General features: G+C 42.1%; 55 protein-coding genes (1 of these 55 running past the window's edge). 24 read left to right on the forward strand and 31 right to left on the reverse strand.

The window, feature by feature from the left end; genetic code table 11:
- Positions 1 to 219 precede the first annotated feature (219 nt).
- On the reverse strand, positions 220 to 456 hold the full coding sequence (locus CK503_RS08860) for a hypothetical protein (protein WP_095606452.1): 237 nt from the start codon (positions 454 to 456) through the stop codon (positions 220 to 222).
- Between the two features lie 529 nt (positions 457 to 985).
- On the opposite strand from CK503_RS08860, the gene CK503_RS08865 reads away from it, so the two are divergent.
- On the forward strand, positions 986 to 1666 hold the full coding sequence (locus CK503_RS08865; RefSeq protein ID WP_095606453.1) for a hypothetical protein: 681 nt from the start codon (positions 986 to 988) through the stop codon (positions 1664 to 1666).
- A gap of 146 nt (positions 1667 to 1812) precedes the next feature.
- On the opposite strand, the gene CK503_RS08870 is transcribed toward CK503_RS08865, so the two are convergent.
- A complete protein-coding gene (locus CK503_RS08870) occupies positions 1813 to 2895 on the reverse strand; it encodes an IS110 family RNA-guided transposase (RefSeq protein ID WP_095606454.1) in 1083 nt (360 codons plus the stop codon).
- A 366-nt stretch (positions 2896 to 3261) separates the two neighbouring features.
- Here CK503_RS08870 and CK503_RS08875 point away from each other — a divergent pair, with 366 nt between their 5' ends.
- Positions 3262 to 5265, forward strand: a complete 2004-nt coding sequence (locus tag CK503_RS08875) for an alpha/beta fold hydrolase (protein ID WP_095606455.1) — start codon at positions 3262 to 3264, stop codon at positions 5263 to 5265.
- 296 nt (positions 5266 to 5561) lie between these two features.
- Positions 5562 to 7088 carry a serine hydrolase domain-containing protein gene (locus tag CK503_RS08880; RefSeq protein WP_217988388.1) on the forward strand — a complete coding sequence of 509 codons (1527 nt, stop codon included), beginning with the start codon at positions 5562 to 5564 and terminating at the stop codon, positions 7086 to 7088.
- Between the two features lie 151 nt (positions 7089 to 7239).
- Here CK503_RS08880 and CK503_RS08885 read toward each other — a convergent pair whose 3' ends face one another.
- The 5 genes from CK503_RS08885 to der form a co-directional block, all read right to left on the reverse strand.
- Positions 7240 to 7704: a redoxin domain-containing protein gene (locus CK503_RS08885; protein WP_255233372.1), complete on the reverse strand. Its 465-nt coding sequence runs from the start codon at positions 7702 to 7704 to the stop codon at positions 7240 to 7242.
- Positions 7705 to 7716: 12 nt separating this feature from the next.
- Positions 7717 to 8229, reverse strand: a complete 513-nt coding sequence (locus tag CK503_RS08890) for a hypothetical protein (protein WP_176466263.1) — start codon at positions 8227 to 8229, stop codon at positions 7717 to 7719.
- A gap of 119 nt (positions 8230 to 8348) precedes the next feature.
- Positions 8349 to 8924 (reverse strand): hypothetical protein, encoded by a 576-nt coding sequence (locus CK503_RS08895; protein WP_095606459.1) that lies wholly within the window; start codon positions 8922 to 8924, stop codon positions 8349 to 8351.
- Positions 8925 to 8931: 7 nt separating this feature from the next.
- Positions 8932 to 9630: a NuoI/complex I 23 kDa subunit family protein gene (locus CK503_RS08900; protein ID WP_095606460.1), complete on the reverse strand. Its 699-nt coding sequence runs from the start codon at positions 9628 to 9630 to the stop codon at positions 8932 to 8934.
- A gap of 87 nt (positions 9631 to 9717) precedes the next feature.
- Entirely contained in the window at positions 9718 to 11025 is a 1308-nt protein-coding gene (gene der, locus CK503_RS08905) for a ribosome biogenesis GTPase Der (RefSeq protein WP_095606461.1), read from the reverse strand.
- An 83-nt stretch (positions 11026 to 11108) separates the two neighbouring features.
- On the opposite strand from der, the gene CK503_RS08910 reads away from it, so the two are divergent.
- From CK503_RS08910 to CK503_RS08945, 8 genes are all read left to right on the forward strand, one after another.
- Entirely contained in the window at positions 11109 to 11348 is a 240-nt protein-coding gene (locus CK503_RS08910) for a hypothetical protein (protein ID WP_095606462.1), read from the forward strand.
- A gap of 2 nt (positions 11349 to 11350) precedes the next feature.
- Positions 11351 to 12622 (forward strand): alpha-hydroxy-acid oxidizing protein, encoded by a 1272-nt coding sequence (locus tag CK503_RS08915; protein WP_095606463.1) that lies wholly within the window; start codon positions 11351 to 11353, stop codon positions 12620 to 12622.
- Between the two features lie 97 nt (positions 12623 to 12719).
- The gene (locus CK503_RS08920; RefSeq protein WP_095606464.1) at positions 12720 to 13358 is read left to right on the forward strand and encodes a thymidine kinase; all 639 of its coding nucleotides are present in this window, start codon (positions 12720 to 12722) and stop codon (positions 13356 to 13358) included.
- Positions 13355 to 14689 carry a NupC/NupG family nucleoside CNT transporter gene (locus CK503_RS08925; RefSeq protein ID WP_095606465.1) on the forward strand — a complete coding sequence of 445 codons (1335 nt, stop codon included), beginning with the start codon at positions 13355 to 13357 and terminating at the stop codon, positions 14687 to 14689. The genes CK503_RS08920 and CK503_RS08925 overlap by 4 nt, the downstream gene beginning before the upstream one ends.
- Positions 14690 to 14695: 6 nt before the next feature.
- On the forward strand, positions 14696 to 15634 hold the full coding sequence (locus tag CK503_RS08930; protein WP_095606466.1) for a peptidyl-prolyl cis-trans isomerase: 939 nt from the start codon (positions 14696 to 14698) through the stop codon (positions 15632 to 15634).
- Positions 15627 to 17015, forward strand: a complete 1389-nt coding sequence (locus tag CK503_RS08935) for a peptidylprolyl isomerase (protein ID WP_095606467.1) — start codon at positions 15627 to 15629, stop codon at positions 17013 to 17015. Before CK503_RS08930 ends, CK503_RS08935 begins: the two co-directional genes overlap by 8 nt.
- 5 nt (positions 17016 to 17020) lie before the next feature.
- Positions 17021 to 18013 (forward strand): AAA family ATPase, encoded by a 993-nt coding sequence (locus tag CK503_RS08940; RefSeq protein ID WP_095606468.1) that lies wholly within the window; start codon positions 17021 to 17023, stop codon positions 18011 to 18013.
- 11 nt (positions 18014 to 18024) lie between these two features.
- Positions 18025 to 20151, forward strand: a complete 2127-nt coding sequence (locus CK503_RS08945; protein WP_141239909.1) for a vWA domain-containing protein — start codon at positions 18025 to 18027, stop codon at positions 20149 to 20151.
- A gap of 9 nt (positions 20152 to 20160) precedes the next feature.
- Here CK503_RS08945 and CK503_RS08950 read toward each other — a convergent pair whose 3' ends face one another.
- The 21 genes from CK503_RS08950 to greA all read right to left on the reverse strand — a co-directional run bounded on the left by CK503_RS08950 (position 20161) and on the right by greA (position 40358).
- Positions 20161 to 21183 (reverse strand): S66 peptidase family protein, encoded by a 1023-nt coding sequence (locus tag CK503_RS08950; protein WP_095606470.1) that lies wholly within the window; start codon positions 21181 to 21183, stop codon positions 20161 to 20163.
- Positions 21180 to 21782 (reverse strand): nicotinate (nicotinamide) nucleotide adenylyltransferase, encoded by a 603-nt coding sequence (nadD, locus tag CK503_RS08955; RefSeq protein ID WP_095606471.1) that lies wholly within the window; start codon positions 21780 to 21782, stop codon positions 21180 to 21182. Before nadD ends, CK503_RS08950 begins: the two co-directional genes overlap by 4 nt.
- Complete coding sequence (locus CK503_RS08960) at positions 21779 to 22675, reverse strand: outer membrane protein assembly factor BamD (RefSeq protein ID WP_095606472.1); 897 nt, start codon at positions 22673 to 22675, stop codon at positions 21779 to 21781. The genes nadD and CK503_RS08960 overlap by 4 nt, the downstream gene beginning before the upstream one ends.
- A 16-nt stretch (positions 22676 to 22691) precedes the next feature.
- Complete coding sequence (locus CK503_RS08965) at positions 22692 to 23687, reverse strand: polyprenyl synthetase family protein (RefSeq protein ID WP_095606473.1); 996 nt, start codon at positions 23685 to 23687, stop codon at positions 22692 to 22694.
- Positions 23688 to 23751: 64 nt separating this feature from the next.
- On the reverse strand, positions 23752 to 24774 hold the full coding sequence (fni, locus tag CK503_RS08970; RefSeq protein WP_095606474.1) for a type 2 isopentenyl-diphosphate Delta-isomerase: 1023 nt from the start codon (positions 24772 to 24774) through the stop codon (positions 23752 to 23754).
- Between the two features lie 2 nt (positions 24775 to 24776).
- The gene (locus tag CK503_RS08975) at positions 24777 to 25508 is read right to left on the reverse strand and encodes an SDR family NAD(P)-dependent oxidoreductase (protein WP_095606475.1); all 732 of its coding nucleotides are present in this window, start codon (positions 25506 to 25508) and stop codon (positions 24777 to 24779) included.
- Between the two features lie 77 nt (positions 25509 to 25585).
- Positions 25586 to 26110 carry a DUF2480 family protein gene (locus CK503_RS08980; protein WP_095606476.1) on the reverse strand — a complete coding sequence of 175 codons (525 nt, stop codon included), beginning with the start codon at positions 26108 to 26110 and terminating at the stop codon, positions 25586 to 25588.
- Positions 26111 to 26113: 3 nt separating this feature from the next.
- On the reverse strand, positions 26114 to 26452 hold the full coding sequence (locus tag CK503_RS08985) for a HesB/IscA family protein (protein ID WP_095606477.1): 339 nt from the start codon (positions 26450 to 26452) through the stop codon (positions 26114 to 26116).
- A 15-nt stretch (positions 26453 to 26467) separates the two neighbouring features.
- Complete coding sequence (locus CK503_RS08990) at positions 26468 to 27019, reverse strand: NifU family protein (protein WP_095606478.1); 552 nt, start codon at positions 27017 to 27019, stop codon at positions 26468 to 26470.
- An 87-nt stretch (positions 27020 to 27106) separates the two neighbouring features.
- On the reverse strand, positions 27107 to 28354 hold the full coding sequence (locus tag CK503_RS08995; protein WP_095606479.1) for an aminotransferase class V-fold PLP-dependent enzyme: 1248 nt from the start codon (positions 28352 to 28354) through the stop codon (positions 27107 to 27109).
- A gap of 9 nt (positions 28355 to 28363) precedes the next feature.
- Entirely contained in the window at positions 28364 to 29707 is a 1344-nt protein-coding gene (gene sufD, locus CK503_RS09000) for a Fe-S cluster assembly protein SufD (RefSeq protein WP_176466265.1), read from the reverse strand.
- Positions 29708 to 29711: 4 nt separating this feature from the next.
- Positions 29712 to 30488, reverse strand: coding sequence for a Fe-S cluster assembly ATPase SufC (sufC, locus tag CK503_RS09005; RefSeq protein ID WP_095606481.1), 777 nt, complete (start codon positions 30486 to 30488; stop codon positions 29712 to 29714).
- A gap of 48 nt (positions 30489 to 30536) precedes the next feature.
- Entirely contained in the window at positions 30537 to 31985 is a 1449-nt protein-coding gene (sufB, locus tag CK503_RS09010; protein ID WP_095606482.1) for a Fe-S cluster assembly protein SufB, read from the reverse strand.
- Between the two features lie 319 nt (positions 31986 to 32304).
- Entirely contained in the window at positions 32305 to 33291 is a 987-nt protein-coding gene (gene pta / locus CK503_RS09015) for a phosphate acetyltransferase (RefSeq protein ID WP_095606483.1), read from the reverse strand.
- A 10-nt stretch (positions 33292 to 33301) separates the two neighbouring features.
- Entirely contained in the window at positions 33302 to 34159 is an 858-nt protein-coding gene (locus CK503_RS09020; protein ID WP_095606484.1) for an EamA family transporter, read from the reverse strand.
- Positions 34159 to 35913, reverse strand: coding sequence for a caspase family protein (locus CK503_RS09025; protein ID WP_095606485.1), 1755 nt, complete (start codon positions 35911 to 35913; stop codon positions 34159 to 34161). The genes CK503_RS09020 and CK503_RS09025 overlap by 1 nt, the downstream gene beginning before the upstream one ends.
- An 8-nt stretch (positions 35914 to 35921) precedes the next feature.
- Positions 35922 to 37169 carry a BamA/TamA family outer membrane protein gene (locus CK503_RS09030; protein WP_095606486.1) on the reverse strand — a complete coding sequence of 416 codons (1248 nt, stop codon included), beginning with the start codon at positions 37167 to 37169 and terminating at the stop codon, positions 35922 to 35924.
- Complete coding sequence (locus tag CK503_RS09035; RefSeq protein ID WP_095606487.1) at positions 37151 to 37600, reverse strand: NUDIX domain-containing protein; 450 nt, start codon at positions 37598 to 37600, stop codon at positions 37151 to 37153. Before CK503_RS09035 ends, CK503_RS09030 begins: the two co-directional genes overlap by 19 nt.
- An 11-nt stretch (positions 37601 to 37611) precedes the next feature.
- Positions 37612 to 38559, reverse strand: coding sequence for a UDP-glucuronic acid decarboxylase family protein (locus tag CK503_RS09040; RefSeq protein WP_095606488.1), 948 nt, complete (start codon positions 38557 to 38559; stop codon positions 37612 to 37614).
- A complete protein-coding gene (locus tag CK503_RS09045) occupies positions 38549 to 39883 on the reverse strand; it encodes a UDP-glucose dehydrogenase family protein (RefSeq protein WP_095606489.1) in 1335 nt (444 codons plus the stop codon). The genes CK503_RS09040 and CK503_RS09045 overlap by 11 nt, the downstream gene beginning before the upstream one ends.
- Before the next feature lie 4 nt (positions 39884 to 39887).
- Entirely contained in the window at positions 39888 to 40358 is a 471-nt protein-coding gene (greA, locus tag CK503_RS09050) for a transcription elongation factor GreA (protein ID WP_095606708.1), read from the reverse strand.
- 703 nt (positions 40359 to 41061) lie between these two features.
- Between greA and CK503_RS09055 the strand changes: the two genes are divergently transcribed.
- The gene (locus tag CK503_RS09055) at positions 41062 to 42465 is read left to right on the forward strand and encodes a Glu/Leu/Phe/Val family dehydrogenase (RefSeq protein ID WP_095606490.1); all 1404 of its coding nucleotides are present in this window, start codon (positions 41062 to 41064) and stop codon (positions 42463 to 42465) included.
- Between the two features lie 382 nt (positions 42466 to 42847).
- Positions 42848 to 43375, forward strand: coding sequence for an RNA methyltransferase (locus tag CK503_RS09060; RefSeq protein WP_095606491.1), 528 nt, complete (start codon positions 42848 to 42850; stop codon positions 43373 to 43375).
- 55 nt (positions 43376 to 43430) lie between these two features.
- Here the strand turns inward: CK503_RS09060 and CK503_RS09065 are convergent, their stop codons facing one another.
- On the reverse strand, positions 43431 to 43859 hold the full coding sequence (locus CK503_RS09065; protein ID WP_095606492.1) for a hypothetical protein: 429 nt from the start codon (positions 43857 to 43859) through the stop codon (positions 43431 to 43433).
- Between the two features lie 304 nt (positions 43860 to 44163).
- Here CK503_RS09065 and CK503_RS16120 point away from each other — a divergent pair, with 304 nt between their 5' ends.
- The 9 genes from CK503_RS16120 (at position 44164) to CK503_RS09110 (ending at position 54410) form a co-directional block, all read left to right on the forward strand.
- Positions 44164 to 44310, forward strand: coding sequence for a hypothetical protein (locus CK503_RS16120; protein ID WP_176466266.1), 147 nt, complete (start codon positions 44164 to 44166; stop codon positions 44308 to 44310).
- A gap of 222 nt (positions 44311 to 44532) precedes the next feature.
- Positions 44533 to 46566: a methionine--tRNA ligase gene (metG, locus tag CK503_RS09075; RefSeq protein WP_095606494.1), complete on the forward strand. Its 2034-nt coding sequence runs from the start codon at positions 44533 to 44535 to the stop codon at positions 46564 to 46566.
- Between the two features lie 122 nt (positions 46567 to 46688).
- Positions 46689 to 48065, forward strand: a complete 1377-nt coding sequence (locus CK503_RS09080; protein ID WP_095606495.1) for a sodium-dependent transporter — start codon at positions 46689 to 46691, stop codon at positions 48063 to 48065.
- A 66-nt stretch (positions 48066 to 48131) separates the two neighbouring features.
- The gene (gene efp, locus CK503_RS09085) at positions 48132 to 48707 is read left to right on the forward strand and encodes an elongation factor P (protein WP_095606496.1); all 576 of its coding nucleotides are present in this window, start codon (positions 48132 to 48134) and stop codon (positions 48705 to 48707) included.
- A gap of 9 nt (positions 48708 to 48716) precedes the next feature.
- Entirely contained in the window at positions 48717 to 49220 is a 504-nt protein-coding gene (gene accB / locus CK503_RS09090) for an acetyl-CoA carboxylase biotin carboxyl carrier protein (RefSeq protein ID WP_095606497.1), read from the forward strand.
- Between the two features lie 14 nt (positions 49221 to 49234).
- Complete coding sequence (accC, locus tag CK503_RS09095) at positions 49235 to 50581, forward strand: acetyl-CoA carboxylase biotin carboxylase subunit (RefSeq protein WP_095606498.1); 1347 nt, start codon at positions 49235 to 49237, stop codon at positions 50579 to 50581.
- Positions 50582 to 50596: 15 nt separating this feature from the next.
- Entirely contained in the window at positions 50597 to 50977 is a 381-nt protein-coding gene (gcvH, locus tag CK503_RS09100) for a glycine cleavage system protein GcvH (protein ID WP_095606499.1), read from the forward strand.
- A gap of 46 nt (positions 50978 to 51023) precedes the next feature.
- Positions 51024 to 52574 (forward strand): glutamine-hydrolyzing GMP synthase, encoded by a 1551-nt coding sequence (gene guaA / locus CK503_RS09105; RefSeq protein WP_095606500.1) that lies wholly within the window; start codon positions 51024 to 51026, stop codon positions 52572 to 52574.
- Between the two features lie 72 nt (positions 52575 to 52646).
- Positions 52647 to 54410, forward strand: coding sequence for an ABC transporter substrate-binding protein (locus CK503_RS09110; RefSeq protein ID WP_095606501.1), 1764 nt, complete (start codon positions 52647 to 52649; stop codon positions 54408 to 54410).
- On the opposite strand, the gene mltG is transcribed toward CK503_RS09110, so the two are convergent.
- Both mltG and CK503_RS09120 read right to left on the reverse strand, forming a co-directional pair.
- Positions 54407 to 55477 carry an endolytic transglycosylase MltG gene (mltG, locus tag CK503_RS09115; protein ID WP_176466267.1) on the reverse strand — a complete coding sequence of 357 codons (1071 nt, stop codon included), beginning with the start codon at positions 55475 to 55477 and terminating at the stop codon, positions 54407 to 54409. The two genes, CK503_RS09110 and mltG, sit on opposite strands and share 4 nt — an antisense overlap.
- Positions 55478 to 55497: 20 nt before the next feature.
- Positions 55498 to 56220, reverse strand: a complete 723-nt coding sequence (locus CK503_RS09120; protein ID WP_095606503.1) for a Bax inhibitor-1/YccA family protein — start codon at positions 56218 to 56220, stop codon at positions 55498 to 55500.
- A gap of 331 nt (positions 56221 to 56551) precedes the next feature.
- Here CK503_RS09120 and CK503_RS09125 point away from each other — a divergent pair, with 331 nt between their 5' ends.
- Both CK503_RS09125 and CK503_RS09130 read left to right on the forward strand, forming a co-directional pair.
- Positions 56552 to 57079, forward strand: a complete 528-nt coding sequence (locus CK503_RS09125; protein WP_255233373.1) for an RNA polymerase sigma factor — start codon at positions 56552 to 56554, stop codon at positions 57077 to 57079.
- Positions 57080 to 57085: 6 nt separating this feature from the next.
- A protein-coding gene (locus tag CK503_RS09130; protein WP_095606504.1) for an outer membrane beta-barrel protein crosses the window boundary here: on the forward strand, positions 57086 to 57671 show its start. The gene runs 686 nt beyond the window's last position; the window shows 586 of its 1272 coding nt (coding positions 1-586); it begins with the start codon at positions 57086 to 57088; the stop codon falls past the right edge of the window.

Here is a 57671-nt window from a genome sequence, read left to right on the forward strand (position 1 = left end):
GGTCATGCGGGTAGTTGCGGGCCCAGTTGATCAGTTTGTCTGCTCGTGTGGGCACCTCCCGCTGTTGCACTTGCTCCCCAGTTGGGTCAATGGACTGTATGACGGTATTGCTTGCATGAATATCCATTCCTGCGTAATGTGTCGTAGTATTCATAAGAGGACCTCTCTGTATGGTTGGAGTTGAATGTGGATTCTACCCAATCTACAGGTGTCCTCTTTCTAATGCATAATACCGGACGCACCTCGCCGGACGCACCTCGCCGAATCTTTTTCGGGTTCGTTCGCTTCTTCTCTTATGCTTTTCAACGCTTCTTCAACAAAGTATCGCTCATTAGCTAAATCATATCCATACTCATCTTCGGCACTATCAAACCCATGCAGGGTTTTAATCAAAAGTATTTCAGCTCTTCTAATTGGTTTTAGTTTTCGCTCACTTTCTTCTGTATTCTTACTCATAATGTTACATTTAGGTTCGTGTTGGTGTTTGGTGCAGGTTATGCGCTACGTCGTTATACTGCGCGTCGGCCATTACAGCTTGTCCAAAAATTTTGCGGCCGTTTTTTGCTTCTCTTTTAGCTGATAACAGCTCCGATTTTTAGCCCATGTTTGTGGTGTGCTTTTTCAGAATTACGAGGTTGCACCAGTGCCAATTTCAAATTTCGCATTCTTGCCCTCGTGGTTGGTGACGTATTCTTGCTTTTACGGCAAAATTCCCGGTGCTCCTGCTCGTTTCGAAAAGCCTGGTTCTCGTGTGCCACCGGCCTCCGCGGCATTTTCTACAATTAACAGCTTCTGGTTTTCCTGCTTCTATCAAAAGAGTTGCTGTGTTCTCATCTTTCGCCCCAGTATAACCCGCGCTATCAGCGGACAGGCCTCGCCACCGGTTGCCTCCCTTCCATTTATTAGTTAATCTTTCGTTTTACAACGAATTCAACATTCGGCGCCTGCAGCTGTAGCGCCATATCGTTAGGTACAGTTAAGAAATATGGATACAAAATCTAAGAAGAGAGAAGTTTGGGGATTTAGGATATCAATTATTGCAATAATAATATCACTTTTATCAGTAGGGATTAATTATTGGACATACTATGAATCTCAGATGGACCAATTAAAAGTAAAACTCGAATCCACAGGAATGTCTGATGTCCCTGTAGTTTTAGAACACCATGAATCATTACCAAGTTTAAACCCATTGGAAGACTACATAGTATGCCAATTCACAAACATCGGAAATCGTCCAATCTCCATAACTGATTTTTTCCTTACAGAACTAAAAAATGGTGAAGAATATGGATTTGGGTTAATGAATCTTGGATTATATAATGACAATTTTGAAGAAATTTCATTACCCATCAATCTGGATGTAGGTGAAAGTACCAAAAGATATTTAAGAATAACTTTAGATATCGATTCTACTTCTTATGCAATACTCAGGGAAAATTTTGAAGTAGGAAAAACTTATTCAAAATCAAAAGTAGTAGAGTATTTAGCCAAAGAAAATGGCATTGATATTTATGGGAATGAAGTTAAATACAGCAAAATTGGAAATGGTTATTCAATAAATAAGGGTATTATTGGCCAGGGTAAATCCCAAACTGTGATAGCTTATTTTAAAACTGGACGCGGTTATTTATTTGAAGATAAATATAGGACTAAGAACTTTTAGTATCACTGTACCTAACCCGCGCTTCAACTGGGACGTGCCTCGCCCTTTCGGTGCCGATTTTGGTTTAGGTAATTTCTGTAGTACATTTTGTTTTTCATTCAACACTACTGCGCACGCCCCTTATGCGCAATGAACTGTGTTTAAAGTCAAGCAGCCAATGCCTTTTTTTCTTCAAATGGTTCGCACTTACTACCTACGGCAAATGCCTGTCGCAGCAACTTATGTGCAATAGCCACTTTAATCACTTTTTCTGGTTTTCCTCTTTTCTTTAGTCGATCGTACATTTTCTTGCAGGCTGGATTGCTGTGTTTTGCGGACCAGCTGCACATATACAGCAGCTTCCGTAGTTGTGGGCAGCCTAATTTGCTAATACTTCCACGGCCCCTAACCGACGTTCCGGACTCCCATATCCGGGGGCAAATGCCCACGTAGCTGGCCAGCGTTCTGGCGCTATCGAAGCGACCGAATCCATCGGTAACTGTTACCAGCTCAATAGCTGTTTTTTTGCCAATGCCAGGGATGGTTAAAAGCGCTTCCATAACCTCCTCGTAATGCTCCTCAGCCAACGCTTCCATACGTTTATCAATACGGGTAATATGTTCCTGGATCTCCGTTTGCATCTTCCGGTTTAGCTCATTTACCATGGGCTCAACATCCTTATTTTGGCTAAATGCCTCGGCCTGCCCAGTGAGAATGGCTTTCTGCCGCAGGAGCCCTTCCCGCATGGTCATTAGCTTTTTCAGGCCTTGTCGGGCTTTAGAGGGAGGACACCACAGCTCCGGTTGTTGATCAATGCCATACTGGGCAATTAACCCAGCATCTTTGGCGTCTGTTTTGGTTCGGGTCAGCTTCATCTGTCCGTAGCGCCGGATAACCAGTGGATTTACGACACTAATTTTTATGTCCTGCTCATATAAATAGCTGGCCAATCCCAGGTAATAAGGGCCGGAGGCTTCCAGCACCACTAGGGGATCGTCTTCAATCCATTCGCTTAACTGCTTCCATCCGGTTGGGTTATTAGGAAATTGACCAGCAAGCCTGCGGGTCGAGCAAAAGCAGTCAACCCATTCTTTTGAGATATCTATACCAATAGTGTTCATCGCTTCGTATATTTTAAATACGTGAAGGTGAAGAAGGTTTCCGTGTCCAAATCCATCCTGCATACTGGCTCGAAGCCTACTGTGGCTGCCGGTGGTTACACGGTGGTGGCAAATGGGCAGGACAATCATTGCGCTCGAGCTCTATGGCTCAATGTCGTCTTACTGGTTCCCTGCCCGCCACCAACCTTCCGTTTGAAGGAATATCTACGAATCAAAAATACCAGTCAATACCAAGTGCTTTAAACATAGGATGTCGTTATACTGCGCGTCGGCCATTACAGCTTGTCCAAAAATTTTGTCCGGTATTTTGCTTCTCTAAAATGGGTTAAGACGTCGGCAATTTTGGCCCAGTTTTCCGGCTGCCACTTTTGGGCCAAGAATCTGCACCAGTGCCACTAAAAGTCAGACTTACTTAGTTTTAATTACTATATTCATTACAAAGAGATGTCGGTGATGGACTATTGATGTCTATTAATTTACTAAACGGGAAGAGAGATGGGAAGATTAAAGAAGGGTATTCGCCTAACAATAATCTTTATTCTTGCAATTGGATATAGTTTAGCGAATGCACAGCAAACCATACCAAGATTTGAGCCTGGAAAATGTCCATTTGAAACACAATCTCCACTCGATGGCTTGGAATGCGGCAAGCTCATCGTCTATGAAAACCGAGACGACCCTGCGGAGGGTACATTGCATCTGGCTGTGGCAATTCTCCACAGTTACTCAGAAAACCCAGAACCTGATCCGCTTGTCTTTCCTGCTGGGGGGCCTGGCAATGCTAACGTTGTAAACACGCCGAGGTACGCCAGCTGGGACTTTTTTAACCAATACCGCCAGCAGCGAGACATCATTTTATATGACCAACGAGGCACAGGCTACTCCGACCCGGCATTCTGTCCAGAACTTAATCAGCTACTTTCTCCCATGGACTATAGCGGTGACGATCCGGAACAGGTCCAAGATCGAGTCGTGTCAGCCACACAAGACTGCCGTGATAAGATGCTAGCTCGAGGAGTGGACTTTTCCCGGTATAACAGTGCTACCAGCGTGAGTGATCTCAACGATTTGCGGAAAACATTGGGTTACCAGCAGTGGAACATCTTGAGCGGTTCCTACAGTGCCCGACTCGCACTAACGGCCATGCGCGATATGCCGAAGGGCATCCGCAGTGTGATCTTGGATGCTACGAATCCGCCGAACGTGCGGAATTGGGTGCAGATTCCCCAGAATTTTAGGCGATCCCTGAATCTGGTCTTCGAGCAGTGTATGATCGATGAAAGCTGCCAGGCAGCATTCCCTGAACTCGAATCCAATGTCTACAATACCATTCAAAAATTGGAAGAAGACCCCATTGTGATGGCTATGGAGGATACTACCCGGTTCCCGGAAGGCCGGGTAGTTCTCGATGGGGACCTCTTTATCGAGGCACTTTTCGGCGGATTGTACAACCGCAACTTTATTCCGTTAATTCCATTGTTCGTTAAAGAAATTCGTGAGAGTAACACCAACTTGATCCAAGCCCTCGTTAATCAGATGGCCCCTGTCACACAGGGACCCCGCAGCAATAGTCGAGGCCTTCAGTATGCCGTATACTGCTTTGAGGACCTGCCTTTTAACCCAAAGTCACTGATTGATTCTGCCCAAAATAAGTATCCCCGCCTCCGTCCATGGTACTCATCCGGAGCTCCTCGTTGGAATCGTCATGCGATTTGTGAGGAATGGCATAATGTCCATGCAGACTCTAATGAGTTCCAACCGGTACACAGCAAGATCCCTGCACTGATCCTGGCAGGCGAATTTGATCCTATAACTCCCCCGTCTTATGGGAGGATTGCAGCCAAAACACTTCATAATAGTTCGTTTATCGAAGTACCGGCGCTGGGACATGGCACCATGACATACAACCAGTGCACCCGGGATCTGGTAAGCATATTCCTTGATTCACCATCAGAGCCGCTTGATACCAGCTGTGTTACTGATCTCCCGCCTGTCTCATTTATTACAGATGTACATATCAACGGGGGGATCTACCCGATGGCCCAACAAATCAAACAGGGATCAGGTCCGCCGTTCTTAGCCGGATTGGGATTGATAGGATTACTCCTGCTTACCGGTGTTCTCACGTGGTCCATTGGGCATATTGTAAAACGTTTACGTGGAAAGAAACTGGAATCAAAAAGCATGCACAAAATTGCCAGATGGGTTGTAACTGCCGCCTCGCTGTTAGGATTAGGTTTTATTATTGGATTGGGATATGCCATTCAGCATACAGCATCTGTCAATCCATTGATTCTGGCCTTTGGCCTGATTGGTAGCTACTCATGGGTTTTTCTGTTGCCGTGGCTCCTTGCAATTCTAACCCTGGTGTTGATGGGATTTGCAATTACGGCATGGCACAATAAATGGTGGTCAATACTACACCGTTGTCATTTCACTCTAATAACACTTGCCTGTATTGGATTAATCTCTTTTATAGGTTTTTGGGATCTGATGTAGACCTCCTTTAAAGGCAGTATAAAAAGGCGCATTAAGCGGACGTGCCTCGCTCTCCTACGCTTCAAAACCAAAGCTTCAGTGAGCATGCCTGTGCCGGTTTCGATTTTGTCAGATACCGTAATACATTTTCAAACTGATTTGGCGCTGTTCTGCACGCAGCTTATGTGCCATGTCGTTATACCGCCATTTCAAATATCGAGAAAACATCGTAACTATTTTCTTTAAAAAGAGTATATCAATTAGGAGATATTTCTACTTTCTAAACCAATATTATTAATGCTTGTAAATACAATTCCATGGGAAAAATAATTTTTGTCCTATCATTAATCCTTTTCATTAATTTCTCAGCAAAAGGTCAGAAGACGTCAACATATTATTGCCCTCCTTGCAATTGCCAAGCCCATGAAACTAACGAACATTTTAAAGAGAGCGGTGCTTGCCCCTATTGTGGAATGAGCTTAATACAAGCTCACAATTCAACTGATCCATCTATATCGTATCAAGAGCTATTAGAATACGAAGGCAAATATGAATACGTCTCTGGATCAACATTAAAAATCATGGCATCGTCAATGGATACTACGCTATATGCGGTTATAGACAAGGCTAAATATCCGTTGTATCATGTAAAAGATGATAGCTTCACTAATATTGATGATACTCCAGTTATTTTTCAGAGAAACGATCAGGACATTATCAATGGCTATACGGTTAATGGACAGTTGTTTGAACTGATTACCACCGATATTGAAAAATTGGTGATGTATCCTCGTAAAGAGTTGTTTAATCATCCTGAGGACTACACCTATCAAATTCCCAAAAGAACGAACGATGGCTTGGAAGTCAGGAATATCAACAATGCTTTTGAAAAGCCCGGACTTATCAAAAAAATGGTTAAGCAAACTATTAAAGGCAAATATCCCGATGTTCACAGTATCTTAATTTACAAAGATAACACGTTGGTACTTGAAGAATATTTTTATGGATATGACATAAACACTCAACATCAACTGCGTTCAGCAACAAAGGTATTCATCGGATCACTTGTAGGCTTGGCAATAGAAGCAGGTGCGATCGGTAGCGAGCAGGATCAACTCTTGCCTTATTTTAAGGATGAATACAAGAGCTTTGATCATATGGGCAAGCAAAAAAAGAGCATTACCATTCAGGACTTTTTAACCTATCGTCATGGCCTGGATTGTGAAAACAACAATCCGGAGAGTGAGGGAAATGAGCAGCAAATGATGGAAAGTGCCGACTGGGTAAAATACACACTCGATCTTCCAGTAGTTCATCAGCCAGGAGAAGTATCATCTTATTGCACGGGAGCAGCATTAACCTTGGGACGGCTTGTTGAGCTTGCAACAGACAAACCCCTGGAAGAGTTTGCTGATGAACATCTCTTTAAGCCTATGGATATTACAAACTACGACTGGCGGTTTGACCCTGACTCTTCAAGCCGGCAAACGTTTAGTCAAATGTACCTTCAACCCAGAGACCTTGTTAAGCTCGCAACGATGTATATGAATGGTGGAAAATGGCAAGGTAAGCAAATTCTTCCTGAAAACTGGGCACGGAAAACATTTGAAGTATATACATCCGAATTTGGCTACTTATGGGAACACAAATATTTTGTTATAGATGGGAAACAATACAATTCCTACATGGCATCGGGTAATGGAGGTCAAAAAATAAATATTTGGCCCGACTACAATATGATCACAGTTTTTACTGGTGGAAGTTATAATTCATATGAACTGTATGGGAAAAGCACTCCACCAAATTATATGATCCCCAAGTATATATTACCGGCACTTGATTAAGCTGGTGTTATAATGTTGGGAATCTTACATCATTAACTTTATATCTCCTACTTGTCAATAGAACACTTTCTGATTCAAATAATCCGATGTAAACTAATGAATTAACTCTGTTACCTTATATTCTTTTTAGATTCCTATATAGCTATTTCATTTAACTAAGATCTGAAAGTGTTTTTTGAATTGCTTTGAAATTGGGCAACTCACTGGAATCATCTAATATTTCTTGAAATCTTATGGTCCCCTGCTTGTCAACAACAAAAGATGCTCGTTTGGAAACACCCTTCATACCATAATAATCATCGTATAATGCATTATACTTTGTTGATACTTGTTTATTAAAATCACTCAGGAGCGTAAAATTTAAGTTTTCACTTTTTTTGAATTCTCGCAGGCAGAAGAAACTATCCACGCTTATTCCAATTATTTTTGCATCAAGAGAATTGTACAATTTCATATTATCCCTTGCGGTACAAAGTTCGTTGGTACAGGTGTTGGAAAATGCAAGGGGAAAAAATAGTACCACTACGTTTACTTTCTCCTCAAAATCGGAAAGCGTTACCTCTTCCCCTTCTGTATCTTGCAAAGTGAAATCCGGAGCCTTAGAACCTATTTCCATAGTCATAATAGATTATGTAGTATTTGCAGCTACTTGTGTTTCCGTCTGTTCATATCCAAAAATACTAATTATCATGGCAGCACCTACCAATAATTTCCATATCCATTGGTAGGAACCCTGAACTTCTGAAATGCTCCAAAAGAGGATATAAGAAATAAGAAATATAATTACTCCAGCAAGAATAAATGCGTATTTAGGGCGACGGTACGTATAAATGGAGTACATTAAGAATGCTACCGTAATAGCTCCTCCCTGGTAAATTATTAACAACCATGTCTTAATCGCATATGTGTCTTGTACCAGTAAATAAGAAATAACTATTAAAAGAGGCAGAGCCGTATAAATCATTGGGAATTGTGCAAAAACCGGTTTCGATTCCCGTATAAAAATAGCCAACGAGCTAAGAACGAACGCAAGGCTTGTGATATGTCCCCATTCAACAATAAATTCAGAAGCAACAGTTACATTGGGATCTGCCATCAGGTGATTCAAAAGAACGGAAAACTGCATAACGGTAAAGATCATGGATGCGACAGTTAGCCCAAGAAACTTAAGGCGGCCCCTTTTATTTGTCAGAGCAAAAAATTTAGCGGCAACATATCCACTGATAATCAATAGTAATACTGTTGCCCAGACCATAAATGTTAGTTACCAGTCTTGTTTTCGGTGGGATGTTGATCATTGCGTTGTGAGCGACGTTGTTCAAGGTCTCGCTGCTGCTTTTTTTCCTGGTTATAAATACGTACCTGATCAGCGATATCCTTTAAAATCCCTCTTTCAAAGCGAATCATTTCTTGCATTAAGTCGAACAGCAATAACTGATTATCATCTCGGTAAACAACGGTCTCCCAATCAATTAAAGAAATATTTTTAATTGAATTCACAAGTCCAGCTCTATGTTTGGCTATTTTTTTAAGGATCTTATGTACATTCTTTAATTTTTCTTCATCTTTCTCAAAATCTTCTTTGAAATGGGTAAAGTTATCGAGGTGAGTAGGACGAGGATTATCAATGGCCTCTTCCATGATCGGTCGATAATAGGAAGTTTGGGCGTGATCGATAAACAACAACATTTCTGCTATTGAACGTCCGTCTGGAGGAGTTTTAGAGTAAGGCACATCATCAATCACATATTGCATAGCCTCTGCCTCATCCTGCAGATATGAGGCATCGTCAATCAAACGGTCAAGTTCATCCTGTGAGATTTCCCGGTCAGTCATGATTTGATTATCTCACCCATTCAGATTCGGGCTCCACATTGTCATTATGACGTTGTTGTTCAAGCATTTCCACAAGTGAAAGCCCGGAATGGAATTCTTCATCTCTGTCACGAACAGAATGAATGTTATTTTCTTCCTGAAAATCCCAGAACTGACCAAATTGACGATTTTTGTATTCCCGCAAAAATTCCAAACGGTCCTGAAGATCTTCTTTGGGAACCAGTAATCGTTCTTTATCGTAAATAGCCTCTTCCCTGGATTCAAAGACAATATCATAATCCTTACTCATGACGATCGCCTCTTCCGGACATACCTCCTCACAATATCCACAGTAGATGCAGCGCAACATATTGATTTCGAAAAAATCGGGATAGCGTTCTTTGGGATCATCTGAATCTTCATTGGCCTGCATACTGATGGCCAACGGCGGACAAGCACGTGCACACAATCCGCAGGCAACACAACGCTCTTTGCCATTATCCTCAACCAATACTGGGCGTCCACGAAATATAGACGGAGGGTCCCATTTTTCTTCGGGATACTGCAAAGTTATTTTAGGTTGGAACATCTGCTTAAGCGAATACCATAACGCTTTAAATATTTCGGGCAGATACAAATTTTCCAGAAAAGAAAAAGAGCGCTCTTGATCAAACTGTTCATTAAGCGCGTTAGCTCTGGGTTGCTCTAAATTTTTGGGTGTTGGCATGAGTATGCAATTAAAATTGGTTGTTGCTCAACGTAACATCGCTGGAAAAATAACTGATTCAACGATTCACGTCAAAAGGAATATCAATTATTTCTGAACAAATCTCATAGTTATGGGAACGCCGGTAAATTCAAACTCTTGTCTGATTTTATTTTCAATAAAACGTCGATAACTGGCCGGTAGCTCCTCTGGCTTATTCATAAAAAACTTAAAGACCGGAGGATTCGATTTAACCTGGGTGCCATATTTTATTTTTAGCTTAACTCCACGCCGAACCGGTAATGATTTTTCTTTTAATATGCGTTCGATAAAATCGTTTAAATCTGATGTTTTTATCGTCTTTTTTCGTTCTTGCAATACCTTATCGGCAATATCAATCACCCTGTGGATTCGCTTTCTGTTCAGGGCCGAAATAGATACAATGGGAATATATTTCATCATCGGCACGCGACTATAAACATATTCTTCGAACTCCTTGTGGACATTGGTATCTTTCTCGGGTACCAGATCCCATTTATTGAGTACTATTACAATGCCCTTGTTATATTTTGCAGCGTCCCGCAAAATACGCTTATCCTGCTCTTCAAACCCACGCATAGCATCGAGCATTATTAAGGCAACATCGCACTCTTTAAGGGCTCTGTCAGTTCTAACGGTACTATAGAACTCTACATTCTCCTTAACCTTGGCTTTCTTTCGAAGCCCCGCGGTATCAACGAGAATATATTCTTTTTCATTATAAATAAGTTTACTGTTGATAGAATCACGGGTTGTTCCGGGGATGTCGGTCACAATACAGCGTTCATCATCCAGCAGTGCATTAATGAAGCTACTTTTACCCACATTGGGGCGCCCTACCACCGTTAATTTGGGGATGGATGTTTCGGGTTCATCCTTTTCCTTGGGCAGTAATTTCACAACTTCATCGAGCAAGTCCCCTGTCCCCCGGCCACTTAATGCCGATATGGGATACAATTCTTCAAAGCCCAGGGAGTAGAATTCTGTGGCGTTCAGTTCGCGTTCCTCATTATCAGCTTTATTCGCTACCAATAATACGGGTTTTTCTTCCTGCCTAAGCAGTTGTGCAACCGATTGATCGAGGCTCGTAATTCCGGCCTCAGTATCAACGACAAATAGGATAACATCAGACTCTTCAATAGCAATATGAATCTGCTCCCGGATACCCTGAATCATCACGTCCGTTTCATTCGGCAGGTATCCGCCAGTATCAATAACATTAAAATCACGGCCATTCCAGAACGATTCACCGTAATGTCGGTCACGTGTAACACCGTATTGATCATCAACAATAGCTTTACGACTGCCGATAAGTCGATTAAAGATAGTAGATTTGCCTACATTAGGCCGCCCTACGATAGAAACTACAGGGAGCATGTGGTATTTATTATTTATATTTTACTTTCAATGATAAGCCACAAAAATAACGAATTTAACTGTCAAAGTAGAGTATAAACTCAATGCTTGAAACCTTTTATAATAGCTTCGGATTTATCGGTTCTATCACAGTCGCATTTATTATTTTTATCGCTTTTATTTTCTGGATGGCCGGCATAGCTGGTCTTTCTCAGCTACCGGAATCGCGCAACAAGAATATAAAACTGGTCTGTTCTATATTTTTTCCTCCCTACCCTATCGTCTGGCTTTTTGTTGATATGTATCGACAGAGCCACCTTATGAAGGAAACTGATATTAAGTAGGTATGGCTTCCGGAAAACTCTTTTCTCGACAACGGCAAACGGATATTTTTTTAGGTAGCCTTCGAGGTAAGAGTCGAACAATTTCCACTTCTTTCGATAAACTTCGCGATGCGGCTAAAAAGCGGATGTCGAAAGAGGCCTTTGCTTATGTTGCCGGATCAGCGGGAGGTGAAGCTACCAAAATCTCCAACCGGTCCGATTTTAATAAGTGGAAAATAACGCCGAGCATGCTTAACGATGTTTCGGAATGTAATACCGATATCTCGCTATTTGGGAATCACTATCCTGTCCCCTTTTTATTAGCACCAATTGGCGTGTTAGATATGGCTCACCCGGATGCGGACTTGGCTGTAGCCAAAGCTTCTGCCGGTGAAGGGGTGCCTTTTATATTTTCCAGCCAGGCTTCGGTTGATATGGAAACCTGCAGCTCGGTAATGGGCGATTCCCCCCGTTGGTTTCAGTTATACTGGAGCACATCCAACGACCTCGTAGAGAGTTTTGTGCAGCGTGCAGAATCCTGCGGATGCGAAGCCATTGTGCTTACTCTTGATACAACCATGCTTGGATGGCGTCCTCGCGATCTGGATCTCGATTACCTTCCTTTTTTACGCGGACGGGGAATCGCACAATATACAAGCGATCCAATTTTTCGGGAATTAATGAAAACTTCGCTTGGAGATGCTGACGAGCCGCCCAAACTCACCTGGAGCTCGATTAAGGCCCTTATCAAAATGGCAAAGAATTATCCCGGCGGATTTTGGAGTAACTTATTTTCTGAAGAGCCCCGAAGAGCCGTTAAAACTTTTATTGAGTGTTATTCACGTCCCTCTTTAACGTGGGATGATCTCTCTTTTTTACGGTCACTTACCGATTTACCAATCCTTTTAAAAGGTATTTTGAGTCCCGAGGATGCGCGCAAGGCTGTTGAAAGGAATATGAACGGGATTATTGTATCAAACCATGGTGGACGACAGGTTGATGGCGCTGTTAGTGCTATTGAAGCATTGCCGAAAATTGCTGCTGAAGTGAATGGAGAAATCCCCATATTAATGGACAGTGGTATTAGATCCGGCAGTCATATGTTTAAAGCCATCGCTTTAGGGGCTGATGCGGTATTGCTGGGACGTCCTTATACCTATGCTCTTGCCATTGCCGGTGAACAAGGAGTAAATGAGATTATCCAAAACTACCGTGCAGATTTTGAATTAACGATGGCATTATCGGGATGTATATCGGTTGATGAGATCAACACTGATCGATTACAATCGGCCTGACATTCAATTCGAATTCATCTTTTTATTTTTACCCTCACAAAGATATATTCCATGCTTTAACAGGGGCATCCAGAATTATTTTTAACGTACCGTATTTATGCTTAACGAACCGTCATTTGTACCACAAAAAGTTGGCTGGATCGAAGTTATATGTGGGGGGATGTTCAGTGGTAAAACCGAAGAGCTGATCAGACGTGCCAAACGTGCCCATATTGCTAACCAAAAAGTGGTGGTGGTAAAACCAAAGGTTGATGACCGCTACGATGAAGAAGATGTGGTCTCGCACAATCAAAATGTATTACCGGGTTTGGTAGTCGATACAGCTGATCAAATCATACTGCTTACCGGAGAAGCTGAAGTTGTCTGTATTGATGAAGCCCAATTTTTTGACAAGCAATTGATGAATGTAGCTAACACTTTGGCAAATGATGGCAAAAGAGTGATTGTAGCTGGTCTTGATATGGATTTTGAAGGACAACCCTTTGAGCCTATGCCCCAGATGCTGGCCATTGCAGAATATGTTACCAAACTCCATGCTGTTTGTGCCGAAAGCGGAACGATGGCTCATTACTCTCAACGGGTCGTGGAAAGTAAAGATCGGGTACTCGTCGGTGAAACAGATGCTTATGAACCCCGCGCAAGACATTGTTATCGCCCTCCTGTTGATAAACGAAGAGGAAAGCCAATACAACCAATCCAGAAACAAGATAATATGAAAGAACAAAACGAATCATGATTGACATATTTCGTGGTATGATCGGAATGGCGGTTATTATCGGCATTTCAATATTATTTAGTAAGAACAGAAAACATATTGATTGGCGCTTGGTTGGTACCGGCCTGGGGATACAGTTTGTTTTGGCTGTATTTATTTTAAAAGGTCGGCAAATGCAAGAATATTGGGCACCGTTAGGGTGGCCAAAAGATTTCTTTAGCTGGGTGTCTTCCTTTTTTGTAATCGTGTTAGACTTTACAACCGAAGGGGCTGAATTTATTTTTGGTGATTTGGCAAAAAGTCCCGGCATGGAAGGAAGCATGGGTAACTTTTTTGCCTTCCAGGTATTGCCGACTATCATCTTTTTTGCTTCACTTACTGCAATATTATACCACTATGGCATTCTGCAACGTATTGTAAAATACATGGCTAAAGGAATGCAGAAAGTGATGGGGACTTCAGGAGCTGAATCATTAGCAGTTATTTCAAATATCTTTGTGGGTCAAACCGAATCTCCCTTGGTAATTGAGCCTTATATTAAAAAGCTGACCAAATCCGAGCTGTTGGCTGTAATGACCGGCGGCATGGCCACTATTGCGGGTGGTGTTATGGCTGCATATGTGCAAATGTTAGGCAATTCCTATGCCCAGGCACATGATGTGGCATTGGATGTGGGTCGCTTAATGTTTGCCGAACAATTGTTGGGAGCAAGCTTGATGGCCGCCCCCGCTGCCCTTGTTATTGCCAAGATTATGTATCCCGAAGTAGATGAGCCGGTAACCAAAGGAGAAGTTAATATGAGTGTAGAAAAAACAGATGCTAATGGTATCGATGCTGCCGCCAGCGGGGCCGCTACAGGCCTTAAGTTAGCCGGAAATGTTGGAGCTATGTTACTGGCTTTTATCGCGTTATTGGCTATGGGTAATTATTTCTTGGAAAGCCTCGGTAGTTTTACTGGTATTAATGCAATGATTACAGACGGCAAGTTGACCATCGAAAGGGTCCTTGGTTGGATTATTGCTCCCATTGCATTTGTTGTGGGGGTTCCCTGGGAAGATGCTATTAATATGGGATCTTTACTGGGGACAAAAGTGGTTTTAAATGAATTTGTCGCTTACCTGCAACTGTCAGATATGGTGAGTGCCTCCGAAATTAGTGATAAAACTATTAGAATGGCTACCTTTGCCCTGTGTGGATTTGCTAACTTTTCATCCATAGCTATTCAAATTGGAGGAATAGGTGGACTTGCTCCGAGTAGAAAATCTGAGTTGGCTGAGTTTGGTTTGAAAGCCGTATTGGCCGGTACCCTCGCGAATCTAATGACGGCTACAATTGCCGGAATGTTATTCTAACTGATTATGGGATTACGTAAATCATATATAGTTTGTCTACTGGCTATTCTCGTAGCAGGACTATCTTTTATTTTTATCTCTTGTCAGCAAACAACCCATCAAAATACCGACGATACGCTTGCACGAGTCGGTAATGAATATTTAACAATTGATCAGGCGGTTAATAATATCCCAGAAGCTGTTTTATCCGAAGATAGTGTAAACGCTTTAACAAAATACCGGGAGAACTGGATTCGGCAACAATTGTTGCTCCAGGAAGCAACGCGGCTTGGGTTAGATCAAAAACCAGAAGTACAACAAAAAATTGAGCGGGCACGAGAGGAAATTTTACGTCAGGCATTAAAAGACTATGTCTTGGCTTCTGAAGAAGACGATATGCAAATAACAGATGAGGAAGCCCGAACCTATTATCAAGCCAATAAAGAACAGTTTGTGCTTGAGGAAGATTTTGTAAAATTTCGTCATATGCGTACAAAAACCATTAAAGAAGCCCGTAACGCCCGACAAGATCTGTTAGATGGGGTGCCCTGGTCCGAAGTTGCTCATACCTATGCCATCAACCCTTCTACTGTTATAAGCGAGTCTGATCAGTACTGGCCCATATCAATGGCAGCTCAGGATATTGATATCATGCACCGATATCTTACTGTTATTGGACAAAGTGAAATTTCCCCCATCCAGCGGGTTGACGGCGTGTATCATTTTGTACAATTAATTGAAACCCGATCTGAGGGTGATCACCCTAACTTAGAATGGCTTATAGAACAGATCAAAGATTGGATGATATTGAATAATCGACAACGAAATTTCAGTTCCTATGTTAAGAATCTTTATCTTAAGGCCGAATCGAATAATGAAATAGAGACTTTTAACGTTTTACCTACTAAATTTAATCGAAACTCAACGCTTCAAGATACCCTTGAAAACAACTCAACGAATGAATAAAGCCTATATACTGCTCTTTTTTGTAGTTTCATTAATTTTAACTCCCCTCTTATCACAAGCACAAAATCAGCCATCTGATAAAAAATTAGATCAAATTGTTGCTGTTGTAAATGATCATATCATCCTCAAATCGGATGTTGACCAGGAAGTACAACAGTATATGATGCAGCTTCAGCAGCAACGGAATCAGCAGATCTCGTTTAGTAAAGAAATTTGGTATACCGTATTGGAAAATATCATTGATCGTCATGTAATGCTTGATCAGTCTAAGCGTGATTCAATTACGGTTTCTGACGATAGAGTGGATCAACAGATTAATCAACAGATAAATTCTTATGTTGAACAAGTGGGAAGTGAGCAAGCGCTGGAAGAAGAAATGGGACAGAGTATTGTCCAAATTAGGGCTGATTTGCGCGATAATTATCGTGAACAGATGATAGTACAACAGTTTCAGCAGCAAAAACGGGGAAATGTTTCCATAACCCGACCAGAAGTTGAAGAGTACTTTAATAAGATCCCACAGGATTCACTGCCAATGATCCCTGAGCGTGTAGCAGTATCACAAATTGTTTCCGTCCCTCCTCCCTTGAAAAATGCCAGATCCGAAGCTCGAAAATTGGCTAAACAACTTCGTGATTCGGTACTAAATCATGGTAAGACAATTGAAGAAATGGCCAGAAAATATAGCGACGGTCCTTCCGCTTCCTCGGATGGTAAATTGCCGATGATGTCGATGGATGATTTTGTTGCGGAATATTCTGCTGCCGCCTCTGCCCTTGAGCCCGGTGATATTTCTCAGGTTGTAGAAACAAGTTTTGGCTTTCATGTTATTCGGCTTAATAAACGTCAGGGCGATCAAATTGACACCAATCATATTCTTATTGAAGTTGATGACAAAAGCTATGATGATGAGGCTGCTAAAGAGGAATTGAAACAAATCCGGGATTCTGTTTTAACAGATGAAAACATAACCTTTGCCAAGATGGCCAGACGTCACTCGGATGATCCTAATACGGCACCACAGGGTGGTCGAGTGTTAAATCCACAAACTGGTGAGCGACTGATTGCCCTTGAACAACTTGATCCTGCCCTTTATAGAATTGTGCTTTTATTGGATGAGGTCGGAGATATTTCGGAGCCAAAATCTTTTACCATGGGCGAAGAAAATAACTCGCAGCGTGCCTTTCGCATTGTTCGCCTTGATCGACAGATTGAAGAACACAGGGCTAATTTAAAACAAGATTATACCCGTATTAAACAGGCTGCCCTACAAGAAAAACAGGCAAAGCATATGAGCAAGTTGTTGTCAAATTTACGTAAAAAGATGTATGTAGAGTATAAAATCACGATTCCTGAGCGCTACAAAAACACCAACTTTTAAGCAGTATGAGTACTATACCTGAGGAATCGGTTGAGGCGGTAGATTTTTTCCGGGAGTCTTTTGATAAGATTCGAAAGGAAGTTGGTAAAGTAATTGTTGGTCAGGAAGAAATTCTTGACCAGCTTCTTATTTGCCTGTTTTCCCGGGGACACTGTGTACTTATTGGGGTGCCGGGGCTTGCTAAAACGCTTCTCATTCGTACGGTATCTCAAACCCTGAATTTAAAGTTTAGCCGTATCCAGTTTACTCCGGATCTTATGCCCGGGGATATTACCGGTACGGAAGTTATTGAAGATGACCGGGAAACGGGTAAGAAAAGTTTTAAATTCGTTAAAGGGCCTATCTTCGCCAATATTGTGTTGGCTGATGAGATTAATCGTACCCCGCCCAAAACGCAGGCCGCTCTTCTTGAAGGGATGCAGGAATTTCATATCACCACGGCGGGACATACTTATCCTCTTGAGCCCCCATTTTTTGTTCTTGCTACCCAAAATCCTATTGAACAGGAAGGAACTTATCCTTTGCCGGAGGCTCAGCTTGATCGATTTATGTTTAATCTTTGGCTCGATTATCCCTCTCTTGATGAGGAAAAGGATATTGTGAGCCAAACCACTTCACTTGGTGAAGCCCAAATAAATGCGGTATTAAATGCTGAACAGATAGTAGAACTGCAAGATTTAGTACGTGAGGTACCTGTTCCGGATGGGGTATTGAAATCAGCCGTTGAGCTTGTAACGAAAACCCGTCCACAATCTGAAATAGCTCCAGAATTTATCCAAAAATACATGAGCTGGGGAGCGGGACCGCGTGCTTCTCAATATTTAATCTTGGGAGGCAAAGCCAGGGCTCTTTCGCGGGGAAGATATAACGTTTCCGAGGATGATATCAGGGCTCTTGCGAAACCGGTTTTGCGACACCGGATTGTCAACAATTATGCGGCAGAAGCAGAAGGATTAACAGCCGACAAGCTCATAGAAATGCTGCTTGACGAAATGTAAACACTATCATCGTGGACTTCATCTTTCAAGGATTCCAAGCTTCTCTCCCCCTTTGGGTTTATATCCTGATATTTGTCTGCACCTTCCTAATTACCTGGTGGTCCTATTCTAACGTTAAAAAAGGTGGCAGCCTCTACTATTATACACTCATAGCTTTGCGCACCTGTGTGTACTTTATTCTGCTGCTACTTCTGATAAATCCATTTATAAAAAAAGAAAACTCCTATTACGAACCTGCCAATGTTGTAGTACTGCTTGATAATTCGGCAAGTACTCAAATCGAGAAAAAAGACTATCAGGGAAGTAAGAGCTACACTCAACTTTTGCAGGAACTTGGCTTATCCGATGAAACGAACGTCAACTATCAATTTTATAAAGTGGGTAGTCAGGCTGAGCAGTCAGAGATCGACAGTCTTACCTTTGATGAAGATCAAACTAATTTAACGGCGGGAATAGAAGCGATAAGGTCAAATCAGAATAATACTAATGCGGCCCTGTTTATAAGTGATGGGATTTATACTACAGGAAAAAATCCCGTTTATGAAACTTCGAATATTAATATACCTGTGTTTTCAATCGGCCTTGGAGATACGACATTTCAGAAAGATGTTTTGGTTTCATCAATCTCAACGAACTCCACCGGTTATCTTAACAGTACACACAGCATAACAACCACAATTAACAGTAAAGGTTTTAAAGGGAACTCAATTCGTGTCCAGCTAAAGAAAAGAAATGAGATTCTTTCAGAAAAAGTAATTGCTCCGGAAATAAGGAACAGCAGTCAGGAAGTCAATTTTGATCTTTTGCTGGACCGAGAAGGCCTGCAACAATACGAAATACATGTTCCAACACTCAGTGATGAATCGACTTCAGCTAATAATACACAACGATTTACAGTAGATGTTGAAGATGCCAAACAACAGATATTATCGCTTGCTTTGGAGGTACACCCCGATGTACGGTTTATTCGATCCTTTTTGTCAACAGACGAAAATACAGAACTAATTAACCGAACCTGGCTTAAAGGTAATAATTTCATAGAAGGAACCTTTTCTTCCGCCGTGACCGATTCGCTGGACCTTGCTATTATACATGGTTATCCAAGCGCAGGTTTACCTACAGAGGTCAAAGAAAAGTTAGCAATGATCGGGGAAAACATCCCCTTGATTGTGTTAGCTACCCCTCAATTTAACCCTCAGCAATTTGAACAGGATGTTACAGGTCTTCCTGTTAATAGTACAGGAAGGTGGAATTACGGACAAATTTCACTTCTTTTGGAGGCCAAAACGTCTGCTCATCCTATTACAGAACTACCGGGCGTTACCTATAATCAGCTTCCAAACCTAATGGGCCCCGTTGAAAATATTAGCGCTGCAAGCTATGCCAACATGCTGTTCAGCAGTAGCTATCGTGGAGAAGATATCCAAAAGCCGTCAGTTATTGCTCATGAATTGGGGAATAAACGTCACCTGTTTGTGACGGCTTACAACTGGTATCGCTTTACACAAGATCAAAATCCGGAAACCCAGGCTTTTGTAAGGCAGCTCTGGCAAAATATGATAAGCTGGACGGCCACAGATCCCAATAACAAATTGCTTGACATTCAACCTCAGCAAGATTCTTTTACCGGTTCTGAACCGGTAATTATTGAGGGCTATCTAAAAAATGAGCGGGGCGAAAACGAGTCGGAAGCAAATATCACAATCTCCATAAGTTCCGACACCTTGGATGGTCGAATATATTCTATGGAAAATAGAGACAACGGGAATTACCGTCTACACATCCCTCCCATGGCCGAAGGAATCTATTCCTTTGAGGCAACAGCACAGAAAGGTGAACGAACGTTAGGCACTGAACGCGGAGAATTTTCTGTAAGTGCCTCAAATGCCGAATACATTGATATTGACAGAAATGAACAATTGCTTCGCCAAATTGCACGGAATACGGGTGGTCAGTATTTTCCTTTTGATTCTGTGGATGGATTCTGGAATCAGTTGGAAGAAAAGGGACTCTTAGATCGTCAAGAACAAGTTGACACGAAATTCTTTTACCTCTATCAGCATATCAGCTGGTTTATTCTCGTTATAATCCTTTTATGCAGCGAGTGGATTTTACGTAAGTACTTGTCCCTGCCCTAACACGCTCAATTACCCTACAGCTGGCTCTTTTAACGTGATTGATCCATCCTTCGTATTCATCTCAGCTGATAATCCCACAGGCAGAGTAATCATATTATCGATATGACCGATCATAGCCCCGGTAAAGGCTGGGACACCAAGCGGTTTGATATGATCATCAAAAACCTGTTTAAGGCTCAGACTTTGATCGTTCGACATTTCACAAGAAGTACATTGCCCAAAAACAAAGCCTGAAATTTGTTCCAACACACCATTTAATTTGAGCTGTGTCAACATGCGATCGAGACGATATACGTCTTCCCCGACGTCTTCCAAAAAGAGAATGCTATTATCCCAATCAGGTAGGTACTCTGATCCCATCATTGCTGATAAAACGCTCAGGTTACCCCCCAAAAGCTTTCCCGTTGCCTTTCCCGGGGTAATTACTGCTAATTCATCACAATCCTCGCATAGATCCTTGTTAGGGATATTAAATACCTTTTGCTGTCCGGTAAGAACTTCTTTGAAATGTTGTTTTGTATAAGTTGTCCATTCAGATTTTCCTACAGGCCCATGGAATGTTATCAAACCTGTTTTTGCAAAAATGGATAGTAAAAGAGTAGTAATATCGCTATATCCGACCAGGATTTTAGGATTTGCCCGAATAGTATCAAAATTAATGAGGGGCAAAATACGATTGCAGCCCCACCCTCCCCGAAATGGCATAATGGCATCCACAGAATGATCCGCAAACATTGCGTTGAGGTCGGCAGCCCGCTCTTCATCCGTACCTGCCAAATAACCATATTTATTACGGGCATTCGGACCTTCTTTCACCTGATAGCCCAGCTGTTTTACTTGTTTAACAATCTCATCATACTTATTGGGATCTGGTAAAATAAATCCGGGACTTATCAGCCCAATAGTATCGCCTTGCTGTAATCTTTTTGGCTTGATTGCGTTTTTATCATGGGAATAATCACCGGTATTTGCCAGAAAAGCGCCCAATCCTGCAGTTGATAAAAGCTTTAAAAACCCCTTTCTATTCATCATACTTTTAACCTGTATAAATTTTCGTTGTCAATAATCTTATTTACGGATGAAGGAACCAATCCGGAAATATCATCTCCATTGGCAACAGCATCCCGGATTTTTGTTGATGAAATTTGGACTGGTTCATGATCAATAAAATGGAGATGATTCTTTATATTCTCATCTATGTTCTTAATATCTGCAGATGGTCGCCGGGCTACCAAAAGATTAGCATGATCGAGAATCTTTTGCCAGTCTTTCCATTTCTTAAAATCTCGCAGTGAATCTCCCCCAATACATAAACGAAAAGTATATTCGGGATAGTTTTCCTCTAAATACTCAAGAGTTTGAATAGTAAATGACGGTTGAGGTAACTTCTTTTCAAGATCACTGACTTTGACACCGTTAAAGTTCTTAAAGGCTGCTTGTAGCATTTCGAAACGCAACTGGTAATTAGTCTGCGTCCGACCAGTTTTATGGGGTGGATCTGGAGCCAACAGCACCCAGAGCTGATCAATTAAATCTGAATCCAAAAAAGATTGGGCAATGGATAAATGCCCGTTGTGAACAGGATCAAAACTCCCCCCCAGTATTCCTATGCTCTTTTCCAGAGCTGTCATTGATTGGAATTTGTGTTGGCGTCAGGATCAACATCTTCAACAGAAACATTATCTTCATCCTCTTCTACAACGGGTGCCTCCTCAGGCAGCTCGGCTAATGCAGATCGAGCTTCATCCACTAATTCCTCGGCCTCTTGGCGGTATTCACCGTTGGGGAAAAGTTGAATAAAGGTTTCGTATGCTTCTACTGCTTTCTGATAGCGTTCGCGCTGTTTTGAGGCAACACTGCGACCAGCATAAATGTTATAGGTCTTAATTTTATCAACCAACGCACGTTGCGCCCACTTTGTTTCGGGATATTTGTCGATAGTTAAATCGTAGTAGATAACAGCCGCTTCATATCGATCCGTACGCAAATATAAATCAGCAGAGTGATAAAGCTTTTTTGCGAGCTTTGTTCTCATTTCAGAAATATACTGACCGGCTTCATTAGCTTTTTCTGAATTTGGAAACCGTGAGTTATACAGCTGGAATTTTTCTATCGCTGTACGAGTGTACCCCTGATCAAGCTTAAAACGTGGGCTTAACTTGTAGTAACAGTACGCTTCCTTAAACTGTGCTTCTTGCCGTCTTTCTACCCGGGGGAAAAGAGAAATAAACCGCTCATATTCCGAAGCCGCTAACAAATACCGCCCATCGTTGTAATAGGATTCAGCCAGATAAAACTGGGCATCCTGACCATACTCGGTGCCTCGGGCAATCTGTACAACCGTTTCAAAAGCCTTGGAAGCATTAGAATAGTCTTCCTTTTCATAAAACGCCATAGCTTTATCATAGGCGACCTCGAGGGAATCCCCTCTTTGTATAAGATCGCTGTTTTTGCAGGAGGCAAAGACAAATGCAGCAAGTAAAAAACAAGAAAGTTTAAATGTAATAGTAGAAAGCTTATGCATTATTTTTGTTTGTGATTTAATATTCGCGAGAAATCAAGTGATTAAAAAAATTGATAATTTCTTCTTTGTATTCTGAATCGTCAAACTCTTCAAGATGTTGCACTGCTTCTTGATAATGATATTGAACGGCCTTATTGGTGTCTTCAATAATATTTAAATCGTGATATATATCGATAACTGTATCAACATCTGTGGCACTATTTTTATCATCGGTCAGTATCTTCTTTAACTGTTTTCGCTGCTTATTATTACATCGTTCCAGTGCAAGCAGTGTCAAATATGTCTTCTTGCCTTCAATAATATCCCCTCCCCTTTTTTTACCAAACTTTTCGGGGTCAGCAATAGCATCCAGCAAATCATCTTGAATTTGAAAAGCAATACCGGCTTTTTTTCCAACAAAACGTAATTCATCAAGGGTACTATCTTCGGTTCCTGTCACAGCTCCTCCTATGGCCAGCGCTCCACTGATCAACGCTGCTGTTTTCCCTTCGATCATCTGGATGTACTCTTCAATGCGTACATCAGACTGATTTTCAAACATAAGATCATAAGCCTGTCCTTCACAAACTCTTTCAGCACTGTCTAAAAATATATCGACGATTGTTCTATATTGCTCCTTGTTATACAAACCTGAGTACCCGTAGTACTGCAGCTGTTTAAATGCCTTGGCATACATGGCATCCCCGGATAAAATTGCGGTATTGGAGTTCCACTTTTTAAAAACACTGGGGTTCCCTCTCCTGGTATCAGCCCTGTCCATGATGTCGTCGTGTAATAACGTAAAATTATGGAGTAGTTCTATAGACAGTGCCGCAGGTAAAGCTTCTTCTACTTCTCCGCCACATATTCCACAGCCAATCAATGTTAAATACGGACGGACACGCTTCCCGGCCAATTCCAGCGTATAACGAACCGGATCATAGAGCAACGATGGTTCACCGGGCAGGTTCAGTTCTGCCAGCTTTTCATCAATAAGGTCAGAAAGTTTTTGTTGTCGTTCTGTTATTTTCAAATTCTTTCAGGCTGTATTTGTAAAAGGCCAAATATAAGTAATTTACAACAACATATTGTTGCTGTTATCGCTTCAATTTTATGTGCTTGGGAGTTAATTCAGAGGGCGTTTTACATCCCAATAACGTTTGAATAGTAACGAGTTGTTTGTTCCATTTTTGGTACAATTGTTCTAATCCTTCGTATCCATCATCTGCTACAGCTTTAATTACAGGTTGAGCGGAAGCGGCAAAATCGGCTCCCAAACATAATGATTTTGCGATATCATGACTCGACCGGATTCCACCAGAAGCAATAAGTTCGAAATCATACTCTTCTTTAAGATCCACTAACTGGGTAACACACTCCAGAGTAGGTATTCCCCAGTCATTGAAATTGTTATCGGGATTTTTGTTCGATGCTCGTTCATTCTCAACTTTTGCCCAGCTGGTGCCCCCTGCCCCTGCTACATCAATTACCTTGACTCCTGCATCCAAAAGTCGTCTCCCCACTTCTGCTGAAATTCCCGCCCCGGTTTCTTTTACAATAATGGGAAGCGTAGTATCCTGGCAAAGCTGTGTTATTCCTTTTTCAATGCCCCTGAAATTACGATCTCCTTCGGGTTGCATTAACTCCTGAAGCGGATTGAGATGAACAATCACCGCATTGGCTTCAATAGAATTGATGAGCAGATCTAACTTCTTTTTTGATAATCCTCCCACTAATTGAGCCCCACCGATATTTGAGGCAATAAAGGCGTTCGGTGCTTTTTCTCTTACAATAGAAAACGAAGTGGTTGTTTCGGGATCTTCGAGCATCACACGCTGGCTCCCCACCCCGAATGGGAGATTATACTCCTCGCAAAACTCCGCTATAATGGCGTTAACAGCTCCCGCATCCGTATACCCGCCGGTCATCGAAGAAATAAAGAGCGGGGATGAGAAAGTTCTGTCCAGCAAACCCACTTCTGTTGAAACATTATCAATATTGATCTCGGGAAGTGCGTTATGAGCAAAATAATACTGTTCAAATCCGGCAGGAATCTGATAATCCACCTCACCGGAGGTCGTCAAATCTACATGATCTTTTTTGCGGTCTTTAATGCTCATAACTAAATCATATAACTTCCGCCGTTAATATGGAAGGTTGATCCCGTCATATGCGGAACTTTCCCACTTGCAAGAAAAGCAACCAGTTCTCCAACTTCATCAGGGGATGTTATCTCATCAAAGGCCATACCCTCGGTTAAATATTCTTCGCCATAAACGTCAATAGATTCCATCGCCATATCAGTTTTGATAAATCCCGGTGCTATAGAATATGCGGAAATGCCGTGTTCACCGAAGTCTCGGGCTATACTTTTGGTAAAGGCTACAAGTCCGCCTTTGGAGGCCGCATAAGCCGAATATTCCTGAGTGTCACCGCGATAAGCTGCCCTCGAGGATATATTGATAAGATATCCGCCTTCCTCCTGTTTTATCCAGCGATTTAATGCCCATTTAGAAAGTAATGCTGGAGCACGGAGATTCACCTGCATGGTCTTATCCCATTTTTTAAGCCAAAACTCATCATCTTTTTCGAAACCAGATTCCATAAAAACCCCGGCATTGTTGATGAGTACATTGGGGGTCTCTTCCCTTTCAAATATCGGCTTTAGCTTTGTTTCAATAGCCACGGAATCGGCTAAATCAACATAGAGGCCTTCAAAGTTATCGTTTTGGGAAAATTCTTTGGGAAATTCGGAAGATCGGGCGGTACCAATAACGGAAAACCCCTCTTTTAGAAGGGATTTTGTGATGCTCTTACCGATACCTCGAGAAGCGCCGGTGACTAATGCGTACACAGTAGTTTCAGTTCGTTATAATTGCTTTCTGTGAAGGTAAGAATCGGATTGAGGGCATCCAAAGATTTGATAAAATTCTATGCTCTGTAAACCGGCACATTAGAGCAGGCCTCACCATACATCAGCTTTTTAACGTGTGGAACGAGTCGTTGCGTAGCATAAAGGTAAACACTTTCCGGGACCGGCTTTTCCTTACTCGAACATCCCTTGAGAATGACAAACTTATTTTTGTAGCTGCTCCAATCCACCTCATTCAACTTTCGCCGATACAATTCAAAAAGCATATCATCTTTTCGACCCATGAATACTTCTTTGGCATAACTTGCAAGGTATTGGCCTACAAGCATATACGCCCATTTTGATATAATAGCATCTGTGGAACAGTAAACAGCTACATACTGATCCTCAAACTGACTCCAGTCGAACTGTTCCAGCTGATCTCTGAAATCCTGTTCCTTCAGGATCATCCCCTTAAAAAGGAACTGTTTTAGATCAAGTTCAGATCTGGAAGTGTCATCGAAGTACTTCTGAAGATCGATGGTCACAAGTTTATCAGACTGCTTTACCTTGTTGACAATTTCGCCTTTGGTATCAGTAGCCATAACTTAAATTGAAAATGATTCTCCGCACGAGCATGTGCGATTTGCATTCGGATTATGAAAGTGAAATCCTTCGCCGTTTAAACCATCCGTATAATCCAGCTCTGTTCCGGAGAGGTATAAAAAGCTTCGCATATCCACGACCAAGTTTATGCCTTTATCTTCAAACTGCTGAATTTCTTCATCACCATTTTGAGGATTGGAATCAAATTCCAGGTCATAAGTCAATCCAGAACATCCACCGCTTACAACGCCTACACGTAATAAAGCATCATCGGAAATCTCCTGATCTTCACGAATCTGCTTAATACGTTGTGCCGCACGATCTGTAATAGAAATGGACATAAAAATATGCTCTAATTATACAGAGATAACCTGAATTTCAGGATCAATGCGTTTCACCATACTTTCAATGGCATAAAGGGTTCCGCTTGTTGCTGTTGGACAGGTTCCGCAAGCACCCTGATAGTGAACCTTGAGGCGATTGCCGTCAAGGCCTAAGATCTTTAATCCGCCGCCGTCAGCCAAAAGATATGGACGAACCTGCTCATCAAGCATTTGATTGATTTCCTGAAGGCGCGGATCATCGGTCTCCTGTACTTCTTTGGTAGCATGAACTTCTTCATCCTCAACAGCATCCGTTTGAGGCGTAGCTTCACGAATAGGCGGAGCTAATTGCCGGAGTAGTTCGGACCATACCGCATCGCCGTCTTGAGTCACCGTCACGTATTTATCTACATAATAGACATTTATAACGTGATCGATGGAGAAAAGCGCTGATGCGAGTTCATCATTTTCTGCATCAGAAGCATTTTCATACGATTTAGTTACTCCGTTGGTCAATGGTTCTCCCAATACAAAACGCATTGCATCGGGATTTGGCGTGCGTTCAATTTCTTTAATCTTAGGCATAATAGTTTGGTCTAATAGCTTTTATTATTTCACTATTTAGAACGAATATAAATATAAAAAAGTTCAATTCACAGCTTCAAGTTAAAGCTATTCGAACATTGAAATAGCTTTCCGAATTCCTTCTGTAAGCCGGTTAATATCTTCTTTGTTATTGTAGAATGAGAGTGAAGCTCGAGCCGTAGCCGGTACATTAAATCGCCGCATCGTGGGCTGTGCGCAATGATGGCCGGTTCGTATCGCTATCCCCTGTTGATCCAGAATTGTACCGATATCTGTAGCATGAATATCTTCATGGACAAAAGATAGTACCGAAGCCTTTTCTTTGGCTGTGCCGATGATACGAATTCCATCAATACGTTGCAGCTGTTCGGTACCGTACTCCAATAACTCTTGCTCGTATTGAGCAATGTTTTCCATTCCTATCTCATTTAAAAATGAAATAGTTTCACCAAAACCGATTCCCGCTACAATAGGCGGCGTTCCGGCCTCGAATTTATGGGGAGTAACATTATAGGTCGTTTCTTCAAAGGAGACTTTGTCAATCATGTCTCCACCACCTCGATACGGTGGCATCTCATCGAGATATTTTTTCTTGCCGTAAAGAATACCAAATCCTGTAGGGCCGCACATTTTGTGAGCTGAAAAAGCATAGAAATCGACATCCAGATCCTGAACATCTACAGGAGCATGCGGCACCGCCTGGGCTCCATCTAAAAGAACAGGAATATCTCGGCTGTGAGCTTCTGTAATCATCTTTTTTACGGGATGAACGGTTCCCAATGCGTTGGAAACATGTCCCACAGCAACAATGGCTGTATTATCATTGAGCAGGTCCACATATTCATCCCAGATAATATCGCCGTTATCATCAACGGGAATTACACGAATATTTGCCCCCTTCCGTTTGGCAATCATCTGCCATGGGACAATATTGGCGTGATGTTCAATTTCAGAGAGCAGAATTTCATCACCTTCTTCAATAAACCGATTACCAAAGCTATTAGCTACAAGGTTTATCGAATCGGTGGTGCCGGTCGTGTAGATAATTTCATCTTTATGCTCCGCATTAATGAATTGCTGCACTTTTTCTCGTGTCAACTCATATTCATCGGTAGCCTTTTGGCTGAGCGTATGAATGCCGCGGTGGACATTCGCATGTTCATTACGATGGTAAGCATCAATGCGATCAGCTACACGAGAAGGCATTTGACTGGAAGCTGCATTATCAAGATATACCAAAGACTGCCCCTTTACCTGTTGAGAAAGGACAGGAAATTGTTCCCGGATGCGATTAAAATCCACATCCACCTTTGATTTTGTTGCAGCTTCAGCCATAAATAACCGTTAAACTGTTAGTTCTGAATCAAGCTGATTCTCCGTGAATCGGTGTACTTCATCAACAAGCAGATCTTGAACTGAATCGACGGTAATGTTCTCAATTGTTTCAAGCGCAAAAGCGTAAATAAGCATTTCGCGAGCTTGTTGTTCATTTAGACCGCGACTCATCAGGTAGAAAAGTTCATCCTGCTCCAACTGTCCCACGGTGGCACCGTGGGTACAAACGACATCATCGGCAAAAATCTCAAGCTGCGGCTTGGTATTTACCAATCCTTTGCGAGAAAGCAACAGGTTTCGATTTTCCTGGAAAGAATCAATTTTCTGCGCATCCTTTCGAACAAAAATCTTCCCATTAAATACCGAGTGTGCCTTACCAGTAATTACACATTTGTGCAGCTGGTGACTTTCGCAATGCGAAAACCGGTGATCCATTACAGAGTGCGTATCAGAAACCTGATCTCCGTCAATGAGTACAAGTCCATCAACGGTGAATTCAACCTCTTCATCACGCTGAGAAATTCGCGGCTCGTTACGTGAAAGTTTGGCACCACGGGTGATTGTATACGACTCATAGTTTGCGTGGTGATGTACAAAAGCTGCGGTGCGTGCGATATGAATCGCTTCACGGCTGTCGCGTTGAATCTTAGTATGTTTTACATACGACTCTTCCTCGGCATTAACTTCAACAACCGGGAGGTTGAAATACTTGTTATCTCCCAGCCCGATGTGATCTTCAACAACCGTTACCTCGGATTCCTTATCAGCGACAACTACACTGCGCGAGGTAGTAAAGTAGTTAGTATCCGCATCTGTTTGCACAAATAGCAAGTGCAATGGTACGTCAACGGTAAGCCCTTCCGGTACGTAGACAAACACACCGTCCTTTAAGAAGGCTTTATTGAAGGAAGAGAATACATCTTCCTCAAAATTATTCTCAACATATTTGTTGAGATGTTCTTTAAGAAGATCATTATCCTCTTCGGCCAGCTTGGCAATGTTGCCAATCAGCACTTCCTCGGGAATATCCTCTGTAGAAGAATGTTCCGCAGAAAAGGAACCGTTGATAAATGTCAATCGGGCTCCTTTGCTTTCCGGCAGATAGTGTTCGCTGATATCCGGTACATCGACATCCAGATCAGAAGCCAGCTCATAGGAATCCTTGTAAAGATCCCGCAGGCTGATGAACTTCCAGTCCTCAAGCTTTTTGGTCGGGAAAGGAATATTACGAACTTCCTCTGCCCCTTTGAGGCGAACCTCATCCAAAAATTTAGACTTGCCGTTCAGTGAACCTTGAAAATTAAGTAAGTCTTGTAAAAATGTGCGTTCTTTTTGTTGCTTCACTTTTCCCATTTGATTATTGCTGTTCACCATTTACAGATACTGTATCAGTAAGCCAGTCGTAGCCTTGCTCTTCGAGCTTGATAGCCAGGTCTTTATCACCTGATTTAGCTATCTTGCCGTCAATCATTACGTGCACATGATCGGGTTGCACATAATCCAAAATACGCTGGTAGTGTGTTACTAATACTACAGCATTATCTTCTCCGGATAACTCATTAATGCCATTTGCTACAATCTTCAACGCATCGATATCAAGTCCGGAATCAGTCTCATCCAGGAATGACAACTTCGGTTGCAACACTGCCATCTGGAAAATCTCGTTCCGTTTCTTTTCACCGCCACTGAATCCGGCGTTTACGCTACGCTCAAGAAATTCTTCTTTCATATCGACGAGCTTTAGCTGCTCACGAGCATGGTCTTCAAATTGCAAGGGATCGAGCTCTTCACGTCCCTGTTCCTCGGCAATCGTATTGTAGGCCTGACGAAGCAGATTCTTATTCGTTACTCCGGGGACCTCAACGGGATATTGGAAAGCAAGGAAAATTCCCAAATGAGCACGTTCATCTGCCTCAAGATCAAGAATGCTTTCTCCGTTGTACAGAATATCGCCCTGAGTAACCTCATAAGCTTCGTGTCCTGCAACTACTTTTGAAAGCGTACTCTTTCCGCTTCCGTTGGGACCCATGATCGCATGGATCTCACCCTCATTAATTGTCAAGTTAACTCCTTTAAGGATCTTTTCTGACGGATCCTCTTCTACGCATACATGTAAGTCTTTTATTTCTAACACTTTACCTTATTCCTCTAATATTTTTGATTAAAAAGTTTTCCTGATCTGTTAACCTACGCTGCCTTCGAGCTTAATACCGAGCAATTTGTCAGCTTCAACGGCAAACTCCATCGGCAGCTCTTGTAATACTTCTTTGGCAAAACCATTAACGATGAGTGAAATAGCATCATCCTCATCCATTCCGCGCTGCTGTAGATAAAAAATCTGCTCTTCACCAACACGGCTGGTAGAAGCCTCGTGCTCTACTTTTGCTGTAGGATTGGCCGATTCAATATACGGGAAGGTATGAGCTCCGCAGGTTTGACCAATCAGCATAGAGTCACAAACAGAATAGTTCTGTGCACCATCTGCACGCGGACTAATTTTTACCAACCCTCGGTAACTGTTGTTGGATTCACCCGCAGAAATACCTTTCGAAATAATAGTACTCTTGGTGTTTTTACCAACATGGATCATCTTCGTTCCGGTGTCGGCCTGCTGGCGCTGATTTGTTACTGCTACAGAATAAAATTCTCCAACGGAATTATCCCCCTGCATGATTACACTTGGATATTTCCATGTAATAGCAGAACCGGTTTCGACCTGTGTCCAAGATATTTTTGAGTTGTCTCCACGGCAGTGTCCGCGCTTGGTAACAAAGTTAAAAATACCGCCCTGCCCTTTTTCATCACCGGAATACCAGTTCTGAATAGTAGAGTACTTGATTTCGGCATCTTCGAGCGCTACAAGCTCAACGACAGCTGCGTGCAGCTGATTTTCTTGGTACTGTGGTGCAGTACATCCTTCAAGATAACTAACATGGCTGTTATCCTCACAGATGATAAGCGTACGTTCGAACTGTCCCGATTGCATATTATTGATACGGAAATAGGTCGAAAGCTCCATTGGGCAAACTGTATCTTCCGGAACGTATACAAACGATCCGTCAGAAAATACCGCCGAATTTAATGCAGCATAAAAGTTGTCTCCCTTAGGTACTACAGAACCTAAATATTCTTTAACTATCTCAGGATGGTCCTGAATAGCTTCCGAAATGGAGCAGAAAATGACTCCTGCTTCAGCAAGCTTCTCTTTAAAGGTGGTAAAAATGGATTCGCTGTCAAAAACTGCATCTACAGCAATCCCCTGCAGTTGCTTCTGCTCCTGAAGAGGTATTCCCAGTTTTTCATAGGTTTCGAGAATCTGCGGATCCACGTCATCCAGGCTTTCCGCTTTTTTACCATCTTTCTTCTTTGTAGAAGAATAGTACTGGATATTCTCAAAATCCGGTTTTTCATATTCAACGTTGGGCCAGTCGGGCTCTTCCATCTGCTTCCACTTCTCAAAAGCTTCAAGACGGAATTCCAAGACCCATTCGGGCTCATCTTTGCGACGAGAAATTTCCCGGATGATATCTTCGTTTATGCCTTTAGGAAAATCTTCATATTCCACATCGGTGGTAAAACCATACTTATACTCACCACCAACCATGGATTCAAGCGCTTCAGTTTCACTCATAAGAAATTATTGAGGTAATTTTACGATTTCTGCAGTTCGATTTAGTAAACAGTAGAACAAATATTTACGTTCGGAAACTAAATCTGGATTAATTCTAAGTAGTCCTAATCGAACCAATAATTCAGCTTCCCGATCAGAGCCTCAAATATAAGCATTATTGCATGTAACTTAAACTTAATTCGGCTACTTTTATTTATTGTCCCTTTAAAGTTCTTAGCTTTCAAATATCGCACAGTACTTACTGTATCGCCAATTGAAAGTTGCTATATATCTAATAAGTAGCACTTATTAGAACTAAGACCTTCAAAGGTAAAAGCTTTTACTCTCCCATGAGAATAGCAACACAAGCTGCATTCACAATATCCTGCCAGCTACACCCTCGCGAAAGATCCATCATGGGCTTGGCAAGTCCCTGCAGGATGGGTCCCGTAGCTGAAGCTCCGGCCAAACGTTCGGTAATTTTATAAGCAATATTCCCGGCGTCGATATTGGGAAATATGAGCACGTTGGCATTGCCGGCAATAGGTGAATCAGGAGCTTTACGCTGTGCCACTTCGGGGACAAAGGCAGCATCAAATTGCAGCTCACCATCCATTAAAAAATCCGGTTGTTTTTGCTTGATGATATTCGTCGCATTAACTACCAGCTCGGTGCGTTCGTGTTTGGCACTACCTTTAGTCGAGAATGAAAGCATGGCTACTCTGGGAGCTTCCTGCGTTAATAGCTGGTGTGTGCGAGCCGATTCCATAGCAATATCGGCAAGCTGTTCGGCATCGGGATATGGAACCACTCCGCAGTCGGCATAGGTCAACGCCGGTTGATTTTTAAGTGCCATTAAAAAGGTGCTGGAAACGGTTTTATTTCCTTTTCGAAGCCCGATACTGTGTATAGCCGCCCGAATCACATCGCCCGTTGTGGTTATTGACCCGGCTACGCATCCGTCTGCGCGGTCTGTAGCTACCATTACAGCTCCAAGATAAAGAGGATTTTCCAACATCACTTCAGCCTCTTCACGAGATATTCCCTTCTGTTTTCTCCTTTCATAAAGGTGGTCTGTAAGTGGGATTTTGTCTTCAGGCTCCCCAATAAAGTAGCCGGATAAATTTTTGGGTATTTCCCTCTCTTCTATTTCATTAGCGGCAATGATTTCTTCTTTATTGCCCAACAGCTTGATATTACAAATATTTTCCTCCAACAAATACGAAGCTGCCCTCAACACTCTTGGATCCCCGGCTTCTGGAAATACTATGGTTTTCTGTAGTTTAGAGGCTCGTTCGCGTATCTGATGAATTATTTCTACATCCATGGTCTCAGTATTATATCAAAAGTGTAATGGCTATTACGGCCGTTGCTATTCCAATCCATTGTTTTGTTGAAACCTGATCATTCCAAACAATCAACCCGAGAAACGTTCCTCCCACGACATTTAAAATATTAACAATGGGATAGGCTATGGAACCGCTGATACCGCCCAGAGCATAAATTAAAAATATTGAAGAATATAAGTTAGGAATTCCGATAGCCGCCCCTAACAATGCTTCTTTTTTTGTTATTAAAGGCCCCTTTTTAAAAAGGGCTATTATTAATCCAATGACAAAAGCTCCCATGAAGACCAATCCCATAAAGGTTAATTCATTGAGATTTGTACTAAATTCCTCTTCATAAATTTTTAGAGATGCATCTGCAAAACCGGATAACACAAAAATTAATATCAGTAACCATGAAGCACTGATGGAACCAATTTTGATATCATTCTTTTTGGGAATGAGTAACAGCATAGCTCCAAATACACCTATTATTCCCACGACTTTAAGTCCATTCAAGAATTCGGCATACCAATAGATGGAGATTACCACCGGTATCAAAAGAGAGAGTCGCATGGCGGCAATGGTAATGCCCACTCCATTTGTGTGGACCGACTTACTGTATGCTATAAAATTCCCAATAAAAAAGGCTCCAACGATAATACAAAACACCACGAGAACCGCAGAATGACTCACGAAAGCGGAGCTCAGGGTGCTCTCATACCCTACAAACAAAGCAAAGACAGCCGCTACTATATAATTTACAGTGAGTGTATTTAGGGTTCGCAGCTTTTGTGTTTCAGTGACTTTTAATAAATGGGCAATGGTCAGCGAGCATACCGAGCTTAATACCAAAAATACGTAGACCATTATTCACCGGCTAAATTCAATTGGGTATTGCCAAGTAGCAATGGATCCTGGGGACGATCAAAAAGCCGACGGGAAGTATACGATACATTGCGTTCAAGAAATTGATAGATATCCGAAAGTACTGTTTGGCGCTCCTGTAGCGCTTTGGCAAAAAAGTACGGGAAAATATGATGCTTTTTATCCTCGCGGTCTTCCGACATATATAAATGAGATGGATTATTTAGTTGTGATCCCATTAAGACAGAACTGTTGGGATTTTGTGATAATAATGGCCAAACGTTGCTTTCTATTATATTCCGCATTTCGTTTTCAGAAAAGGATTCGCCACTGCTTCCACTTGCAAAATCTATGTCACTTAGCACTACTGTTTTTTGGGATGGGATATCTCCTATCTGAGTAAATATATCGGGAAGTGCTATCGTGGAATCTGATTGCCCCTCTGAAGGTATTGTCAAAAATTGCAACTGTCGTTCTTCTTTTTCGATAGTACCGTAACCGCTGAGGTAAACAAACAGTTCAGTACTGTCGCTGGCCGTTGATCGCAGTGAAGAAAGCAACGTATTTAGACTATCACTGCTATTTATATCAGCCAATTGGTATATATTTTCTTCAGAATAACCTAATGCATTGCGCAAATAAGTGCGCATTAATCGCCCGTCTCGCAACGCATAATTCCGGCTTCCAAGCGGATCGGTATAATTTTGATTTACCAACAATAGTGCCTTGGCATTAGGATTTTTATCCCGCAGTATGGGAATGTTACTTTCAACGTCAATATCACCGAAGGGAACGCGGGGAACGGTCACCACCTGATCTTCAACTGTATAATCTTCTGATCGCCATATGATACTGGCGTCCGACTTTTTAATATATGTCTCTGATATCCCATACATTACCTGATACCAGTCATCGTTGATACTGCTAATTTCGATCTGACTTCCCTCAACAAGATCAGCGAGCACATTGTCGGCACTCTCTTCCGGACTGTTCCGTAATGCCGCAAGTTGCTCGTCAATAACAGCATACGGTCGCAAAACGGAATCTATGGCAAAATTGTAGCGATATAACGAATCCGCAAACAACACCTCAACTGTAGCATTTCCGGGATTTTGGCCGGATAATCCCAAATCGTTGAGTGCGTTACCGATCGGAATATTAAGCGTACCATTGTTGATATTCTGCTTGGGTTCCTCAAAAATAATGAGGTCATTATATAGCATATATACCGATGCAGAAGTATCAATCTCGGCATCCGTTTTGACCGTATCAATCTCGATAGTAGTACCGGTGCTTCGGAGGTAGCGTTCCTCTCCCGTCGGACGCGGCTCACCTACAGGGTTCATATTCAAAAACCCCGTTGCAAGCATCAAAGTCCCCATCCCGTTTAGTGTCCATTTTTTTGTTGAGGATGAATGACTGCCAAAATCAGCAATATTTGCCAAATAAAAAGCCATTGTAGCGCCTCCGATACCAAGGGCCACAGATCCCGTTCGCAGCTTGTAATCCTGAACATTACGTTCCATTAATACCCGTTGGGGATATTCATATTTAGTTTCGGAGAAAAGCGTTAATGACAAGACCGGGTTTTCGGGTGTTACCTCATCAATTTGCTGTAGAAAATAATCTTCATCTACAAGCTCATATTCAGATCGGTCAACAGATTCCTTCTCTTTGACGGTCCACCGAGCGCTGGTACAGGATCCCACAAAAGAGAGTAAAAATGCAGCTAATAATATGTAGTGTAATGTTTTCAACTATTTTTTTATAGTGAAATTGTAGCTCCTATGCCAAAAACCTGTCGAAATTTAACAGCGTTTTCTGTCCCTGGATGCGAAAGCCAGAAAGGCATGTCGTAACGTAAAACCAATCCCCGTGATTTTCCAAGGTAATCAGGGATATCGATGGATAATAAAAAACCGAGTCCGGCATCAGATAATACGTTGCTTTCTTCAATATTTGTTATTCCAAATGATGTTCCTGAATCCCAAAATAAATACGAGCGAAGATCAATAAGTCCACCAATTACGGGAATTTCTTTCAGTCCCTTGTCCAATGGGTTGGGATAATCCAATTCAAGATTCAGGGCTGACAGTGAAGTGTAAAGCGGTACATTTCCATCATTTAATAATTGAATATCATTCTTTAGATATCCCCTTAAATTAGGTCCGCCTGTTACCTGTATATTGCCAATCTTCATCCATGAGGGTGGAATTGTACCGCGTGCTCTCGTAAGCCCACTTCCCATCCAGTTTCGGGCCGACCGGAAACTATGTGTAAACAGATACTCGGGAGCAGTGTTCTCAGTGGCAAAACCAGAATATAGTCTCCCGGATAGCGAAAATTTTTCAGAAAGATCAACATTTTGGCGGAGAGTAAATTCGCTACGCAAAAATTGATCAGCTTTGCCCGCAATATTAGCATCAACCGAAAGGGATAGAGCATATCTACCAAGCCCGTTGGTATTCGTAAGGTCAAAAGTGGCATTGGCCAAATATAACCACTGCGTTTGCCACAGTTGTTGATATAAGAGGTATTCCTCATTAAAACGATGTTCCCCTCTCACACCTACTGACAATTCCTTGTAATTCATTTCATTAAAGCCAGTCTGCCATCTTTTGTCAAAGGTCAATCCATGCGACTGAAATCCGGTACGGTAGGAAGTTTCTGCAGAGATACTCCCTTCGCTCCCAAAATCTGAAATAGAAGGTATCGGTTCGGTATACTTCAAATAGTATGAGACAGGATTCGCCGGAAAATTCGTACCAAGCCAAAGTCCTGCATTTAACCTATGCGGCCCGTCACCAAAAGTGCCGGACACCTGCCCGCGAAGTCGTATTCCCAGCCGAATTCCATCCACGCTATTATACCACGCATCTGGGGCTGGTAGAAGCTCATAGGAAGACTCTTTATCTTGGGCAAATGATTCATTGGAGATAGAAAACCCCACTACAAAAAGAACCAAAAAGAAGGTAATACAGCGATAAAACGATTTTAAAATTCTATTATCCACTCTTCTAAAATTTGTTTAGATGTTAAAATGTGAGCCAATTGGTTCATCAAACGTTTCTGCTCAGGCCATTGAATATAGGTATCTATCCCCTCTTGGGAAATCCATTTCCAAGTGACATGTTCATGGTTTAACGTAATGGGGGACTCTTTATTTACTTCAGCACCAAAAGCCGGGATCTGCAGTATGCTATCACTTTTAAAATCATAAAATTGATTTACTGAAGGAATTGTCCAGAAAAGGTCCGGTGAGAGTCCTGTTTCCTCTTTCAGTTCCCTCAACGCCGCTTCAAAATACGTTTCTTGGGCGTTAACTTTACCTCCAACCATGCGCCATTGATGAGCATACTGAACATCAGCAGCTCGTTTAAAAACCAGAAATTTAACCTCGTCTTGTTCTCTTCGGTATGGATAAACATCGACGAGGCGCTTCATATTACAACAGGCTATGAATTCAGCACTTTTTGTTTAAAGTACTCCAATGCTACCGACAGCCCTTCCCGGCGGTCATATGTTGGTTCCCAGTCGAGCACTTCTTTTGCTTTGCTAATATCAGGCTGACGTATTTGTGGATCATCCTTGGGTAGTTCTTCAAAAATAATTTCACTATCAGATCCTGTTAACTCAATAATCTCTTTGGCGAACTCCAGAATTGTGATTTCTTCGGGATTCCCAATATTTACAGGCTCGACGTAATCCGACTTCGAAAGCCGCCACACTCCTTCCACCAGATCATCGACATACATAAATGAACGTGTCTGGGAACCATCCCCATAAACGGTAAGCGGATTACCGCGTAATGCCTGCCTCATAAACGTCGGCAGAGCACGTCCGTCATGCAGACGCATTCGTGATCCATAGGTATTAAAAATGCGTACAATTCGCGTTTCAGTACCGTGATAGCGGTGGTAAGCCATCGCCATCGCCTCAGCAAACCGTTTAGCTTCGTCATATACCCCGCGGTGTCCTATGGGATTTACATTGCCCCAATAATCTTCTTTCTGGGGATGCGTGAGCGGATCGCCATAGACTTCACTGGTAGATGCCAGCAAAAAACGGGCATCTTTTTCCTTGGCAAGCCCAAGCGCTTTATGGGTACCCAAGGAACCAACCTTGAGGGTTTGTATCGGCATCTCCAAGTAATCAACCGGTGAAGCGGGCGATGCGAAATGGAGAATTAAATCCAGATCTCCCTTCACATGGATAAAATTCGTAACATCATGCTTAACAAACTCGAAGTCTTCATTACCCATCAAATGGGCAATATTTTCGGCGCTGCCGGTGAGAAGATTATCCATACAAATAACCTTATAACCTTCCTTCAAATAGCGATCGCATAAGTGCGATCCCAGAAATCCGGCGCCGCCCGTAATGAGGACTCGTTTAGTTGACATTTATTGATGGCCTCCCCACGCTGATATAGGTTATCCCTGCTTTTTTGGCTCGTTTGAGGTCGTAGAGGTTACGGCCATCAAAGATGACCGGATCTTTCATCTCATCGGCAAAATTATCGACCGTCGGCCGACGGAACTCGTTCCACTCGGTGCAAATGACCAAGGCGTCAATATCGTTTAGGGCCGCTTGCTGGTCGTGAACAAACGTTGTGTTGTCAAGCACGGCTTGCGTGGTCGCTTGTTTGAAGGTGCCAATGGCTTCCGGGTCGTAGGCCAGCAGTTGGGCTCCTCTTTTTACCAGTTCTTCGGCAATATACAAGGCCGGGGCCTCGCGGATATCATCGGTCTCGGGTTTGAAGCTCAACCCCCAGATGCCGAAGGTTTTGCCGCTGAAGTCGTCGGCGGCGAAGTACTCTTCCATTTTCTTCACGATGGAAACTTTCTGGGCATTGTTGACCTCCATCACTGAGTCGACAATTTTAAAGTCGTAGCCGTGTTGGCCGGCCGTGTGATGGATGGCCTGCACGTCTTTGGGGAAACAGCTTCCGCCATAACCGATGCCGGCAAACAGGAAGCGCTTGCCGATGCGGGAGTCAGTGCCGATGCCGCGACGGATGTTGTCGACGTTGGCGCCGACCTTCTCACAGATATTGGCAATCTCGTTCATAAAGGTAATTTTGGTCGCCAGCATGGCGTTGGCGGCGTACTTGGTCAGCTCCGCGCTGCGGCGGTCCATCACAATGATGGGGTTGCCGGAACGGACAAACGGTTCGTAGAGGGTGGTCATAATCTCGGCGGCCCGGTCGCTGCCCGTACCAATCACCACGCGTTCGGGGTATTTAAAGTCCTCGACGGCGGCCCCTTCACGGAGGAATTCGGGGTTGGAGACCACATCAAACAGCTCCTCGTCCACATTATCGGCAATAGCCGCTTCGACGCGGTCGCCGGTGCCGACGGGCACAGTTGACTTGTTGACCACGACGGTATACTCATCGATAAGCGAACCAAGCTGGTCGGCTACCTGCATGACGGCCGTAAGATCAGCCTGTCCATCGCCTCCGGGCGGGGTCGGCAGGCACAGAAAGACGATGTCAGCCTCGGGAACCGCCTCGGCTATATCGGTCGTAAAGTTCAGGCGTCCCTCCCGCTGGCTGCGGGCGAAGATGGTCTCCAGGCCGGGCTCGTAAATCGGGATCTGGCCGTCTTTTAGCTTTCCTACTTTCTCTTCATCAATGTCGACACATGTTACCTTATTGCCTGAATCCGCGAAACAGGTCCCGCTGACCAGTCCTACATATCCCGTTCCAATGACTGCTATGTTCATTTATCTATCGCTCAATATTTTTAACTTCTAATTTTAGTTTCCCGGCGGGAACGTCTACTTCAAACGTTTCTCCGATTTCTCGGCCAAGAATAGCTTTCCCGATCGGTGATTCAACTGAAATTTTATTCTTTTTAAAGTTCGCCTCGTCCTTAGAGACCAATGTATACTTAACCTCTTTATCTACATTATAATTGTGGATTGTTACTGTAGAAAGGAGATAAGCCTTATCGGTTTTAATGTCCTCCTCGTCCAGTATACGTGCGTTCGCAAGGGCGTTCTCAAGCTCGGCAATTCTCTTTTCGAGCATTCCTTGGGCCTCTTTGGCCGCATCATATTCCGCATTTTCACTTAAATCTCCCTTTGCCCGTGCTTCGGCAATTTCTTCGGCAATTTCTTTTCTACCACGGGTCTTTAAATCTTGTAGTTCTTCTTCAAGCTTTTCGTAGCCTTCGCGTGATAAATAATTCTTGTCCACGGTACCTTTTCTTTGATTTAGATCCTTGTTTGTGCAAGCTTTCAAATAATAAATGCCAGCCAATAAAGCTGACACTATTGTTTACAAAGCGCCTTAAAATACCATGATTTGTCCTCTGTTTCCAAATATAAATTAACACCTTGCTACCGTTACAGGGAGCACATTTTTTTGTATCGTTAGCGGGTTACAACGATGTATACTATTCAAATAAATTACAAACCCGGTAGTGCGGATACTAAACCAGACCTCATTTGACATCGTATAAATGGTCAAATACAACTGTAGTCTTTACACGTTTCGGATTTGAATGACTAACCCCATAATTATTGCTCAGCGATAAAGAAATGACTTATTATTTATAGATCGTGATGCTACCCACCGTTTATGATTCTTTTCTATAGTAACCACAGCTTCTGTACTCAATAACGGTTCAATTTCAGTTGGGAAATTAGCATTGCCTCTAAAATGACGGTAAATTAAATAAGTATCTCTATATACTTTTCGACATCTATTAAGTTTTCGACTCATCTTTATTAAGCTTTTTTAATCAAATTATTTGATTCTATTAGGAATCAAATAATCTTTTACAAATCCAATCGCACTGTTGCTTCTTTACTGCTATTTCAAGATGATATTCCATTCGCAATTGGGACTAATATTTTAATCAGAATTTAACCTAAAATTATTTTGAGTAGAGGTTTAGATGTCGAACTACAATTTTTTTAGTCAGGTTAATAAATCATTTGATATTGCAGCCAAACACTCCAAGTACAAACAAGGGCTGCTCGATCAGATCAAAGTTTGTAACAATATTTACCATATCACCTTTCCGGTTGAGCGCGATGACGGATCTATTGAAGTTATCGAAGGATGGAGAGTGGAACACAGCCATCATAAATTACCCACTAAGGGCGGCATCCGTTATAGTACTACCGTTAATGAAGATGAAACTATGGCACTTGCAGCATTGATGACCTACAAATGTGCTATTGTGGATGTTCCATTCGGCGGTGCCAAGGGAGGTATACAGATTGACCGATCACGGTTTTCGGAGGAGGAACTGGAACGTATAACCCGCAGGTATGCATATGAGCTTATTAAGAAAGATTTCTTGGGGCCCGGTACTGACGTTCCCGCTCCCGATTATGGAACCGGTCAACAAGAAATGGGATGGATACTGGATACCTATCGTCAACTAAATCCGGATTTAAATGCCGAAGGCTGCGTAACGGGTAAACCTATTAGTATGGGTGGCGTTCGGGGACGATCCGAAGCTACGGGACGAGGCGTCTTTTACGGTATTCGCGAGGCTTGTCGTGATAAAGAGGATATGGAAGAACTGGGACTGGACTCCGGCCTTGAGGGTAAAACATTTGTCATACAAGGACTTGGCTCCGTAGGATACTCCGCAGCAAAAAATATGATCAACGCCGGTGCTAAAATGGTAGGCGTTGCCGAAATTGAAGGCTCAATTTATGATTCTGATGGAATTGACCTTGAAGAGTTATTAACGTTCCGAGATGAAACCGGTTCCATTCTTGGTTTTAAAGGCTCAGAAGAACTTGAGGACAATACTGCAGTATTAAAAGCCGAATGTGATATATTGATTCCGGCAGCACTTGAAAATCAACTGCATGACTGGAATGCCCCGGACATCAAAGCCAGCATTATTGCCGAGGCAGCCAACGGGCCCACTACCGCAGACGCCCATCAGATACTTAAAGAGAAAGGATGTCTCATTATCCCCGATATGTATTTAAATGCAGGCGGTGTTACAGTTTCCTATTTTGAATGGCTTAAGAACCTTTCGCATGTGCGGTTCGGGCGCATGCAAAAACGTTTTGAAGAGAGCAGCTACCGTAAAATTCTGAATACCGTAGCAAATGTTTCTGATCATACCTTTACCGAACAGGAAATGCAGCGGCTAGCTAACGGAGCCGACGAGTATGCTTTGGTAGATTCCGGTCTGGAGGATACAATGATCAATGCCTATAACGAGCTTAATGTACTTCGTAAAGAGCATGACATTGATCTGCGTACAGCGGCCTATCTAAATGCTGTTGAAAAGGTAGGGGTTATGTATGATCAGATGGGTATTTTCCCATAGTCACTGGTTCGAATAAATATCATCCTTATCATTTTTCATATTCCCCATCCGACCGCTGGTTTCAATATCGGATGGGGTTATATATTTAGATCTTGTTATAGCGTCGATACTCAGAAAGAATTATTTAAAAAAAGTGACGAAGTAATGTTAGTCTAAAAATAATCTAACTGTCCACTTTTGGTTTTAATGTATCCGAAAAGAACATTTTAGTATCTTTGTACCATAGAAAAACCTCATTATCGTATATGGATTTTATCCCTCCACAATTCCTCTCAAGGTAATCCCTTCAATCCCGTTCCTGTCCTATAAATACTATAACAGATCATCCAAAATTTTTATCTTGGACTTCGATTATAAAATCAGTCTAACTGTCCTCAAATCCATGGAGAAACTCAGCACCAAAGAAATACTTCAACAAAATCTAAAACGCACCACTCCGGGGCACCTAAATAAACTCAAAATTTTACTTCACAACGTCCGGAGTATGCATAACGTGGGAGCCGCTTTTCGGAGTGCTGATGCCTTCGGCATTGATGAGATCCTGATATCAGGATATACCCCAACTCCACCGCGACCTGAAATTGCAAAGACAGCAATTGGGGCCCAGAAACATGTCGATTGGCAACATACCGAAGATCCCCAAGAACAAATTGCAGAGCTAAAAGAGATGGGATACCGCCTGGTGGCACTTGAACAAATGACGGACAGTATTTTACTCCCTGATTACACCATGCCTAAAGAGCAGGATATCTGCCTTGTTTTTGGAAATGAGGTTACCGGTGTTGATGAAGATATTCTCTCTTCTATCGATGATTTTGTCGAGATTCCCCAATACGGACACAAGCACTCACTGAATGTATCGGTTACTGTTGGCGTAGCTTTGTATGGCTTCTTAGTTAAGTATTGGTAGAATACCTCTTTGTATTTTTTATCTACAGTAATTATTGAAGATAAAATATGAGTGTCTAATTCTTTTGAAATTCTATCTGTTCCGGTTCTTTTACAATAATCTGTGGTGTTCTTTCATGCATCTCCACTATTCCAATTACACATATGTGTCCCTTTGCAAATTTTTGCTGTGGAGGGGAACTCCACTTCGATCTGTCTTCTTCCCATATGACTGCTGTAAATAGTTGGCTGGGGTAAGGCTTCTCGAAGTTTAAAAAAGTGGGGTTACCATCAATTTCTCTTATGTAATCAGCTGATACAACATTCCCACAAACTTTTGCTGGGGTTCCAATATAATTAACAGCCTCAGCAGCGGAAATCTGAACTTCGGGAGTAGGGACGGCTGGTTTCGGTTGATACATCCTTGAAAGAACCAGCCCAATAATCACAATTATAATAAGTACCGGAAAAATGTATTTAAGGTTATCCCTGATCTTATCAATCATACCTTTAACTGCATTTAACTAATTAACCTTAGTAGCGATAGTTAAAATCTTGGAACATTTCATTAGCCTGTTTATAGGTGTTTTCTGCTATTTGTCAACTAATATAAATAAGCATTTAATGCTATTGCTTTAATTATTGACTCATCATAATTTTTCGAAAATATTTTCGCAGTCTTTTATTTTCGAGGGTAAAGCCATGATGAGTGAGTATAAAAATAGCTTCAAACAATATTATAAAACCGGAAAATACAAAGGTTTTTATAAGATTAGAGAGCGCGTGTTTAAGCTTTCAGCTAAAACAAATATGACATTTAGTAATGGCGAAAAGGAATTTTTTGCATCCGGACAGTTCAAAGAAGAAGTACTTGAAAAAATATTTAACAAGATAGATAACTTTCTTTCTGATCGGGAATCATCAAAAGAGAATAGTACGAATGTACAGTATTCTTAAATAGCTTAAGGTGCTTTCAGCTTACTGCCCCATCACATACTCTGACTTCTAATTTTTTATTGGCCGGAACAATTCCTTTAGAACAAAGGAATATCAGCATATCGCGTCTGTCAATAGAATTGATTCCTTATATCAGATTTAAATCGGTCACAAAACCGTTTTTAATTTTATGGCCGATACTCTTATTTTCGAGCTTAGAAAATCAAACGTTAAACTATTGTCATGTCCAAACGAACACTTGTTACTTCTGCCCTGCCCTATGCTAATGGTCCCATTCACTTAGGACATCTTGCCGGTGCTTACCTACCCGCCGATCTTTACGTTCGCTATAAGCGACTAACAGATGAGGATATTATTCATATATGCGGATCTGATGAACATGGGGTACCCATTACCATTGCGGCAGAAAAAGAGGGTGTTCAACCGCAGGACATCGTGGATGAATTCCACGAGCGGAATAAGCAGATTTTTGAGGATTTTGGCATCAATTTCGACTACTATGGGCGGACGAGTTCGGAAGTACATCACAAAACATCTCAGGAGTTTTTCACTAAACTTTATGAAGATGATGTTTTTGTACAGAAAACAGAAGAGCAGCTCTACGACCCCAAAGCCGAAATGTTTTTGCCCGATCGCTATGTAAAAGGCACCTGTCCCAATTGCGGATACGAAGAAGCTTATGGTGATCAGTGTGAAAGTTGTGGAACTTCTCTTTCTCCAAAGGAACTCAAAAACCCCAAGAGTGCTATTACGGGCGATATCCCAGAAACCAAAGAAACCACGCACTGGTATCTGCCGCTTGGTGATTTCCAGGATCGCCTTGAAAAATGGCTGGATACCCGAGAAAACTGGAAACCCAATGTAATGGGACAGGTTAAAAGCTGGCTTAACGACGGACTTGCCGATCGGGCGGTAACCCGCGACTTGACGTGGGGCGTACCGGTGCCGCTCGATGATGCAAAAGGAAAAGTACTCTACGTCTGGTTTGATGCCCCTATTGGATATATCTCTGCTACCAAAGAATGGGCAGCCGAGAAAGGCAATCCTGACGAGTGGAAAACGTACTGGCAGGATGAAGACACCGACCTCATCCATTTTATAGGTAAAGACAATATCGTATTCCACTGCATCATGTTTCCTGCGACGCTTATGGCAGACGGAGACTATGTATTACCCAAGAATGTACCGGCTAACGAGTTTCTGAATTTAGAAGGCAAAAAACTTTCAACCTCCCGTGGCTGGGCTGTCTGGCTGGATGAATATTTGAAAGATTTTGACGCCGATCTTCTTCGTTATGTATTGGGTACTACCCTTCCCGAAACAAAAGACTCCGACTTTTCCTGGGAAGATTTCCAAAATAAAGTGAACAGTGAACTGGCCGATGTGCTCGGTAATTTTGTATATCGCACAACCTCATTTACTGAAAACTATTTTGAGGGTAACGTCCCCGAGTTAAACAATCCGACTGAAAAAGACCGGAATACATTAGCAAAAATTGAGGAGCAAAAGCAGAAGATCAGTGAAGCGTATGAACAGTTTAAGCTACGCGAAGCCATTACAGAAACCATGAATTTAGCACGTATTGGTAATAAATACTTTACCGAGATGGAGCCGTGGCAAAGCCGTAAAGATGATCTGGAAACCTGTGGTAACACGCTGCACGTATGCCTTCAGATTACTGCGGCTTTAAGTATACTTTTCGATCCCATTCTGCCTAATAAGATGGCCGAGCTGCGCGATGAGCTCAACATAGCAGAAAAGATTAGCTGGAGTGACATTACCGGCACGATCCTCAAAAGTGGCTCAACTATTAAAAAGGGAGCTATTTTATTTGAAAAAATTGAAGACGAAGAAATCGAAAAACAACTTAACAAATTGAAAGAACGCGCATCAGAAAGCGAAGAAGAATCACAAGACCATTATGAACCACTTAAAGAAAACATGGAGTTTGACGACTTTATGAAGATGGACCTGCGAGCCGGAAAAATTATTGAGGCCTCAGCCATTGAAAAAGCAGATAAACTGCTCAAAATAAAAGTGGATTTAGGTTTTGAAGAACGCATTATTGTCTCGGGAATCTCCAATGACTTTACTCCGGATGAAATTGTAGGACAAAACGTTTGCGTAGTGGCAAATCTGGCTCCAAAGAAACTCATGGGAGTTGAAAGTAACGGCATGATTCTAATGGCCGAGGAAGATGACGGTTCCCTTAAGTTTCTTGAAACCGACGCTGAGCCCGGTAGTGTTATCAAATAGTTTGAGGGTATTAACATCTTTTCAAAAATTTGATTTGTAAGTAAGCTTCTTGCATTACATTTTACGACGACTTTTATTATCACTGATAATAAACCAAAACTAAAGAAACGGGGATCTGACTTTTGGCTGAAACAACATCTACATCACGGGGAAATTGGAATTCGAAATTGGGATTTATTTTGGCGGCAGCCGGGTCGGCCGTTGGGCTGGGTAACATCTGGCGGTTTCCCACTGAGGTAGCTTCTAACGGCGGCGGTGCTTTTCTGCTTATCTACCTATTGTGCTGTTTTGCAATTGGCTTCCCGGTGATGGTAGCAGAATTGAGTATCGGCCGGAAAACAAATCGTAATCCCGTAGGGGCATTTAAAGCCTTAAGCTCTAATAAATTGTATCCCCTTATAGGTTTTTGGGGCGTTCTTTGTGGCGTAATGATCCTCTCCTTTTATACGGTAGTTGCAGGCTGGACGTTCAGCTATGTCTTTGAAGAAATACTCTTTTTTACGGGATTTACTGAGTGGGCAACTCTCTTTGCCGACGTCACACACGGAGTCAAAAATGCCATTTTCTCGGTGCTGTTTATGGGAGCTACCGTCTCCATAATCCTTGGAGGTGTTAGCGATGGCATTGAAAGGGCAACAAAATTTCTAATGCCTGTTTTGATCGGAATATTATTGATAATGATCGGATACGTAGCCTTTCAACCGGGAGCAGGGATAGGATTTGCTGAATATCTCAAACCCGACTTCTCGATGATTTCGGCCCCTCTTATTTTTAGTGCTATGGGACAGGCGTTTTTCTCACTTTCCCTGGGGATGGGCGCCTTGATTACCTATGGTTCTTATCTGAGTAAAAAAGAAAATATTCCCGAAGCAGCAGCTTATGTCACGCTTGCTGATGTGGGTATTGCCTTTTTAGCCGGGCTCCTTATTATGCCAGCTATGTATATGGCCGAATCGTTTGGAGTAGATATTTTTAATGACGCCGGGGAATTGTTAGCCAGTACGGATCTTATTTTTCAGGTTCTCCCTGCCCTGTTTCACAGCTTAAGTACTACGGCCGGTATTATTTTCGGAACCGGTTTCTTTCTTCTTTTATCGATGGCTGCACTTACATCAACCATTTCACTGCTCGAAGTCCCCACTTCTTATGTGATCGATGAGTTTAACATACAACGCAAGAAAGCGGCTACCATGATTGGTGGGGGGATTTTGATCATTTCATTAATTATTTCTTTTGATATTGCCTTAATTGATTCAATAGATTTTATCTTTAGCACCGTAGGCCTACCCCTTGGCGGATTCTTAATCTGCTACTTCCTCGGATATGTCTGGAAAGTTGAAAACGCTTTTGAAGAGTTAGAACAGGGATATCATGGGTTACATACCTCATTATTCAAGACTATTTGGCCAATATTTATAAAATATATTGCCCCACTTGCCATTCTATATAATCTGTTAGAGGCTATTGGGTTAATAACATATATTCAAGAGCTATTTTAAGCTTGTTATCTTTCAAGTCTCATAGTATTTTTGGGCACTGAATTTGAAGATTATTAATTAAGGTTTATGGCAAAAGTTTCTACATCAAATTTTAGAACTGGAATGGTTATTGAGCTCAATAATGAGCTTTATGAGGTTATTGACTATCAGCATGTAAAACCCGGTAAGGGCGGTGCTTTTTTGCGCACAAAACTGAAAGGCGTTGTTAACGAAAAGAATATCGAGAAAAAATTCCGTTCTGGTGAAGATGTCGAAGAAATTAGGGTGGAACATCAGCCCTATCAGTTCCTATACAAGGATGGCAATCTTCATTATTTTATGCACCAGGAAACATATCGGCAATTGCCTGTATCACAAGAAAATGTCAAGAAATCAGAATTTATTGCCGAAGGACAAGTGTGCACTTTGGTGATTGATGTCGATAACGAAGAAGTTTTGTATGCACAGCCGCCGGATCACATTACGGTAAAAATTGCTAAAACTCGTCCCGGCCTCAAAGGTGATACTGCTACCGGCGGAAGCAAACCGGCAACATTGGAATCGGGCGCCAAAGTGCAGGTACCACTTTTTATCAACGAAGGTGAAGAAATAAAAGTAGATACTCGAACGTCAGAATATATTGAACGCGTAACATCAAACTAATTTTATATCATGGATTTAAAAGAAATTGAAAATCTTCTGGACCTCATTGCCAAAAGTGAAGTCAATGAAGTCTCTATAGAAGAAGGGGATTTTAAAATAAAGGTTAAAAAGAAACCTGATATCAAAGAATCAGCGGCACCACAGCAAATGCCGATGCAATACCAGGTTCCCGCTCAACCTCAGCAAGCACCTCAACCACAGCAGGCTCCGCAACAGCAGCCCCAGCAATCTTCTGGCGGACAAGAATCAGGAGACTCCGGTGGCGACAGTCAACCATCCGGCGATGTGGTTAAATCACCTATTGTAGGGACTTTCTATCGTGCACCCTCACCCGACGACGATCCCTTTGTTAAAGTGGGTGATTCAGTGGAGAAAGGGGAAACCTTGTGTATTGTTGAAGCCATGAAAATTATGAACGAAATAGAGTCGGATTATTCCGGAGAGGTCAAAAAGATTCTTGTTGAAGACGGCGAAGCAGTGGAATTCGATCAACCTTTATTTATCATCGGGTAAAATCAGTAAAATTCATGTTTAACAAAATTCTTGTCGCCAACAGAGGCGAAATTGCACTTCGTATCATTCGTACATGTAAAGAGATGGGGATTCCCACGGTTGCTGTTTTTTCTACAGCCGACCGTGACAGCCTGCCCGTTAAATTTGCTGATGAAGCGGTCTGTATTGGACCCCCTCCCAGTAAAGAAAGCTATCTCAAAATCCCTAATATTTTATCAGCCGCAGAAATTACCAATGCCGATGCCATTCATCCCGGTTATGGATTTTTATCTGAAAAGGCAGAGTTTTCACGTATTTGTGCCGAGCACGATATTAAATTTATTGGTCCGGCTCCCGAAAGTATTGCTGCCATGGGAAACAAGTCTATGGCCAAAGAAACGATGGAAAACAGCGGCGTCCCTACCGTTCCCGGTAGTGAAGGTGTTGTAGAAAGCCTGGAGGAAGCCAAAAAAATATGTGCTGGAATCGGATACCCTTGTATTATTAAGGCATCATCGGGCGGTGGCGGACGCGGAATGCGCGTAGTGCAAGAGGAGAGCAGCCTTAAGCAAGCCTACAGCATGTGTAAGAATGAGGCTGAAACAGCTTTCGACGATCCCGATGTATATATAGAGAAATTTGTTGAGGACCCACATCATGTTGAAATACAGGTTTTAGCTGATCAACATGGGAATGTAATTCATCTTGGAGAACGAGATTGTTCGCTCCAGCGTCGACATCAAAAAATCTTAGAAGAAGCCCCCTCTCCCCTTATGACACCCGAACTACGTAAAGAAATGGGGGATGCCGCAGTTAATGCAGCAAAGGCTGTTGATTATGAAGGCGCCGGTACGGTAGAATTTTTGGTCGATAAAGACCACAACTTCTATTTCATGGAGATGAATACTCGGATACAGGTCGAACATCCGGTAACTGAAGAAATTACCAATTATGATCTTGTAGCTGAACAGATTAAAGCTGCCGCCGGCAAAAAGATGGAACAGAAAGAGCTTAAAATGCGCGGTCATGCTATCGAATGCCGAATTAATGCCGAAGATCCGGAGCATAACTTTCGCCCCTCTGCCGGAAAGATAGAGGTATTTCATACCCCCGGCGGTCACAGTGTTCGCGTTGATACACATGCGTATGCCGGATATCGCATTCCTCCTCATTACGACTCTATGATTGGCAAACTTATTGTAAGTGCCCCTACTCGAGAGGAAGCTATAAAACGGATGAAGCGATCACTGGAAGAGTTTATCATCGAGGGTGTTAAAACCACTATCCCCTATCATATTCAATTGATGGAAGATGAAAACTTTAAGAAGGGAACCTTTAACACCAAGTATTTAGAAGAGTTTAAATTTAATCCCGACAACTGATTTAGATAATCCAATATGAGCTACCCTACCGATTTAAAATACACCAAAGAGCACGAATGGATCCGAGACAACGGTGACGGCACGGCAACCGTTGGTATTACCGATTTTGCCCAAAGCGAACTCGGCGATATTGTTTTTGTTGAAATGGAACCGGAAGGTTTTGAATTTGAGCAAGATGAGGTCTTTGGGACTGTTGAGGCTGTCAAGACAGTATCAGAGCTTTTTGCTCCCATTGCAGGTGAAATTGTTGAGATCAATGAGCAGCTGGAAATGGAGCCCGAACTTGTGAATGACGATCCCTACGGTGACGGTTGGATGGCTAAAATATCCATTGAAGACGAAGCTCAGCTCAATGACCTGATGTCGCCCGACGAATACAAAGAAATCGTAGCTTAATTTACACTGGCACCCTACTGGGTGCCTTTTCTATTTGATTCTTTTTATGCAACACCGCCCACAAAACTGGATACTAATTCTCGACTTTGGATCTCAGTACACTCAGCTTATTGCCCGTCGTGTACGAGAGTTAAACGTTTATTGCGAAATTCATCCCTTTAACAAAGACCTGGCAACCTTTGCTGATAATCCGCCCAATGGCGTTATTCTTTCGGGCGGGCCAAGCAGCGTAAATGATGAAAATGCCCCTAATATAAATGAAGATATTTTTAATTGGGATGTTCCCGTCTTAGGGATTTGTTATGGCTTACAGATTCTGGCTCATAATGAAATATCGGGCAGTGTAGAAAAAGCAGATCGACGTGAGTTCGGCCGTTCAGAACTTATCGTTGATGACAATACAGACCTGTTGAAAGAGATTCCCGAAGAATCCGTCGTTTGGATGAGTCACGGAGATCATATCAAAGAACTATCCTCGAATTATGAAGTTATTGCCCATACCGACAATGCTCACGTAGCCGCAGTACGTCACGACGAAAAACCTATATATGGAGTCCAATTTCATCCTGAAGTAGTACATACCGTTTATGGAGGTCAAATTCTCCAAAACTTTGTGTATTCAATCTGTCATCTTAAGGGAAGCTGGACTGCTAAATCCTTCATAGAATCTACTATCGAAGAAATAAGAGAAAAGGTGGGTGATGATCGCGTTATTTGCGGGCTAAGTGGTGGCGTTGATTCCACCGTTGTAGCCACTCTGGTACATGAAGCCATTGGCGATCAGCTGCAGTGCATTTTTGTGGATAACGGTGTACTGAGAAAAAATGAATTCCAGGACGTGCTGGATATCTATGAAGACCAACTTCATCTGCCGGTGAAAGGAATTGATGCCAGTGATAAATTCCTGGAACGACTTAAGGGCGTTGTAGATCCCGAAATGAAGCGAATAACTATCGGTGAAACCTTTATTGAGGTATTCGATGAAGCCATTGCCCACGATGATTCGTATAAATATCTTGCCCAGGGTACGCTTTATCCCGATGTGATCGAGAGTATTTCATTTAAGGGACCTTCGGCGACAATCAAATCACATCACAATGTTGGCGGTTTGCCCGAAGAGATGAATCTCGATCTCATTGAACCGGTCCGTGAGCTTTTTAAAGATGAAGTTCGCAATGTAGGTCGTGAACTTGGGATTCCCGAACACTTTATCAAACGCCACCCCTTCCCCGGCCCGGGATTAGCAATCCGTATTATTTCTGATGTCGATCGTCCCAAGCTTGACATACTTCGAGAGGCTGACGACATTTTTATCAGTGAATTACGGAAAAATGATCTTTATGATGAGGTATGGCAGGCCCTTGCTGTACTGCTTCCAGTACAAAGTGTTGGCGTTATGGGAGATGAACGCACTTATGAATTTACCATAGGTTTACGAGCGGTTACCAGTGTTGATGGCATGACGGCCGACTGGGCTCATCTGCCCCATCCCTTTTTAGCACATGTATCGAACCGAATCATAAACGAAGTTCGCGGTATCAACCGCGTTGTTTATGATATTAGCTCAAAACCCCCCTCTACTATAGAGTGGGAATAAATTTGAGAACAAAACAGCTGAAATTTAGTTAGTATAAGAAACACCGATACTGCTCCTAATTATTATTCAATCATGATTTTTTCGATCCCAAATAAATTTCCGTTACATCTTTTACTAATCACCATTTTTGTGATATATCTGCCCATCAGCGTTCATGCCCAATCTATTGATGAGGGTATTGAATATTACCAGCAGGGAGATTTTGAACAGGCTTTACAAATATTTAATGATATTGATACTCCTCAGGGAAGGTTGTTTTCAGGAAAATCATATTACAGCCTTGGCCAATACCTGACGGCTAAAACATATTTAAATCAAGTTAGCCAAGAAGCTGAGGATGAAATCTATCTTGAGGCAGAATATACCACGGCATTGGTTGACTTTCAGCTTGGATTGTATGGCGATGCACTTAATCGACTATATGAATTAAAAGATCAATCCGTAAAAACGCAGCTGGTAACTAATGGACGTCAGCTTTATAACGAAATTTTAGGCTATTTAACGCTTGATCAACGAAAAAGTGCCTTTCAACAGGCTAAGGACCCAGAAATAAAGTACGACCTGATTGAAGCAGCAATCGGATCAGTGCCTCTTGAAGATGCTCGTACCCTTTATGCTCAACTTGTTCAATCAAAAATTGATACCACCAGTGCGAACATGCGCGAGTTATCCGAAACCCTTTCTGATTCCGTGAATTATGCAACTGAACGCAGATATGGCAATCAGGTTAAAGCCCCCGAGGGAATTGTTTATGATATTGGTGCTGCCCTACCCTCCCACTCCGATTCCGGTTCTGAATTCGAAGTGGCCCGGGGATTACACTTTGGATATGTATTAGCTGCAGAAGAATTCAACCAGCAACAGGCTAATAAAAAAGCATTTATCAGGCATCAAAATACGGCGGCCAATATGGATTCTGCCGGTCATGCTATGACCAATCTCGCTTGGAATTATCATGCTGATGTGGTATTGGGTCCGCTATTTTCGGAACCGGCTCGCAAGATGGCCGGCTTGGCTGAGCAGTACCAGATTCCATTGATAGCTCCTTTGGCTAATTCAGACACACTGAATGTGGACAATCCTTTTGTATACCAAGCGAATCCTACATTTGCCTCTCATGGACGTAAAATGGCTGAATACGCGGTCCAAAATATGAAGATGGATACCTTGGCAGTGTTTGCAGAGAAAAATTCTCTGGGAGAAGCTTCAGCTTTTGCATTTAGAGACAAAGCTGAAAAGCTGGGGGCTAAAGTTGTGCATTTCTTTGTTGAAGATCTGGAATCAGAAGGATACGATCTTACTGATTATACCAAATTTTTTACCACCGACAGTGCAAAAATAGATAAAATGAAAAATCACCATCAGTTAGATGGAATTTATGCACCGTTTACAGGACAAGCCGCTTCTACCCTTGCCGAATTACTTCTGGTAGATATGGAGGCAATGGGTAGCGATATTCCGATACTGGGCTCACAAGAATGGGGTAATTTTAATATTCCTGAAATTCAGCTTGAAAATCAGCCTGTTTATTTTTCGGAGAGTTATTATATCGATGAAAAGAGTGAGCGAGTGGAGCAGTTCAGGAAAACATTCAAAAAACGTTTTGATACCGAACCTAACCGTTTTGCCATGATTGGCTACGATGTTGCCTCGTACGTTTTAAAGACTCTTAACCGCATCGAAAACTCGGCTTATTTGAAGAATGCTTTAAAGACACAACCAATGTACAAAGGGATTATCAGCAACATTAATTTTAAAGGCAGTCATATCAATCAAGAAGTAAAAATCTTTGAAATATCTGAGAATGGAATTCGCCCAGTGCTAAAACAGGATTAATTCCCGTTTTGTTTTTGCTCGTTATTTCGTTTGATTCGGTATTGCTCTTGTAACCACTTTCGCCATTTGGCACTTTTCTGTTTGTGCTCCTCAAAAGTTTTTGAAAAAGCATGTTCCCCCTTTGGAGTTGCTACCATATATAAATAGTCATGATCTTCGGGATAAAGTGCCGATCTAATAGATACTAAATCAGGATTGGTAATGGGTCCGGGTGGTAATCCACGGTACAAATAAGTGTTATAGGGATGATCAACCTGATAATCCTCATATAACAGGCGCCTGCGTTCCCCTACGGCGAAATTCACGGTGGGATCTGCCTGCAAACGCATGCCCCTGTTTAGCCGGTTCCAATAAAGTCCGCTAATGGTTCTTTTCTCCTCCCTGTTTCGAGCCTCCCATTCAATAATTGAGGCCAGGGTAATAATCTCATCTACCGATCGATTTAATTCCTCCATTTGTTCCTGCTCAGACTCAATCACTGCTTTATCAAACTCATTTAAAATGCGCTTAAAAAAGGATTCTGGGGAGATGGTCCAATACACTGAATAGGTATTGGGAAATAACCTGCCAACAACATCTTTTTGGTCGAGTTCATGCTTGGCAATAAATATTGAATCCTTAAGCGTTTGATGAAAAGTAAGTGAATCAAACTGTAGTTGATTGGCAACTTTAGTAACGATATCTCCCTTAGTTCTACCCGGTAAAATAGTCACTGAAACCGGATCCTGAATCCCACGGGCCAGCTTGGAAAGAAATTCTTCGTATTCGTATGGCTCGTCAATCAAATAGTGACCCGCTTGAAAGTTTCGCCACCCCAATAAATTAGCTGCCCATCTAAGTTCTTCCTCACTTTCTACATAGGATGAATCGACCAGAATACTCGATAATTCATCGAGGGTGGTACGCTTATCTAAGTACAAATGCGCTGGTTTATCAGATGATATAGCCTGTCCATTGTAAAGTGTGGCCCATCTCATACCGGCAACTGAAAAAGCAGTTACCAATAATAATATCGTACCAACTATAAATTCATTTTTAGAAACTGGGACAAATTGTTTAGATAGCAAAATAAACCGCAATTAAGTGATTAACGCTGTTGCAGTTTAGACAAAAGTCGAAGTATTTCGATATACAACCAGACAAGAGTAATCATAAGTCCGAATGACGTATACCATTCAAAATACTTGGGAGCATTTGCCTCGGCTCCTTTTTCTATCATATCGAAATCAAGAGCAAGATTTAAGGCAGCAACCCCCACTATGATAAGACTAAACCCAATGCCCATAAATCCCGAACCGTGGATCAGGCTTATATTTATCCCAAAAAAGCTTAATACGAAGCTGGCTATATAAACTAAGAAAATCCCACCTGTTGCGGCTACAACGCCTGTCCGAAACTTTTTAGTCACTTGTATCATACCAGAACGATAAGCAAAAAGCATAGCCGCAAAAACACCGAGTGTCAATAAAATAGCATTGTAGACTATCCCAGAATAAGCGGCCTCGTACATAACTGAAATCCCGCCCAGGAATAATCCCTCCAGTCCGGCATATAGCGGTGCTGTAAATGGAGACCATTCCTTTTTAAAAATAGTGGCCATCGCGACAATAAATCCGCCAATGGCCCCGCCCCAAATAAGCAACTGTGAAGGCTGGTACCAGCTTATAGATGCTCCCAAAAGAAGAATTAGAAAGAGCATCCCCGTTTTATTAATGGTACCGCTTACCGTCATGGTGCCTTCTGAGGGGGCAGCTGTTCTATCTAAATTTTGAAAAGTCTTTTCGCTTAGCGTAGGATTTCCGGATCTCATATAACTAATTATGTTTGAAATTTTGAGTGTCTAATATACAACCTCACTGGTAGGAATAACAATATTTGAAGTCAAAAATTATAATCCATTTTACGTGTAACAATGTGTTTAGTTATGCGTAATGACAATTGGAAGAGCAATAATTTGGAGTTACCTAACTCCAAATGCCCTATAGAAAGAGCTCTCGGTTTTGATCGGCCGGGAGCTTCTATTTTATCCCTACCCTCCTCGTTGTTCAAATTATTTCAAACATAGAGGCAACCCTTTCCCTAAAAGTCTTGTATAATTAATTAGAAGAGATAAAAAACTATTAAATGGGATAGGTTCTGTTTTGATCAAAAAGATCATACAAGGCTGTCGAAAACGGCAGCGAAAAAGCCAAAAGAAGCTTTACAAAATGTTCTATGCTTATGGCATGAGCATTACCCTGAGGTATGCCGACTCCAGAGAACAAGCCGCAGAAGTGCTGAATGATGCTTTTATGAAGGTTTTTACCAATATCGAAAAGTACGATCCGAATCGTCCTTTTAAACCTTGGTTACGCCAAATAATTGTGAATACAGCTATTAATCAATATCACAAAAACCAGAATAAGCTTCAGCAGACCGATTTGGAATCAATAAATCACAAACCCGCCCGGAAACAGGAAGTCTTAAGCGGGATGTCTTATGATGAGATTATAGAAATGGTCCAACAGCTTACCCCCGCTTATAGAACGGTTTTTAATCTCTATGTAATAGAAGGGTTTAAGCATAAGGAAATTGCCGATACGCTCGATATTGCAGTTGGTACTTCAAAATCAAATTTAGCGAAAGCTAAAAAGAATCTGCAGTCGATCGTAGAGAAAAATTTTATCTAAAATACTATGGGTAACGAACAACATAACGATCCCCTTGAAGAATTCTTCAGAAAGAAGGTTCGTGAATACGATATAGAGTATAAGGAAGAAGATTGGCGTAAGCTCGAAAGCAGGCTTGATGCCAAAGGAGCTAACAAAGACTCTCAGAATTATTGGAAACGCTATATAACCGCTGCTGCCGTTATTTTGCTGTTTTCCGTTTTGGGATACTACACCTATCATCAACAACAAAAAATAAATCAGCTCAATGAACGAATAACAAGAAGTGAACAGACCGCCAATCCCCAAAATGGTCCTTTGGGAATTTCACCTGATGAGCTTTTCTATTTTTCTTTTCCTGATAATCCATCATATACACTACCTGAAGACAGGTCAAATGTTGATCAAAGTCCCGAAAATATTGCCGACGTATCTCAAAACAATCGATACGAATCCCAAAGGGATGATAACACGAATAATAATTCGCAGCGGCAACTCGCTATCGCAGATTCGTATCAGGAACCAATAGATTTGGCAACGCTTTCGGAATCAGCCAAGCTTTCTACCGGAGATATCCGTGTTGGTATTGAAGCCCTTGGTTTTGCCAGCAATA

The organism is Fodinibius salipaludis (genome assembly GCF_002287075.1).
Classification (GTDB): Bacteria; Bacteroidota; Rhodothermia; order Balneolales; family Balneolaceae; genus Fodinibius; species Fodinibius salipaludis.

Coding starts and splice junctions, on each gene's coding strand:
- CK503_RS09040 (WP_095606488.1), bottom strand. CDS start 38,559: ATGTCAACTAAACGAGTCCTCATTACGGGCGGCGCCGGATTTCTGGGA.
- CK503_RS16120 (WP_176466266.1), top strand. CDS start 44,164: ATGACATTTAGTAATGGCGAAAAGGAATTTTTTGCATCCGGACAGTTC.
- CK503_RS08980 (WP_095606476.1), bottom strand. CDS start 26,110: ATGGCTACTGATACCAAAGGCGAAATTGTCAACAAGGTAAAGCAGTCT.
- metG (WP_095606494.1), top strand. CDS start 44,533: ATGTCCAAACGAACACTTGTTACTTCTGCCCTGCCCTATGCTAATGGT.
- CK503_RS08985 (WP_095606477.1), bottom strand. CDS start 26,452: ATGTCCATTTCTATTACAGATCGTGCGGCACAACGTATTAAGCAGATT.
- CK503_RS08935 (WP_095606467.1), top strand. CDS start 15,627: ATGAATAAAGCCTATATACTGCTCTTTTTTGTAGTTTCATTAATTTTA.
- CK503_RS08920 (WP_095606464.1), top strand. CDS start 12,720: ATGCTTAACGAACCGTCATTTGTACCACAAAAAGTTGGCTGGATCGAA.
- CK503_RS08875 (WP_095606455.1), top strand. CDS start 3,262: ATGGGAAGATTAAAGAAGGGTATTCGCCTAACAATAATCTTTATTCTT.
- CK503_RS09060 (WP_095606491.1), top strand. CDS start 42,848: ATGGAGAAACTCAGCACCAAAGAAATACTTCAACAAAATCTAAAACGC.
- accB (WP_095606497.1), top strand. CDS start 48,717: ATGGATTTAAAAGAAATTGAAAATCTTCTGGACCTCATTGCCAAAAGT.
- CK503_RS09110 (WP_095606501.1), top strand. CDS start 52,647: ATGATTTTTTCGATCCCAAATAAATTTCCGTTACATCTTTTACTAATC.
- CK503_RS09065 (WP_095606492.1), bottom strand. CDS start 43,859: ATGATTGATAAGATCAGGGATAACCTTAAATACATTTTTCCGGTACTT.
- accC (WP_095606498.1), top strand. CDS start 49,235: ATGTTTAACAAAATTCTTGTCGCCAACAGAGGCGAAATTGCACTTCGT.
- CK503_RS09055 (WP_095606490.1), top strand. CDS start 41,062: ATGTCGAACTACAATTTTTTTAGTCAGGTTAATAAATCATTTGATATT.
- pta (WP_095606483.1), bottom strand. CDS start 33,291: ATGGATGTAGAAATAATTCATCAGATACGCGAACGAGCCTCTAAACTA.
- CK503_RS08865 (WP_095606453.1), top strand. CDS start 986: ATGGATACAAAATCTAAGAAGAGAGAAGTTTGGGGATTTAGGATATCA.
- sufB (WP_095606482.1), bottom strand. CDS start 31,985: ATGAGTGAAACTGAAGCGCTTGAATCCATGGTTGGTGGTGAGTATAAG.
- CK503_RS09045 (WP_095606489.1), bottom strand. CDS start 39,883: ATGAACATAGCAGTCATTGGAACGGGATATGTAGGACTGGTCAGCGGG.
- sufD (WP_176466265.1), bottom strand. CDS start 29,707: ATGGGAAAAGTGAAGCAACAAAAAGAACGCACATTTTTACAAGACTTA.
- CK503_RS08880 (WP_217988388.1), top strand. CDS start 5,562: ATGGGAAAAATAATTTTTGTCCTATCATTAATCCTTTTCATTAATTTC.
- CK503_RS09020 (WP_095606484.1), bottom strand. CDS start 34,159: ATGGTCTACGTATTTTTGGTATTAAGCTCGGTATGCTCGCTGACCATT.
- CK503_RS08930 (WP_095606466.1), top strand. CDS start 14,696: ATGGGATTACGTAAATCATATATAGTTTGTCTACTGGCTATTCTCGTA.
- CK503_RS08885 (WP_255233372.1), bottom strand. CDS start 7,704: ATGGAAATAGGTTCTAAGGCTCCGGATTTCACTTTGCAAGATACAGAA.
- guaA (WP_095606500.1), top strand. CDS start 51,024: ATGCAACACCGCCCACAAAACTGGATACTAATTCTCGACTTTGGATCT.
- CK503_RS08990 (WP_095606478.1), bottom strand. CDS start 27,019: ATGCCTAAGATTAAAGAAATTGAACGCACGCCAAATCCCGATGCAATG.
- nadD (WP_095606471.1), bottom strand. CDS start 21,782: ATGACAGCTCTGGAAAAGAGCATAGGAATACTGGGGGGGAGTTTTGAT.
- CK503_RS08890 (WP_176466263.1), bottom strand. CDS start 8,229: ATGATCTTTACCGTTATGCAGTTTTCCGTTCTTTTGAATCACCTGATG.
- CK503_RS08950 (WP_095606470.1), bottom strand. CDS start 21,183: ATGATGAATAGAAAGGGGTTTTTAAAGCTTTTATCAACTGCAGGATTG.
- gcvH (WP_095606499.1), top strand. CDS start 50,597: ATGAGCTACCCTACCGATTTAAAATACACCAAAGAGCACGAATGGATC.
- CK503_RS08900 (WP_095606460.1), bottom strand. CDS start 9,630: ATGCCAACACCCAAAAATTTAGAGCAACCCAGAGCTAACGCGCTTAAT.
- CK503_RS08925 (WP_095606465.1), top strand. CDS start 13,355: ATGATTGACATATTTCGTGGTATGATCGGAATGGCGGTTATTATCGGC.
- CK503_RS08995 (WP_095606479.1), bottom strand. CDS start 28,354: ATGGCTGAAGCTGCAACAAAATCAAAGGTGGATGTGGATTTTAATCGC.
- CK503_RS08915 (WP_095606463.1), top strand. CDS start 11,351: ATGGCTTCCGGAAAACTCTTTTCTCGACAACGGCAAACGGATATTTTT.
- CK503_RS09035 (WP_095606487.1), bottom strand. CDS start 37,600: ATGAAGCGCCTCGTCGATGTTTATCCATACCGAAGAGAACAAGACGAG.
- CK503_RS09120 (WP_095606503.1), bottom strand. CDS start 56,220: ATGAGATCCGGAAATCCTACGCTAAGCGAAAAGACTTTTCAAAATTTA.
- efp (WP_095606496.1), top strand. CDS start 48,132: ATGGCAAAAGTTTCTACATCAAATTTTAGAACTGGAATGGTTATTGAG.
- CK503_RS08860 (WP_095606452.1), bottom strand. CDS start 456: ATGAGTAAGAATACAGAAGAAAGTGAGCGAAAACTAAAACCAATTAGA.
- der (WP_095606461.1), bottom strand. CDS start 11,025: ATGCTCCCTGTAGTTTCTATCGTAGGGCGGCCTAATGTAGGCAAATCT.
- CK503_RS08870 (WP_095606454.1), bottom strand. CDS start 2,895: ATGATTGTCCTGCCCATTTGCCACCACCGTGTAACCACCGGCAGCCAC.
- CK503_RS08940 (WP_095606468.1), top strand. CDS start 17,021: ATGAGTACTATACCTGAGGAATCGGTTGAGGCGGTAGATTTTTTCCGG.
- CK503_RS08960 (WP_095606472.1), bottom strand. CDS start 22,675: ATGCATAAGCTTTCTACTATTACATTTAAACTTTCTTGTTTTTTACTT.
- CK503_RS08895 (WP_095606459.1), bottom strand. CDS start 8,924: ATGACTGACCGGGAAATCTCACAGGATGAACTTGACCGTTTGATTGAC.
- CK503_RS08910 (WP_095606462.1), top strand. CDS start 11,109: ATGCTTGAAACCTTTTATAATAGCTTCGGATTTATCGGTTCTATCACA.
- fni (WP_095606474.1), bottom strand. CDS start 24,774: ATGAGCATTAAAGACCGCAAAAAAGATCATGTAGATTTGACGACCTCC.